Here is a 57,545-nt window from a genome sequence, read left to right as displayed (position 1 = left end):
GGCCATCCGCGACGTCGGCAACCGCCCCCACAAACTGTTCCTGCACTTCTTCGAGTCGCCCAGCGAGGTCCTCGGGGAGGACGGCAAGGTCGTCGGACTACGCACCGAACGCACCGAACTCGACGGCACCGGCAACGTCCGCGGCACCGGCACATACAACGACTGGGACGTCCAAGCCGTCTACCGCGCCGTCGGCTACCTCAGCCAGAACATCAGCGCCCTCCCCTTCGACGAACAAGCCGGCACCATCCCCAACGAAGCCGGACGCGTCGTCGAGTCCCCGCACTCCACCACTCCCGTCCCCGCCACCTACGTCACCGGCTGGATCAAACGCGGACCCGTCGGCCTCATCGGCCACACCAAGGGCGACGCCAACGAAACCGTCGCGAACCTGCTCGAGGACGCACCGAACTTCACCGGTGCCACCGAGCCCGACCTCGACGCCGTCACCTCGTTCCTCGAAACCAAGCAGGTTCCCTTCACCACCTGGGACGGCTGGTACCGCCTCGACGCACACGAACGCTCACTCGGCGAAGAAGAAGGCCGCGAACGCGTCAAAGTCGTCGAACGCGAAGACATGCTGAAGGCATCCGAGCCCAACAAGGCTTCCGAACCCGTGCGCGTCCCATGACCCGACGAGGCCGCGGAGGCGAGGCTTCCGCGAATCATTCACAGCGTCGGGAGATTTCAAGCCTGTGGACGGCAACAGCCGACTCCGATCCGGCTCGGCCGGCTTCTCCCACTTGCCGAAACGACCACCGAGCTGTCACCGAAGAGGTCAATGATGCGTGAAGTTTCAGTTTCACAAACGTTCACCATTCCCGACGATGTATCTCTGGCCGACACCGTCTTCCGTTACGAGAAGGAATCGCCGAACCTCGTACCGTTCCAGCGCCTCGTGAACGGGACCTGGACCGACGTCACCGCGGGCCAGTTCGCCGAAGAGGTCACCGCAGTGGCCAAGGGCCTGATCGCATCGGGCATCGAACTGGGCGACCGTGTCGCCATTCTCAGCGCGACGCGCTACGAATGGGTCGTTCTCGACTACGCCATCTGGACTGCGGGCGGATGCACCGTCGCGATCTACGAGACCTCCTCGGCCGACCAGGCCCAGTGGATTCTCGAGGACTCGGCGACGAAGTTGCTCGTCGTCGAAACCGCGAAGCATGCGTCGGCCCTCAAGGAGGTCACCGAAGGTGCCCAGGATCTGCGCGAGGTTCTCCAGATCGACGCCGGTGCCATCGACGAGCTGACCACCCGCGGTGCCGGAGTGAGCGACGAGGACGTGCACACCCGTCGCCACCAGGTCACCGCTGCTTCCCCGGCCACCTTGATCTACACCTCGGGCACCACGGGCCGCCCCAAAGGTGTGCAGCTCACGCATGCGAACTTCTACGCCGAGGTCCAGGCCACCCAGATCGCGTTGCACGACTCCATGCGCGAGGGCAACCGCACGTTGATGTTCCTCCCGATGGCGCATGCGTTCGCCCGCGCGGTGTCGTTCGGCTCGTTCGAGTCGAAGGTGACCGTGGGCCACACCTCGGACGTATCGACCCTGGTGGATCAGTTCGCCGTCTTCAAGCCGAACTTCATTCTCTCGGTGCCACGCGTGTTCGAGAAGGTCTACAACTCGGCCAAGCAGAAGGCACACGACGGCGGCAAGGGCAGCATCTTCGACAAGGCCGCCGCGACGGCCATCGAGTGGAGCGAGGCCCAGGAGAAGGGCGGCGCAGGCCTGGTCCTCAATCTCAAGCACACGGTCTTCGACAAGCTCGTCTACTCCAAGCTGCGGGCTGCCCTCGGCGGCAACTGCGACCGCGCGGTCTCGGGCGGCGGCCCCCTCGGCGCGCGCCTCGGGCACTTCTTCCGCGGGGCAGGCGTCCCTGTCTACGAGGGCTACGGACTGACCGAAACCAGCGCGGCCGTCACCGTCAACACCACCAAGGAACAGCGCGTCGGCACCGTGGGCAAGCCCATCGACGGCCACGCGGTGAAGGTTGCCGAGGACGGCGAACTGCTGCTCAAGGGCCCGGTGGTGTTCAGCGGCTACTGGCACAACGAGAAGGCCACCGCCGAAGCGATCGTCGACGGCTGGTTCCACACCGGTGACCTCGGCGCGATCGACCAGGAGGGCTTCGTCTCGATCACCGGCCGCAAGAAGGAGATCATCGTCACCGCAGGCGGCAAGAACGTCGCGCCCGCAGTACTCGAGGACGCCCTGCGCGCCAACGCGATCATCAGTCAATGCCTCGTCGTCGGCGACGCCAAGCCATTCATCGGTGCCCTGATCACCCTCGACCCCGAGGCGATGCCGGGTTGGCTCGAACGCCACAACCTCTCCGCCGACATCCCGTTCTCGGAACTGTCCAAGAACGCCGACCTCGTCGCCGAGATCGACAAGGCCGTGGCCGAGGCCAACAAGAAGGTCTCGAACCCGGAGCAGATCAAGAAGTACACGATCCTCGAGAACGACTTCACCGTCGAAACCGGAGAGCTCACCCCGACGATGAAGCTCAAGCGCAACATCATCCACTCCGAGCGTGGCAGCGACATCGAGGCCATCTACTCGTAGATCGAGCGCATAACAGACAACACCCATCACACAGAACGATGTGATGCGATCCGCTGGAGGACACAGACCATGACAGATCAGATAGATCGAGTGAACGAGCGAACCTTCGAAAGTCTGGATCCCAGAACGGGTCTCGCACTCGCGACATATCCGATCGCAGATACGGCCGACGTCGAGTTCGCGGTGGCCCGCGCGCGCTCTGCCGCTACGTGGTGGGACGCACTCGGCTTCGCAGGCCGCAGAACATGGTTGCTGAAATACAAATCCGCCATTGCCCGCGACGCAGCGAGCCTCGCCGCCGTCATCACCGCCGAAACCGGCAAGCCCGACGACGACGCGATCCTGGAGATCCAGCTGGGCGTCGAACACATCGATTGGGCGGCACGCAACGCCGAGAAGACCCTCAAACAGCGCAAGGTCGGATCGGGTCTGCTGGCCGTCAATCAGAAGGCGTATGTGGGATACCGCCCGTTCGGTGTCGTCGGCGTCATCGGTCCTTGGAACTACCCTGTCTTTACGCCGATGGGTTCGATCGCTTACGCACTGGCCGCAGGCAACACCGTCGTGTTCAAGCCGAGCGAACTCACGCCGGGCGTCGGAGTGTGGCTGGCCGAGAAGTGGGCGTCGCTGGCCGCCCCGCATCCGGTCTTCCAGACCGTGACCGGCGACGGGTCCACCGGTACAGCCCTGGTCGAATCCGGCGTCGACAAGATTGCCTTCACCGGGTCCACCGCTACGGCCAAGAAGGTGATGGCCACGTGCGCGAAATCGTTGACCCCTCTGGTCGCCGAATGCGGCGGCAAAGACGCCATGCTGGTCGACTCCGACGCGAACATCGCTGCAGCAGTCGAGTTCGCGACGTTCGGCGCGATGGGCAATGCCGGCCAGACCTGCGCGGGCGTCGAACGCATCTATGTCGCTGCTCCGGTGTACGACCGATTCGTTGCCGAATTCGCCTCCGCTGTCAGGGCTTTGAAGCCCGGCGGAACAAAGACCTCGTCCTACGGCCCGATGACGCTGGGCAAGCAGAGCGACATCGTCCGCGGCCAGATCGAGGACGCCCTGGCCAAAGGCGGCAAAGTCGTTGTCGGCGGTCTCGATTCATTGCACGGGCCGTACGTCGACCCGGTTGTTCTCACCGACGTGCCCGAGGATTCCACTGCGATCACCGAAGAGACGTTCGGCCCCACGGTCGTCGTCAACAAGGTCCGCAATCTGGAGGAAGCCATCGCCCGCGCCAACGCATCCAAGTACGGACTCGGCGCATCGGTGTTCACCAAGGATGCTGCTGTCGGTCGACGCGCTGCCGAGAAGCTCGATTGCGGTGTAGTGACGGTCAATTCGGTGCTCGGCTTCGCGGCAGTCCCGGCATTACCGTTCGGCGGAACGGGTGACTCGGGATTCGGCCGCATTCACGGAGCTGATGGCCTTCGCGAGTTCAGCACAGTGAAATCACTGACTGTGCAGGGCTTCGCAGCACCAGTCGATCTGCTGACCATGAACCGCAAAGCACGGAACGTGAAGATCTCGGTGCTGGCACTGAAGCTTCGGCACGGACGAGGTTGAGCAATCACTCTCGATGGAATCACGCGACTATCAGGCAGCAAAGATAGTGTGCGCGATCGTCGTCGACGCCGGCCCTTCCGAATCTGATCACCAGACCATCCGACCACATATACGCCGAGGAGAATCATGATGCGCACTTTGTTCGAACCCGAGCACGACCTGTTCCGCAGCTCTTACCGAAAGTTTCTCGAACAGCACGTAGCCCCCAACCATGCGAAGTGGGAAGAGCAGAACATCGTCGACCGAGGCGTCTGGGTCGAGGCCGGGAAGCAGGGCTTCCTGGGTATGGACGTACCGGAGCAGTACGGCGGTGGAGGCGTCGCGGACTACCGTTACAGTGTCATCATCACCGAGGAAAATACGGCGGGCGGTTACAGCGGTATCGGGTTCTCGCTTCACAACGACGTCGTAGCACCGTATTTGATCGCCTCGGCCAACGACGAGCAGAAGCAGCGTTGGCTGCCCGGGTTCTGTTCGGGCGAGTTGATCACCGCAATAGCCATGACCGAGCCGGGTACCGGGAGCGACTTGCAAGGCATCAAGACCAAAGCCGTGCGCGACGGCGACGACTGGATATTGAACGGGTCGAAGACGTTCATCACCAACGGAATCAACGCCGATCTGATTATCGTCGTGGCGGTTACCGATCCGGAGAAGGGTGCCCAGGGTTTCTCGCTGTTCGCTGTCGAACGAGACATGCCTGGGTTCGAGCGCGGTCGCAACCTGGACAAGATCGGTATGAAGGCCCAGGACACCGCGGAACTCAGCTTCACCGACGTGCGCGTTCCTGCGGCCAACCTGCTTGGTGAAGAGGGCATGGGTTTCATCTACCTGATGCAGAACCTGCCTCAGGAACGGCTCTCGATCGCCGTCGTCGCCGCGGCCTCCATGGAATCCACGCTCGAGGCGACGATCCAGTACTGCCGCGACCGCAAGGCATTCGGAAGATCGATCGGCAAGTTCCAGAACACCCGATTCGTGTTGGCAGAGTTGGCCACCGAAACCACCGCCACCCGAATCATGGTGGACAAGTTCATCGAACTGCTCAACGAAGGCAAGTTGACAGTCCAGGAAGCCGCGATGGCGAAGTGGTGGACCACCGAGAATCAGGTCAAGCTGATCGACCGGTGCCTGCAATTGCACGGCGGCTACGGCTACATGAAGGAATACCCGATCGCCAAGGCTTACATGGACTCTCGCGTCCAGACGATCTACGGCGGCACCACCGAGATCATGAAGGAGATCATCGGCCGCGGGTTGAACCTCTGACGACACCTGCGAAGACTCCGAACACGACGACGGCGGCCGCTGGTAACTGCAGCGTCGCCCTTCGTGTGCCCGGGCTCGGATTTCACGCCGAGGTCTACCCCGCAACCACGCGTCCGATCTATTGCATCGACGTGGGCGGGACGAAAGTGGCTCCCGTATCCGTTGGGATCCGGTCTTTCCAGGCTACCTACTGAACGGAAACGGTATTGAACGACCGACCCTCGCAACACGTTCCTGTGGACACGGCAGCGCGACCGGATCCGCGGCGGTGCGTCTTCGCGGCATATCCGGTGGTCAGTTCCATCTCTGCGCGCTATGCAGACATGGACGCGAACGCCCACGTGAACAACATCGCTCTCGAGTCGATGCACGAGAATGCGCGCGCCGAACTCGTAGCGCGGGTGTTCCCCGGCGCATACGACCCGGCGCAACCGATCCGCCTGGTCGCATCGCAGAACGTCGTCCATTTCCTGGCCGAGGCGCGCTGGCCCACAGTGCTCCGAACAGGCGTTGGTGTCGCACGTATCGGCCGGACATCCTTCGTCGCATCGTCTGCCTTGTTCGACGATGCGAACTGCGTGAGTGTGTGCAACACGGTGCTCGTTCAGGTCGACGAGACGGGTCCGGTGCCGCTCCGCGGAAACTCCCTGGAGACCCTTCGAAGCGTCCTCGTCGGCTGGGGATCGGTATGACGCAGGCCATCGGGCCAGCCTGGTCGGGATTCGAGCCAGTTCGCGCCGAATTCCCGGGACTGAAGGCCGTCGCCTGATCCTCGCCGCCGGTATGTATTCCCGTTCGAGGATGGCGTAGGCGATAAACCTCACCCTTGTGCCACGATCTCCGTGCCCATCCGGCTCGATCCCGGGGTCTGTCCCGTCCACAGATGGAAGGCGCGGTGGAACGACGACGGCTCGTCGAAGCCGAGGAGTAGCGCGATCTCTGTGTTGGTCAGCGACGTGTGTTGCAGGTAGTGCAGAGCCAAACGCTCGCGGGTCGTGGCAAGGATCTGCGCGAAGGTGGTGGCTTCACTTGCCAGTTGGCGTTGCAGCGTCCGCGGACTCACTGCCAGTTCTTTCGCGACGTGTGCAATGGTGTCGGCACCGGCTGCCAAGGACTCGATCAGAGCAAAGGAGACTCGTGCCGAGGTTGTCTCCCGAGCGGTGAGAGCGTCGAGTGAACGACGGAGTTCGGGCTCGAGAATCGACCACATCTCACTGTTGCGGGTGACGAACGGTCTTGTCGCGTCTGTCGGCGAGAAGTCGATGGCTATCGATTTCGACCGGACCATGGGTGCGCCGTCGACGAACGCGGCGAGCCGTGCCGAGTCTGTTCGTGGAGCGGGCAGGTGCAGCGACTGAGGGCGTACGCGCGTCCGCGTCCCGATCCGCACGAATGCCAGCCAGAAGAGCACCTCGGCCTCCACGACCACCGCCGGTGGCGGAGGTCCGGCGTAGTGCATGCTCAAGCGCAGGCGGCCGGAAGTTTCGGCCACGTCGAGTTCCATCGGTCCGATCAGTCGCTTGTGCACCGCGATCCGTGCGGCAGCGGACCTCAGATCGTCGCAACACAAACCGGCGAACAACACCGGATCGAACGCCTCCACGGTGAGTGCTTGCACCACGTGGACAGCAAGATCATCTCCAGGGAACTCCTGGTTCACGACGGTCCACAAACTGTAGTACTGCTCCGGCGTCAGCCACGTCTCCTGCTCGAACACCGAAGCCGGTAGCCGAACGTGTTGCAGGACAAGAGCGGGATCCATCCCGAGGTCTATGATCATGACCGCGTGTCCGGGACCGACCCGGTATCCACGGGTCACGAGATGACCATAGGTATCCCGGTCTCGCGTTCGGACACGGACCACAGGACGGCGATGGCGTCGTCGGCACCGGGACGGAAGAGTGGACGACGCACGGCGGGGCCGTTGTTGACGAACAGTGGACCGTACAACTGGCCTCCCAGTGCTTTTGGGTCGGTAGCTGCTCGTAGCTGTGGGCGTGCACCCACCGGGGCCTTCATGCCGGTGAACCTCGCGACCTTCTCGAAGAACGGTCCCGAACCGCCCGCTCCACCGAGCGCGGTGGTTGTCGATTGCAAGTTCGTGTTCGAAAGACCTGGGTGCGCCATGAGGCTCTTGGCGCGAACGTTCGCGGCCCTGAACTTTCGTTCGAGGCCGAGCGCGAAGTGGTAGTTCGCCAACTTCGACTGTCCATAGGCACCCCACGGCGTGTACACGCCCTCGAGGTGCGGGTTCTCAGGGTTGATCGGCTTGCCGATGTGGTGGGCGGTGCTGGTAACGCTCACGACACGAGCGCCTCTCGCAGCCACCAGTGCGGGCATGAGGTGGGCGGTCAAAGCCCAATGACCGAGATGATTGGTCCCTAACTGTGTCTCGAACCCGTCAGCTGTTCGACCCTCCGGTGTGGCCATGACACCGGCGTTGTTGATCAGTAGGTCGACCACAGGAGTCGCGGCGCGGATGGACTCGGCAGCTGCGGCGATCGACTCAAGCGACCCCAGGTCGAGATCGATCAATGTTAGTTCCGCAGTGGGATTCTCCGCGCGGATCGCAGCCTCAGCCGCTTCGGCCTTGCCCCGGTTGCGCACCGCCATGAACACGTGCGCGTTCCTAGCTGCCAATGCTTTTGCCGTCTCGAGCCCGAGACCGCCGTTCGCGCCGGTCACGACGGCATGAATTCCGGTGAGATCAGGTATCGAGGATGCGGTGAAGACCATGATGCAACCGTAGAAGGCAAAAGGGTCGAACGCAGTGTCCGATCGCGCCAAGCTTGTGTCCGATCGCGCCGACCTCGCAGGCCTCGCCGCGGACTGGAAACCGTCCGCGACGACTGATGGCTCAGACCACTCGGCCAGAACCAACAGGAATTCCTCGGACGATTGCAATCGATCGATTGGCTGTGTACTTTCGCATTCACGGCTACGAGCACCTGAAATATAGTTTGACCAATCGATCGGTAGGTTCATGAGCATTCTGACGGCCCGTGTCAGCTCCACTCCAGCAAACGGGCATTTGCCGCCTGAATTCGAGTTCAGCGGAACTCGGGAACGCATAGTTCTCGCGGCCCTGGACCGTTTCGCCGAGGTCGGATACGGGGCGACGTCCATCCGGGATATCGCTTCTGCTGTCAAGCTGAACTCGGCGACCCTGTACTCCCACTTCGAGAGCAAGGAAGCGATCCTGGTCGAATTGGTGACGATTGGACATCGCGCGCATCACGCCCGCCTCCTGAAGGCCGTTCTAAGCAGCGCCGGCCACCCACGTGCGCAACTCGAAGCCCTCGCCAGGGCACACGTCCATTTCCATTGTGAGTACGCTCGCCTCGCCGTCGTAGCGAATGCCGAGATGCATGCGCTGCCCGAGACCGTCGCGGCACCCGCCCTCGCGCTGCGGAGTCAGGCTGTGGCGATGTTGATCGACATCCTCGAGCGTGGTCAGGCCTCGGGCGAGTTTCAGCTCCTACGTGTGGACGTGACTGCTGCGGCGGTGGCAGCCCTCGGGCGGCAGGCCGCTCACTGGTTCCCGAGCGATTCAGTTCCGGTGAACGCAGACGCGCTTGCAGACCACTATTCAGCTCTGGTTATGAGGATGGTGGCACCGTGGCCAGCTTCGTAGATACCACCGGCACGCGGATAGCTTGGGACCAAACCGGGGACGGACCGGACCTACTGCTGGTCATGGGGCACCGGTGGTCCCGCCGAATGTGGCATCCCGTAATCGAGCGACTACGGCAAGAGTTTCGCGTCATCGCTCTGGACAATCGAGGTGCAGGGGAAAGTGCGACGCCATCTCAGCCGTATACGTTGTCGGCGATGAGCGCAGATGCTCTCGCTGTCCTCGATGCTGCCGGTGTGCGGCGTGCCCACGTTTTCGGTGTTTCCATGGGTGGGGCCATCGCCCAAGACCTCGCCGTATCTCACCCCGAGCGCGTCGACCGTCTCGTGCTGGGCTGCACGGGGCTCTTCACCGCCGAACGAACCAGGGTCACACCACTTCGACGTCTCGGCTACCGCATCCCGGACAGGCTGACGAACTTTGCCGGGCGCAAATTGCTGTACGGACAAATCCGCGCTACCCCTGACATTCGACGCGACCTGACTGTGCTGGCGGGAGAGCGAACCAGCTACCAGGGGCTGATCGGACAAGCCCACGCGATGTCGACGAACACTGTGCGTCCCGACGACCTGAGGGCGCTGCGACACACAACTCTCGTACTCCATGGTGCGCTCGACCAGGTGATCCCGCTGGCTTGGGGCACTGAGCTAGCAGACCTCATCCCGAATTCGTCGAGTGTCGTGTTCCCGCGCGCCGGCCACAACTTCATGGCCACTGACTCTGAGGCGACCTGCGACGCCGTCATCGATTTCCTCCACAAGTCCGCGCAAACGAAGGCATAGTGAACATGAACACGATCGAAACGCCTCTTTTCGAGCGTGTCCGGGGCCTTGCCGAAGCATTCCCTGACAAGCCCGCGGCCACTTGTTCGAGTGCGTCGATCACGCGCAGCGAACTTGTGACCCAGGCAGAATATCTTGCACGCAACTTGAAATCGCGTGGAGTCATTCGAGGCGACTTGGTCGCCATCGTGCTCCCGAACGACCTGAACCACATTGTCGCGACGTGCGCGATCTGGGCTCTCGGTGCCGTTCCTCAACCGCTGAGTCCGAAGCTGCCCGAACGTGAGTTGACCGAAATCCTTCGCCTCTCCCGTCCTCGAGTCGTCATCGGGCTCGATCCTGCGCTGTTCCCGACGGGAATCGAGATCGTTTCCATCGACGTCGATTCGGTGCCTTCCACGTCGGCGGACCCGCTCCCCCCTCAGGTCCCACCGGCGTGGAAAGCACCGACATCGGGCGGCAGCACCGGTCGCCCGAAGATCATACTGGCTGGAACGCCCGGAGTGTGGGAGTCCATCGAGGCGTTCGCGGACATCCTCAACCTTCCCGGCGAAGACGGTACGTCCCTGATCACGGCACCGATGTCGCACAATGCACCGTTCATGGCGGCCACACTGTCGCTCCTGCGGGGTGCTCACGTCGTGGTCATGCCCCGCTTCGACGCGGAAGAACTACTCGCACAGGTCGAGCGCCATCACGTTACGTGGATCTACGCCGTTCCGACGATGATGGGGCGAGTTCGGCACCTTCCCAGCAACGTAAGGGAACGGTTCGACGTGTCGAGCATCCAGGTCCTGATGCACATGGCTGCACCGTGCCCCCGGGAGCTCAAGCACTGGTTCATCACTTGGCTCGGGGCAAAGAAAGTCTGGGAGTTGTACGCCGGCACGGAAGCTCAGGCCCTCACCACCATCCGCGGTGACTCCTGGCTGACGCACCCCGGTTCTGTCGGCACCGCCGTCGCGGGCCAGATCCAGGTCAGGGACGATTCTGGATCGGTCGTCGAGAGCGGTCAGGTCGGACGCATCTGGATGCGTCGTACCCCTGGCACCCCGCCGACGTACGAATACATCGGCGCATCAGCAACTGTCGACGAACAGGGCTGGGAAACCCTCGGCGACGTCGGCTGGACCGACGTGGACGGTTACCTGTACCTGGGCGACCGCGAAACCGACATGATACTGGTCGGCGGAGCGAACGTGTACCCGGCCGAAATAGAGAGCGCCCTCATGGAACACCCCGCGATCCTCGACGCGTGCGTCGTAGGCCGTCCCCACGACGAGATGGGGGAGGTCCCGCACGCGTTCGTGCAGCTTCGCAGCTACGTCGAGCCTGTCGAGCTTCGTTCCCATATGCAGCGAATTCTGGCCTCGTACAAGGTGCCGCGCTCGTTCACCATCTCCGAGCATCCGTTCCGAGACGACGCCGGCAAGGTCCGCCGCAGCGTCCTGAAAGCACAGCTCGTCGCGAATTTGAACGAAGAATCACATGTTTGATTCAGAGTTCGATCTGTTCACCGTCCCCGTCGCAGGTGGTGACCTGACAGTCGGACGCTGGGGAACCGGGCCGCGCACTATTCTGGCGCTTCATGGCGTCACGGCCAATCATGCCTGCTTTCACGCGTTGGCCGACGAACTCGGTGACGACTTCACCCTGTTGGCACCAGATCTGCGCGGTCGAGGCGGCAGCCGCGACGTCGAAGGACCGTACGGGATGACATCCCACGCGGACGATGTGGCAACCGTCATCGACATGCACGCGCAGGGCCCGGTCACCGTAGTGGGGCATTCCATGGGCGGGTTCGTCGCAGCAGTCCTCTCCGCTCGCTACCCCGAGTTGGTTGCCGAGGTGGTCCTGGTGGACGGTGGCTTACCGCTCGATCTGGGCCCCCTCGCAGCACTTCCTATTGAAGATCTCATCTCCGCGGTGATCGGCCCGGCAATGGACCGACTCTCCACCACTTACCTATCCCGAGACGACTACATCGACTTCTGGCGTGCACACCCCGCCATGGCTGACGACTGGTCGCCTTACTTCGAGCGCTATTTCGACACAGACCTGATTGCCGATGTCGGTGGATTTCGGTCGAGTTGCAAGATCGACGCCGTGGTCGCCGACACCGAAAGCGACATGCGCGGAGAGACAGTGCCCGGTGCCTTGCGTACTATCACGCAACCGGTGTTGTTCCTGAGGGCTCCTCGCGGGCTCCAGAACGACCAATCACTTTACGCCGAAGACGTGCTCGACACGCACCGCGATCTGATTCCACACATGCAGTTCGCTGACATCGATGACGTCAACCACTACTCGATCGTTCTCGGCAAGGGCGCTGGGTCGGTCGCTTCCGCGGTTCGACGGTTCGTGGCTGCCGATGTGTGGTCGAGGACCGCCACGAGGTCGTCGTGAATGGGCGGTGCTGCTCTGCAGTCACTGCGACGGCGATGATGTCCCGCGAAACTCGTTGGGGAAGGCCTTTGGCATAGCAACATCCTTCCTACGTGAGGAGCGATCCTCCTAGCTCAGGTCTCGACCACAGTTGGGGCAGTCCCTCTATCCGGTCCTCTAGCCTGGGCGGTGCCGAAGACCCTCATGACCAGAACCTCCGTTTCGGCTACGTACTCCACGTAGACCGTCGGTCGGGTGAGCGTTGCGCACCTCGGCAAATTCGGCGACACGAGTCAGACAAAATTTTGACGGAAAATTCACCGCTCAAATGCAGTAGAAGCCTGAACCGACCGTTTAGATCGTCACGAAATACCCTTGTAGCAAAGCCTTCGATGATCGAACAAGTCACCGGGACCGAGGTGGAATCCGCGTTGACGGCGAGCCGGAGCTCATGGGATGTCGAGGGTAAGTACGGTCGGACCATCAGATTTCGCGACACGCGAGACGCACGAGCACATTTTGCGGCAGGCATCCTTCTGAAGTTCGCTGAAGAAAACATCGCGATGGTCGACACTGCCTCGAACGTCGAGTATGTCGACCTGACACAGCCCGCACTCGCCTTTTCTGCAGTCGAACATCATGTCGACTCCTGCACGTTCGAGTGCATCGAGCAATGAATCACCCTCGGCGACAGTAGTTTCGATGCCCAAGCGCGGGATGTTCACGATGAACTCCTGTGCCTCGAACCACCCGCTGTTGCCGAATGTTTCGTACCGTAGGTTCGGTAACGGCAGGTCCCGATCGATCCATGCTCGCCGGACCGCATCCATCAGCCGGATCGGCCCGCACATGTACAACTCGGCCGATTGGTCGACGTCTGCAACGACAGCGGAGACGTCCAGTCCTGTTCCCTCGTCGTCGACATGGAGAGAGAGTCTGTTTCCATGCGTTGCAACGAGGTCTGGGAGAAATGCCATACCTTTGCGGCTGCGACCGACGTAGTGTAACCGGTAATCCGCGCCGATACGGCGAAGGGCGGCCGCCATCGCCGCTATCGCGGTGATCCCGATTCCTCCTGCGAGTAGGACGTACCGGGGGGCACCGATACGAAGCGGAAAATTCTGCAGCGGCGCGGTCACTGCCAGGTCGTCGCCGGGTACGAGGGTGTGCATGAAATGCGAACCCCCACGTGACGTCGGGGAGAGGTGCACGCCCAACGTGATGCTTCGACCGTCGCTGGCTCCTGAGACGACCGAGTAGGAACGGACGCTACCTGTGTCGATCCGGATGTCTACGTGTGATCCGGGCACGACGCGGTGAGGCTCTTCGGTCCCGATGACGATTTTCGCGATGTGCTCAGCAGCGGGCTCGACGGCCAGGATCGTGCCGCGTTGCCAGTTGATTTTGTTGTCGGTCATGTCACTTCACCGTTGCCGCGGCGAATGCGTCCAGGTTGCCGGTGTGTGCACGTTCGGCTTCGATCATCCGTTGAATGATGCGGCGAACCCACATTCCGCCGGCGTCGATGTTCAGGTTGTAGAACTCGTGGCTTGGGTTGGCATCGATGGCGGTCTGCTGCACAGTGAGCATTGCCTCGTCTTCGCCGAAGACTCCGTGCACACCGTCTCGAAGCTGCGTTGTGATGGTCTGGCTCTGGAGCCGGTAGTTGCGCATGAACGCCCAGAAGTACAGCGCTGTTTTCTCGTCGACGGGCGAAATCGTGTTCATGACGAAACCATTCACGCCTTGGCTCCGGTCACCATCCGGTGCCCCGGTACCGGCTTTGGCGACACCGACATCGATACGGATAGTCCCCGGTGCTTGAAATTCGATGATCTGCCAGCGATCAACCTTCCCGCCGAAGTCGGGAAATTTGTCCCGCATGTTTTTGAGCCAGAACGGTGGAGGATCGATACCCCGCATCCATCGCGTCACAGTAACCGTGCGTTCGTCGTGGGTGACCTCGAAGTCGGATTCGCTCAGTTCGTCCTGGCCGATCGTGGATGAATGGACGAACTCTTCGTGGGTGAGGTCCATGAGATTGTCCAGGACCAACTGCCAGTTGGCGTTCACTTCGATGGTGCGGCCATCGCCCGCCCATTCGACCGAGTCCATCTGGAACATGTCGGGGATCATTGCCGGGTCGGCCAGTGTGGGATCGCCCGGCCAGACCCAAACGTATCGGTAGCGCTCTTGCACCGGGAACGATGTGACCATCGCTGAGGGATTGATCGTGTCCTGCGCTGGCATGCTCGTGCAGCGCCCGGCCGAGTTGTATCGAAGTCCGTGATACGGGCACTGGACTTCGTCGGTGCCGACCCGGGTTCCCTTCGAGAGCGGGGCCAGCCGATGCCAGCAAGCGTCGGCCAATGCCACGGGGCGCCCCCCCGCCGTGCGGTAGAGCGCCATCGGCGTTCCTGCGATGGTGCGTGAGATCAGCCCCGCAGAGGTCAGTTCGTAGTCCCAGGCGGCGACGTACCACGCATTCGAGGGATAGGCCATGTTCTTGGCGGTTGCTCCGCCCGGGCCGAGATCGGTCATGTCATGTCCTTGCAGGGTCAGTGTTCCCAATAACTACTGTCATAGTTAGTGAGTGATGTGACGCACACAGTAACTATGTATGTAGTGTTTGGCAATGCATCGCCGAACCTCTGAGGGGATATGAGTCTCCGATACGCGCTGTTGGCACTGCTTACGGCCGGTCCCGTGACCGGATACGACGCGGCGAAGAGATTTCGTGGTTCAGTCGGCCATGTCTGGCATGCGCCGGACTCGCAGATTTACCCCGAACTGCGCCGGATGCAGGCCGATGGGCTGATCGAGGGAGTGCAGATCCGCTGGGGACCGCGTAGCACCAAGACTCAATATCGCATCACCGCCGCCGGCGTCCAAGACTTTCGGCGCTGGATGTCCACGCCGTTGGAACATACTCCTGAGCGCGATGCGCACCATATGCAAGCCGCATACCTGGAATGGACGGACCCCGACGAGGGGCGATTTATTCTTCGCACGCATATCGCCTACTACACAGAGCAGGTTGCTCTGCTTACCTCGGTGCGAGCGGGCATCGTGGACCGGACCGATCCTGCGATCTTGCGGCGACTCCAGGCTCGCCCCGAATCGGAGCACGAGAAGATCATCGCCTACAAGGCCTTCAGCTATTCGGGAATGATTGCTCGTGGTGTATCTGAGATTGATTGGGCCACCGCCGGAATCGATCTGATCGATCGGCTTCAATCCTCGACGAACCGTGACGATGGTGTCTGCGATCGAACACCGGAATGATCATCACGATCAGGGCTCTAGTGGCAAGTGGTTCGCAGCGTTCGCCCGTGCGGTGATTGCAGGCTCTGCTCAGTCGACGATCATGCGCAGCGCCTGGCGTAGTTCGCGTACACCCTGGTCGCCAAGGGTGGACAAGATGTTTGTCTGCGTCGATGCCAGCGCGCGTTGCGCGTCGACGCACAGCTCGCGACCGGCGTCGGTGGCGTCGATTCGCTTGTTTCGTCGATCGGTGGGGTCGACCCGTCGGGTGATCAGTTCGCGGACCTCCAGATCGTCGACCAACGCCACGATCTGACTGGGGTCGAGGCCGAGTTCCTCGGCGAGCTGTCGCTGCCCGAGTCCGCCCGAATGCTCGCAGGCCAGGGCCAGTGCGGAATACGAACGTACGCGCAGATCGAGGGGTGCCAATGCCGTTTTGGCGGCGGCCGTCAGTGACGTTCCGGCTCGGGTCAGCAGAAATCCGATGTCGTCGGACAGGGGGGCGATGTCGGTCATGAGGCTCCTCGCTTCGGCAATAATTCTAGCAAACGTAAATCATTGACTTTTTCAATTATTGATGGTTCTCTCAGTCGGAAACCACGAATAGGAGAGAGCTATGAATCTCGACAACAAGGTCGCCGTCGTCACCGGTAGCGGGCAGGGCCTCGGTCTGGCGTATGCCCAGGACCTCGCGCGCAACGGTGCAGCAGTCGTGATCAACGATGTGGACCAGGCGATAGCAGACGCGGCTGTCTCCTCGATCGTCGACGCGGGTGGACGGGCAGTGGCGGTCGTGGCGCCGGTCGGCAGCACCGAGACCGCACAGACGTTGGTTGCCGGGGCGGTCGAGGCGTTCGGTCGCCTCGACATCATGGTCACCAACGCCGGAATCCTGCGCGACAAGGTGTTGTGGAAGATGACCGACGACGACTTCGACGCCGTGGTCAACGTTCACCTTCGCGGCACGTTCACCTGTGCACGTGAAGCAGCGGTGCACTTCCGCGCTCAGGGGGAGGGTGGCCGGATCGTGTGCATCGGCTCTCCGGCCGGCCAGCGTGGAAACTTCGGCCAGACCAACTACTCCGGTTCCAAGGCTGGGATCGTCGGCATGGTGCGTACCTGGGCGATGGAGCTCCAGCGTGCAGGTGTCACCGTGAACGCGGTGTGCCCGGTGGCGGCCACGGCGATGACCGAGAGCGTGCCGTTCCTGCAGCCGTACATCGAGGCCATGCGTAACGGAGATGCGTTGCCGCCGTTCGCCCGTCGTGAACTCGGCTTCGGCACCCCTGCGGACGCGGCAGGGATCGTCTCGTTCCTGGCGGGCGATGCGAGTGCAGATGTGACCGGTCAGGCATTCGCGATCGGCGGCGATCGTCTGGCGCTGTGGACGCATCCGGACATGATCGCCACGAGCTACCACGACGGTGGCTGGTCGGCCGAGGACATCGCCGCTGCGTGGCCGTCGACGTTCGCGAACAGCCTCGAGTCGGTCGGCGAGAATCTCCCCGTCGAGCCGGCGCGATGAGCTCGAAATATCAGTGCGCCATCGACTTCGACGCGATCGTCGCACTCGATGTGCACACCCATGTGGAGATCGACGGTTGCGGGCACCGTTCGCTCGACGACGAGTTGATGGCGGCGTCGGAGAAATACTTCAAGTCGGGTGAAGAGCGCACCCCCGGCATCGACGCGATCGCCGAGTATTACCGCGCCCGCAGCATGGCTGCGGTGGTGTTCACCGTCGATGCCGGTGCAGCGTCCGGGCATTCGCCGAACTCGGTGGAAGAAATTGCAGAGGGGGCGGCCCGCCACAACGACGTGCTGATTCCCTTCGGCTCGGTCGATCCATGGCAGGGCAAAGCAGCGGTGCGGCGGGTGCATCGCCTCGTCGAGGAGTTCGGTGTTCGCGGCTTCAAATTCCACCCCAGCATGCAAGGCTTCGAGCCGAACGATCGGCGTTTCTATCCGCTGTACGAGGCCATCACCGAGGCCGGTGTGCCCGCGCTGTTCCACACCGGCCAGACCGGTATCGGCGCGGGACTTCCCGGTGGGCACGGCATCAAGTTGCGCTACTCGGATCCGATGTTGCTCGACGATGTCGCTGCGGATTTCCCGAATCTGACGGTGATCATGGCGCACCCTGCGGTGCCCTGGGCGGATGCGCAGATCTCGATCGCCACGCACAAATCGAACGTGTACATCGACCTGTCGGGCTGGTCACCGAAGTACTTCCCGCCCCAGTTGGTGCGGGCGGCAAATTCCATGCTGAAGCGAAAGGTGTTGTTCGGTTCCGATTTTCCGGTGCTGACACCGGATCGTTGGATGAAGGACTTCGCCGAGCTCGACATCAAGGACGAGATCCGTTCACTCGTGTTCAAGACCAATGCACTGGCCGCACTCGGCCTGTCCGCCAAGGAGACACCATGACCACGCGCGTCGCCACTCTCGCCGAGTTGAAGAACCTCGAAGGCACCGAATTGGGAACCAGCTCGTGGATCGAGGTTGCGCAGCCGCGAATCGATACCTTCGCCGACGCCACCGACGACCATCAGTGGATTCACGTCGATCCCGAGCGTGCCAAGGCCGAGAGCCCCTTCGGTGGCCCGATCGCCCACGGCTATCTGACCCTGTCGCTGATCATTCCGATGTGGGAAGAAGTGCTCGTCGTCGACAGCGTGACCACGAAGATCAACTACGGCCTGAACAAGGTCCGGTTCACCAACCCGGTCCCCGCCGGTGGCCGAGTGCGTCTGGCCGCGACTCTGAAGGGCTACGAGGAGCTCCCCAAGGGCGGGGCTCAGTTGACCGTCGCCGGGACGATCGAGCTTGAAGGCAGCGAGCGACCCGCGGTCGTCGTCGAGGCCGTCTACCGCATGTTCGACTGAGATCACGGACCCGAGAGGAACAGATCGAGATGCGTAATCAAGGTGTCGGGTCGTGGATCCGTCGACGCACCAGGCAGTGCCCACGAGCCACCGCGATCGAGTTCCGCGGGCAGAGTTCGACGTACGAACAACTCGACGAGCGCACCACCCGGCTCGCGCACGGTCTGCGGGAGCTGGGGGTGAGCCCCGGAGACAGAGTCGGGCTGTTGTCCACGAATCATCCGGCCTATCTCGAAGTGCTGTTCGCCTGCGGCGTGCTCGGAGCGATCTTCGTACCCCTCAATGCCCGGTTGACAGCACCGGAAGTCGGCTTCGCAGTGGCGGACTCGGGCCTGTCGGTATTGGTGCACTCCGAGGCATTGGAGGATGTCGCGACGTCGTCGGCAGGTGACGGCCCCACGCGTCGACTCACGCTGGGCGAGGAGTACGAGTCGCTGATTTCGGCTGCCCCGTCGACCCGCATCGACGAGGCTGTGGAGGGTGCGGATCTATGCTTCGTCATGTACACCTCCGGTACTACCGGTAAACCCAAGGGTGTCGTGATGACGCACGACAACGTGTTGTTCGCCGTCCTCAACGCGGTCCTCGATCTTGACCTGTGCAGCGACGAGGTGGCACTGGTCTGCGCTCCGCTGTTCCACACCGCCGCGCTCGATATGGTTGCACTACCCGTCCTGTTCAAGGGTGGCTCGGTTGTCATCGAGGAGGGATTCGACGCCGGACGTGTGCTAGAGCTCGTCGAAACACGTTCGGTCACGTACACGTTCGGAGTACCGACGATCTTGGACTCGCTCGTGTCGCATCCTGCGTGGGACGACACGGATCTGACCTCGCTGCGCCGGGTGGTTGTCGCCGCCGCACCGGTGCCGCCGCGCACACTCCGTACGTATTCCGAACGAGGCATCAAGATGTGTCAAGGATACGGTTTGACGGAAAGTGGCCCTGGCGCAACGATGCTCGCTGCCGTCGATGCCGAACGCAAAATGGGTACAGCGGGTGTGCCCCACACGTTCTCCGACGTCAGGATCGTCGACGCGATGTCGCAACCGGTCGGGCCGGGGGAGCGGGGTGAAATCCAGATCCAGGGTCCCAACGTGATGAAGGAATACTGGGGCCGTCCCGATGCGACTGCCGACGTGTTCGACGACGGTTGGCTACGTACCGGCGACATCGGAATTGCCGACGCGGAAGGATTCGTCACGATCGTCGATCGGCTCAAGGACATGATCATCTCGGGCGGGGAGAACATCTATCCCGCCGAGGTCGAAGCGGCACTTCTCGAACTGCCCGGGATCGACAGTTGCGCGGTGTTCGGTGTACCCGACGACAAATGGGGCGAATCTGCTGTTGCCGCAATCACTGTGGTCGAGGGAGCAGGCGTCGACATCGATTCCATCGCGAAGGGTCTCGGCGGCCGGCTCGCGCGGTACAAGATCCCCAAGCGTTACATCCTCGTCGACGAGATCCCGCGCAACCCGACGGGCAAGATCCGCAAGAACGAGTTGCGGGAACAGTATTCGACACTCCCGCAAACGTCGTCTCGGCCTGTCTGACTTGACGACGCAAGCCGGACCCTCCGAGTCTGCTCACAAAGTTCCCGCGTCCTCGCGGATCGTTGTGAGTATGTGCGGTGGATTCAATCTCCAAGATGCAAAGTCCCCTGGTATCCGGTGCGGTCCACGGTGTCGAGAGTGTAATCCAAGGTGAAGTGGTCGAGGTTGGACGATTAACAAACGCTTTTCGGCCCGACCGAACACAGCGCAAGTTAGCGGTAGTCGCAGTACCGGTCCGTGCGCGTGCGTGGGTAAAGTCGAACGGCCGGGTTGCTTTCGACTTAGATAAATTCGGGCCGTTGTATTGAGCTATGGGACTGCCCCCACTTCGGTTGACTCGTGGGGTTGAGTGATTCAGGCCGCGTGTCCGGTCCGGTTGCTTGTCTTAAATTCGATGGGAGTGCGCTTGCCGAGGGGTCGTTGACGGCGTTTGCGGTGGTAGGTCTTCTCGATCCATGTCACGATCGTCAGCCGTGGTTGCTCGCGGATCGACCACCGCTGGCGGTCGAGGACGTTCTTCTGCACGAGCGCGAAGAACGACTCCATCGCGGCGTTGTCACCGCACGCCCCGACCCGCCCCATGGAACCTCGCAATCCATTGCGCGACAGAGCATGTACGAACTTCCTGGATCGGCCCCTGCGCATCGGTGGCTAGGGCTGCAACACTCTACTGCTGATCATGCGTACTAGACTGGCCGTACAGATCTGCGGACACGGCTATGCAGTCCGCGATTTGGCGGTGACTTATGCGTGCAGATTGTGTCTGTATTCACATGATCATAGTTGCCGGATACCTGACCGTAGACCCGACCGACCGACAGCACTACCTCGACGACTGCGCCGAGGTGGTCCGGCTGGCTCGCACTGCCCCCGGGTGCATCGACTTCGCACTCGGGGCGGACCTTGTCGAACCTGCTCGAATCAACGTATACGAACGCTGGGCGACCGAACAACAATTGCATGAATTTCGTGGATCCGGTCCGGACTCCGAGCAGACCGCCGCGATCATCGACGCCGACGTTCGCGAGTTCACGGTGCCGAACGCATAGCTCGGCCCCAGCCGGGTTCGAGTCACCCAGCTACTGGGTGACCGGGATCGCGTCGGGTGAGAAGGCCGAGTGGTAGCCACCCTCGTACACCGACCTCGATTCACCCGACTCGAGGTCGGGGACGTCTATGAACCGGCCTCGGGCGTACGCGGACGCTCGCCATCGGTCGGGACTACCCACTTCAGTTGACTCGTGGGGTTGAGTGATTCAGGCCGCCGCGTGCACGACTGTCTTTACGGGCGTGGCTCGGAGGGTTCGAATCCTTGAGTACGCGAGAGGTCCCAGAGGTAACGGTTGTAAGTGCGTTCGGCGTCGTAGTAAAGCGTGACGCAAAGTTGTACCGGCTCCATGTCGAACTGCCAGAGCTCGCGAACCTTGGCGATGGACATCAACCCGCACATCGAAGCGAACAGTCCGTGCCTCCAGGATTCGGTGACTTTCGAGTATGAGTCAAGCTGCGCAGACAGGGTGGTGATCGAGATGGCGACAGCGTTTGCATGCACCAACCTGTGCAGTAGTGGAAACTCGCGTGGGGCCAGGCTCGGTGCAAGCTTCTCAACGAATGCTTGATAGGACTGCGGTATTTTGATCTTCGGCAACGATGGGGTTCGCCGCTCTCCAGTCGCCTATTCCCTTCGCTAGAGCAACCTCGGCAGGTGCCGCTGACGGGCCGTGGATGTCGTAGCTCTTGAAGCCGTCAGCGAACAAAGCAGCCATCTTCGACATGCGCACCAACGGAGTTTCAGATGCTTCTGCGAGATAGGCAGCTCGACTGGAATACTCCGCGGTTGCGCGTGCCAGTACAGCTGGTGACACCAGCATCGGCGAGGGCAGGTCCAATAGTTTGCCGATTGCGTAGAGATTGTCCCCCGCGCCCAAAAGGAAGAATCGAATCAGTTTGTGCGCGTTGGTCAGCGGATCAGGTACTGCTGCTGTGCCGTACTCGTCATCGACCTCGTCCAGGCTGAACCCAGGCTCGCAGTATGGCGAGTAAGCCAACTCGTTGATCGTTAGTGACACGGTGTTGCAGAGAGATGCGATCGAGGAAAGAGCGGGCGGGGTTGGATGTCGAGACACGGTGCCAGTATGTACCAGGCTGCAGATCAGCGTGCCAGGGTGGCGCACGCAAACCGCCTTGCCGCAATTCTGAAGAGCAGCGAATCCGGACGGTGAGAGGAGGTTCAAGAATGCTGCTGTCTCAGAGCCGACCGTTGGCTGCCCGCCGTAGGTGACCGCGACCGTAAAGGCTCAACTCGTTGACACAATCTAGCTCACAACAGATATTCGGGCATAAGGCAAGGCTGTCTGATTGGGCCCGCTGTTCCATCACGGTCCGGCAAGGATCAAGTGGGTCCAAAGGGGTCCGAGGTGTGGTCGGCGATGACACGAGAGTGACACAAGTCGGTACATACCAGGATGAACGGGCACGGACTGGAATGTACGAAACTTGTTGTTGTGCAGAGAAATATGGATTCACGGGAATCCATCAGAATCTATCCTTCCGGACTTAATATCTGCTGCTTGACGAGTCAGACGCCCTCCGCCAGCTTCATTTTGGACCGGGCTCGATGCCGGTTGCCTCCTCAGACCGGTACGGTTTGGCACATTGATCAACCAGTTCACGCGGGCTTCGATGTAGGGGCAGTCACTATGCACACGGTCGAGCACGCAAAGTCTTGTCGTGTCTCCTCAGCCTGAGCCGCACCGCTCGGGAGTCGAATGTCGTACTTCACCCAGTAAGACGAGTTTTCCTATGTCCTCAACACGTACGGAATCGCCGGCTGAGCTCGCGGGGGCGCCCCCGCCGCCTGGGTAATAGACCATCGTGGGTCGGTGGTTCAGTGAGTTTTCGTAGCGGTGGGCCCCGAGTGTTGTGTGGGGACTTCGGTGGATCCGCATGGAGCAATCGGTGTTCGAGCGTGCCGCGACCGTGTCACTACTCGATTCAACCGGGGGTGGATCGACGTGAACCGGTTCGGACAAAAACGCCTGGTCAAGGTCTGTGCGGTGCGTCCGGGTGGGACCATCGAAATATGGCCAATCTAGCTGGGGGTCAAGGGGTCGCAGGTTCAATTCCTGTCAGCCCGACACATAGATGCAGGTCAAAGGCGGTTTCGGAGAGATCCGGAGCCGCCTTTTTGTGTGCGTGCCGCGGGAGTGTCACTACTCGGTAGTTACAGGGTCGAACTCCACGCCGAGGGCGTGTCCAGACGAGTCCACTGGTGTCCGGAAATCTGCGTTAGCCGAGTGAGTGGACCTGAGCGGACGGAGCCACTTGATTCGGCTGGTTCGCTGTCAAGTAGCTACGGAGTCCGGCGAGGTCCGTATCGAGTTGCGTACTGGGACTAAATGGTTGGCAGCGGTTTTTCTTCCGGCCACATCCGATAGCAGCGCAGTGTCTTTGCGGTGTGCGCTAGCACTCGGCGTTCGGGTTCAGCACGGGATGATGTAGCTCGGGTCCGTGGTGGTGTCGAGCCACTTTCCGTACGAGTCGCCGCCGGATGCTTTCACCGCGGCGCACACCTCGGGTTCGGTAGTGCCGGCGACGCGGTAGACGGCATAGATAGGATTCCCGTCGGTTGTGGCTTGTCGAAGCGACGCGCAGGAATTGTCGGTGCGCAGGTACTGCGAGCCTGGGTTGGCGAGGAGTTGCGCGGCAACCTCTTCCGCGTAGCTGTTGGGGTTGGTGGCTGAATACAGCACGACGATTCCTGTGCCGTCACACGACGGGACTGAGATGGTGGAGTCAAGGCCGAGGTCGCCTCTCGCCGATTCGGTCGATGGCGTAGGTGCGGTGGCTGACGAGGGGGCTGCCGATGGCGCGGATGCTGTTGATTGTCCGACCCACTTCGCCAACTCGTCTCCGAGGGCACCGTTGTAGCGAATGGATGCAATCGGGGGTCCGGTGACATCGAAGGCGACAACTCCTTTGAGGAGGTCGCCCGATGTGACGATTGCTGTCGATAGTTGCCCGTCGACGGTCCCGAGTGCTGCGTCGTAGGAGGTGCCGTCAGCCGCCCTGGCTGTGAAGTAGAGGGGATTGACGTCTGTGGTCCCTCGGATGCCTTCCAATGTGACTGTGATCTGCTGCAGTTCGCCGGCGGCGGGGAGGCCGTATTTCGATCCTATTGCAGGGGTGAGGGTTTGAACGGTGATGCGAGTCGTCACGTCGTCGTCGGTGACATCCTGTGCGGCTCCGATCGGAACCGCCGAATCGGTGGGTGGCGCGATAGGCACCTCGGTTATGGTGCTGCTTTCTGCTGTTGGGACGCCGTTGGTGCTACTGCAACCTGTCAGCACGAGCGCGGCGATGGCGGGGACAAGGAGCTGACGGCGCTCAGTGAAAGTGCCGTCAGAGCCACGATGCTCCGGTGTACTTGCGCGTCATTGAGGCGTCCCGTTTCTGTGTCGATGGATTGCCGATCACATATCTGCGTGCGATGTCGGACGTTACATCTGAGCACCGGACGGCGTGACGGGTCGGCGATCGAGTTCTCTGGCGTCGGACCGCTGTTGATAGGTGACGGAATCGAGTTTGCGCGCAGGTTCACCGTTTGCGGCCCGCTAACAGACCCGGGTCAACCTGGCTGCGGGCAAACTGAGACTAATTGTGCGGCTATCGGTCGGCTTTCGCATCTTTGCCGCGGGCCGGGGCGATCGTTACTCTCCGAAACGGTTGTCGCCACGCCCATTCGCCGTGTGTGAATCCCATGCATGGCCGGCGTTTTTCTTGCAAGTCCACAGCAGAGCCCAGGCAGTGCGGCAAGTCGGTGGCCGACGGCGGTCTACGTCGTTTCAGGCGAAACTGTACCCATCTAGGACCAGCCGGACTACTACTGCGCTGCCGGGAGCTCGAATGCGGCCGCGACGAGCTGCGGGCAGTGGGAGCGTCGGTGCATGCTCGGCCCTTTTCGCATGATGTTGAGTGCTGTGGTGGCGGCGGCGCGGGTTACGGCGACGTCGTCCAGCAGGCGGTGTAGCTGTGCGAGTGAGTGGGCGAAAATGGTGCTCTGGCCGGGGCCGGATTCTTCATAGTGCGCGGCATGCAGAGTGGCGTGGGGGTGGCGCCTGATGAATGCGAGTTCGCTCGGTGGGCCAACTGAGAAGAGCTCTGCGTCATTGACTTGAATGAATCCGCCGATGGTGCCGGATGCGTCCATGTTGACAACAAACGTTTCGGTCATCGCGATGCTGACGCATGACAGGCGACGCGGTATCGATCTTGTTGTCGGCAGACAGCTCACCGACCACGATTGGTACTCGGTCTGCAATGGGTAGGGGACGCATCGGGTCAGGTAGTGCCCGATCAGTTCGAGAACCTCTGCGGATTCAGGAAGCGATGTGAAGCGTCGGAAGTTGTCGGCGGCACCGAGAAACTGACTGTGGTCGATACGTTGTGTTGTCGAGTCTGCACGGTTGACTGTATCGGGGTCGTCGAGCCACAGGCGTTGCTGAGCTTCGGAGATGATGTCGTCGAGGTGTCTGCTGTCGCCGATCAAGGTTGCCATCTCGTTGACATTGCGCGCCAACAAGTTCGATCGTTGCGCGTGGTGGATCAGCTGTCGTTCGCGCAACCGCAGGAGGCGTTTGTGATCCAGTCTTGAGGTCTGGACTGCAGCGTCTATTTCTGGGCGCACGCGGATCGTGGTGATGTCGCGGAATCGGTTCCGGTGCTGGGCGAGACGGGACGCGATGTCGACTGACTCGCCGATGTAGCACTGTCCGTCTGCGAACTCGAGTACGTAGTAACCGGCGGTCCCGCTCGCACGGTCTGCCAGAAATGCTGCCACCGTCGTGGGTTGGGGAAGCAGAGGTTCGGAAAAACCGTGTTCGGTTGCCCACTGCGTGATGTCCTGCGCACGGTTCTGCAGTTCTGCCGCCGTGGGAGTGGGTTCGTGAGCGAATGGCCGGGAAGGTAGCACCGACGGGCCGCTCAGGGAGCCACTCGAGTGCCAGCGCCCGGTTATCGCCGCGGCAGCGTCGGGAGTGAGAGCGAAAGATGCGGGGAACAGCTCGATGTCATCGAGCGCACGGCGCAAGTTGGGCTGTTCCGTGGAGTGTGGTTCCACGGGTTCGCCGAGCGTCCACGCGTCGATCGTGCGGATCCACCTCAGCGCGTGCGGTGCGAGCTGGTGGCTTTCGGCCATTTCCCGCGTTGGCTTTGAATCGAAGTCAATTTTCTCGGGTGGTGTGGCGGTGAGGAGTATCGAGCGTTCACCGACAACGCTGAGGTTGTGGTCGAGCGCTGTTTGCCAGCCCGATCGCGCCGCCGACGATACTATGGACAGGATCTCCGCTAACGGATAAAGGACGTTGAGGTCAAATTGCTTCGAGTGCGCTTCGTCGTCGCTGTCCAAATATTCGCGAATGTCGATCGTTCGACGATGGCCGGTGTCCGGCCATCCGCTCGACATGTAGGAGGGCACGTGCGAGCACAGCGCGTCGAACATGGCGTTTTCGCGGTCGACGATTAGCGTGCCCGCTTCGACTATTCCGGTGGCGTCGTTATCGACGACCCAATTGCCTCCGTCGAGAACGAAGGTGGTGACCAACAAGTTTTCATTGTTGGCTGCAGTGTCAGAATAGGCAGTTATGGCCAGTGTCGATGGCGATGGTTCCACCGTGACTCGGCGGCCGGACACGACGTACATCAGCAAGCTTCCTTCGACGTCAACCCCGAATGGTCGCGTCCATCCCAAGAGTTCGTCGTCGAGATTGTCGACTGCGTAGGTTTCCGGTGTCTCAATGCTCATGTGAAGGGGCAGCTTTCGGTTCTAAGGAACGTAGGTTTGGTCGGCACCGTCGACCGAGCGGCAAGGGTTAGGGCGATGCGTTGCGGTGGAGCTTATCTATACTGACCGACAGGTTCGACGATGCGGCGCACGTGAAATTCGCCTGTGACAATGGTTCTTGGATGGCGTGTGGCCTGATGGTGCGGAGTGCTTCGTCCGCGTGAGTCCGTGACATCGGTGTTCTCGCGGAGGCCGTGGGGCTCGGCGATCTGGCTGAGGCCGGAGCGTCCGCGGAGTCTGGGTGCGAGAGCGTCGTGGGTAGATTTTCAGTCACTTTTCGCGGTGGTGGACTGCTGTGTTGAGAGAGGAACCCCGGTGGATCCGCACGGAGCAATCTGTATTCGTGGGTGCCGCGAGCGTGTCACTACCTGGTGCAATTGGGTGTGGATCCGCGTGAACCGGTATGGATGGCAAGGCCTGCTCAGAGGCTGTGCGTTGGGCACGGGTATCACCGTCGAAGTGTGGTCGATCTAGCTGAGGTCAAGTGGTCGCAGGTTCAAATCCTGTCAGCCCGACGGGTTGCAGTTCAGAGGCGGTTCCGGAGAAATCTGGAGCCGCCTTTCTGCTGGCCTGTCACGACTGTCATCGATTCCCAACTAGCAGTGACCGGGCAGGCGCAGGTTCGAGCGCAGTCGCCGGTGATTGTTCCTGACAACTCTGAATACACCCGCTCGGACGCAACTGGCTAAGTACTCGCAACCTGCGCTCACGGATGGACTAGTTAGACCCTTGCACCTGCTGAGCTAGCCCTTCGACCGTAGAAACCGATATTAGGTCAAACCGGCCAAGCTGCACGGGTGTCACCGCTCATCCGACACGTAGTGCCTGTTAAACCGCGATACGCGAAAGCTGGTGTTAGATTTCGGTATGGCACCTAATGGTGATTGGTCATGAATGAGGTAATCGGAGGGCGCTTTGCGCTCCTGCGTTCGGCCCCACGAGAGGGAGGCGGGGGCGAGATCATCCGGGCCGTGGATTTGGACGATGGAGGCGCGCAGGTTGCCGTGAAGTTCATCAAGGGCCACCGCGACGATCCCACAACCCGGATGTTCTTCGACCGCGAGGCGGAATCACTGTCTAGGCTGGACCACCCGAACATCGTTAGATTTATCGACGCGGGGTGGCACGAGCAGCGTGGCCAGTTTTTCATAGCGCTTGCGTGGGTTGAATCGGACCTCGAAGTGAAGATGGCCGACCCCGACTGGAAAAGTTGGGACGAATTTTCCGAAATATACGCGATTCCGCTACTCGAAGCACTTGCTCATGCGCACCTCAGGTCGGTGGTACATCGTGACATTAAGCCGCTGAATATACTGCTCGATGGGTCGAGGCCGCTGCTTGCAGATTTCGGAATTGCAAAGATACGCGATCAAGTTGAAACTCTAGGACAGACGGTTCTCGGGTGGCACACCCGTCCGTATTCGCCGCCGGACTCATGTATCGGATACGAATACACCCGAGACGTTTGGGCCATGGGCGTTGTGATAATCGAATGTATGTCTGATCGAAGAATAGGCGACTATCCGGAAATTGACCAGCGACTGTCAGAGATCGCTGTTCCGCCTGAGGTTCGTTCACTGCTAAGAGACTGCGTTGACCCTGATCCCGCTGTGCGTCCTACGAACGGGGATGTCTTCTTGGAGAGGCTGCAGGGCATACAGTTTGAGCGGCGGTCTAAGGCAGTCAGATCGCGAGCCGTTGTATGGCTTAATCTGACAGCAAAGGTTAGGTCCGATCTATCCGGTTCTGGAGATGTGAACGCGGAAGGTCTAGTGGCAAAGGATTTGGTTGATGGCTGCCGGGTAGAGTACCGGTACGACGCAGCAGGTGCCCGTCGAGATAAACAGACCGTTCTTTTGTACGGTAAACAACGAAGATACACTGCAAAGATAGACAACTCGAAACGCCACCTAGTCTTGATTGCGAGTCGAGACTTCGATCTTTACGATGGCAGACGTGAACGAATGTGTACGGTCGGACATCTAGTCACGTTCGCAATGTCGGACCCGGGCCGCACACTTGCCGACAATGGTATTAGTACTCTTCTTCAGGCACTAGACCAACACGACGAGTCGATCGTTTCTCCAATAGCAGTTGACGCTGGCGAAGCAGATGCTCACGCATTGCTTGATCGATATCTAAACACGCTGCATGCCCGCGAAGAATTAGAACGGGGCGATCGCAGACCGTTGGAATATAAGAACATACAGGTTAACGGACCAAATGTGACGTTCAGTCTCATAGACGTCTCTGATCTAGACTACACAGGTCAGGAATGGGATATCAAGGTAGGTCGGAGACGTACATTTGGTCGGGGTATCATTGTTGCTCACAATTCAAACTCCGTCACGATGCGGTTAGCTCGTATACCCAAAAATTTACCTACCAGCGGAGAGATAACGCCATATCTCGGACCCTCGCAGCGCGGGCACGACCGACAAGTCGATGCTATTTCGAGCATGAAAGATGGATCAATACCGAAGCCTGAGATGGCTCGATTGTTGGCGGATCCGTCGCTGGTCGAGGAACCGCAGGCTCGCGAAATTCATGACTGGTTCCGCGAAGATCTAGATGCGAGCAAACGTGGAGCTGTGTCGGCGGCTCTCGGATCTTCCGATTTGCTTGTAGTCGAGGGGCCTCCGGGCACGGGAAAGACTAGTTTTATTACCGAAGTAGTTGCTCAGACGTTGAAAATGCAACCAGAAGCAAAATACTAATTGTTAGTCAAACACACGTGGCGGTCGACAATGCACTAGAGAGACTGGTATCTGCTGGTATAGAGAATATTATTCGACTGAGCAAACCGGACGATCCGAAGGTTTCTGCGTCGGTGCAGCACCTTATCCTCGACAAAAAGATGGGTGAGTGGGCGAAAGAAGTTCAAAGTCGAGCCGAAACGCGCATTGCGAATTTAGCTTCGGAACAAGGAATGTCGCTTCGTCACTTAAAAGCAGCCCTCTGTTTGCAAAAGCTAGTTGTTGTTTTAGGTGATCTGGAATATCTCAATGAACGTGAAACCGTTCAAACTGATCCGGAGACGGTGAGGAGTGAGACGGTTCGTGGCGTGAGTCAATTGCGCGATAGGGAAGAGGTACAGCAGCGGCTGATTTCATTGCAAGAAGATGGGGAGGAGCTCAGGCAAGAGTCCATCCTCCTTCTTGAGGGTGACCTACCGATTGATTCTGCAATTGACCGACAATCTGCTAGTACCGCAGTAGAACTGCTCTTAGGGCAAGGCCAGTACTCTCGTCAATTGCTTGGTCTTGTCGCACTTCAAGGTGAATGGCTGCAGCGCGTCGCGACCGACAGGAATTTAGTTACTGCTTTCTTGGATACGGGCAGTGTCCTGGCAGGTACATGTATAGGCTTCTTAGGGCATCCCGCTCTGAGGGACTTGGAGTTTGACCTCTGCATCCTCGATGAGGCATCGAAAGCTACAGCAACTGAAGCACTGGTCCCACTTGCGAAGGCGAAGAAGTGGATACTGGTTGGCGACACAAGGCAACTGCCGCCGCTAGACGAGGAACTATTGTGGAATAAATCGATGTTGAGCAAATATTCTTTAGACACTGAATTTGTTAAAGAGACCCTGTTCGACCGCCTAGTGAAAAGTGTGACGCCAAAAGCTAAATATCTTCTTAGAGAGCAATACAGAATGGTGAGGCCGATCGGAGATCTAATTTCATCGACATTTTATAGCGGAGAACTTGCATCTCCCAATCTTGATACTATTCCCGGCCTCGATAAGATAGGGAAGCCGGTTCTTTGGATCAGCACGTCGAAATTGGGTAAGACGCGATTTGAAGAGAATTCGGTCCAGGGTACAACAAGTCACTCGAATAGGACTGAAGCGAAGCTTGCAATTGACCGATTGGTGACTCTAGACCGTGCAATTGAGAAGGGTCTAGTATGCCCGCCTGAGGGCCGCAAGTTGTCGGTTCTGCTTATCGCTCCCTATCGTCTTCAAATGGACGAGATCGAACGACGACTGTCATCCGTAGATCTGGGAAATCTTGAGATATCCGTACAAAGTGTTGACGCGGTGCAGGGGCGAGAGGCCGACATTACGGTGTTTACTATCACTCGATCGAATATTCGTGGTGATTTAGGTTTTCTACGTCAAGAGTACTGGCGTCGCATAAATGTAGCTCTGTCGAGAGCGAGGTTTAGTCTGACGCTAATTGGTGATATCGAGTTTTGCTTGGATCAGCCAAGCGGGCTAAGAGATGTTGCGCTCTACATTCGCAGGAACGAGTCAGACTGTGAGGTCCGAGATGCGTAGCCTAAACGATTCGCTAACGTTGTTGGCCGAACGGTACAGGTTCGAGCGCCCCGGGCTGATTCTGATCGGGGTTGAGGATGCCGCAATTCCGGTCACCTGGATTGCAGTGGACGTACTCGGACAGGAGCGTAAACGATTTGCGATTCTGGAAGAGTTTGTATTGCGTTCGATGAAGGAGGGTCTAGATTCTGAAACCGGGATTGCGCAAATTCTTGGGCTTAAGGATCCTTTGATACAGAGTACGGTTGCGGACCTGATGTCGAGGGGATTGGTACGCCGTCGAATGGATGTGCTGGGGAACTGGAAGATTTCCTTGACCCCCGAAGGATTTGGAGCCGCTTCCGATTTAGAGTCGGTTACCCCAAGGAAGCTGTCGCTGGGCTATGCCTTTGATCGTCTGGGTTGGTGTGCAACTGCTTTCCCGAGATCTGCTTTAATGAAAGGTGATGAAGTCAGAGCTCGCGGCATACGTAAACTACTCGGCCGTAAGGGTGAAATCTCAATAAGCGACGTACCTCCATCCATACTGAACGGACTAATCAATAATGAAGAGGGGCGAGACGCTCGAGTTGAGATATTGAGCGTAAAGCGTGTGTCAGTGAAATCGCGTCTGTACTTGCCAGCTGCGGTACTGTCGTACCTCGAAAGTTCTACAAACGAAATTCAAACAGCGATTTCGATTGACGGTGAATTCAGTCAGTACCATGAACTGGAGTTAAATAAACTAGGGGGTGCGGAGGCAATTGGAATATTGCCGGCTGACAACGCTGCCCGCCAGAATCTAATTCGGCCTCCGTCCGGTATGGAGTTCATGGAAAGCGAAGATGTTGAGCGCTGCCGCCTGGCAATCATGCGGGTTTATCTAGCGAAATCTGACGGAGCGGTGCTGGACCAGGTTTGGGAGCAAGAGGCGGAAGAGGCATACCGTCATCTTGAGTCTGCTGCGACTCGGTCGGTGTCGAGGTTTGAGTATCCTCAAATCCTAGAAAAGTTTCTAAAATATAGTCGAAGCGAGCTAGTAATAAAATCGCCAAAGGCTACGGATGCTATCGTGAGTGATGAATTCATCACGCACTTGCGCCATCTTTTGGCAAAAAAAGTGTCGATCAAAGTTGTTCTTGACGCATCCCAGAAATCGGACGTCGCAGCCCTGGCATCCCTCCGTCTTCTGGCCTCCGAGTCTAACTTTGACTTGCACATTCTGGAAGATAGTTCTGAGGGCGAAACAGTCTTGCTTTCTGACGGAAAAGTGGTCGTTAGCAATTTTAACTGGTTGTCGCATAGAGGTGATCACCAGCGGCTTTACTCGCTGGCTAGTGGCTTCATCAGTAGCGAAAGATCCATCGTCGACAGCTGTTCTGTCACAGCCTTGAGGTGATTGAAATGATGCATTGGCCTGGTGGTAAGACTGTGTCTGATCTCCTGGGTATCTGCGATGGTGCATCCGGCTTCGCAAGGGACTGCCCGGGCTTTGGTTGACATCTGATCTCTGAGGATCGATCCTCACGGTGGAAGGATGTTCCCCATCCCGAAAGCATTCCCCGAGGGGTTCCGCCGCGATGTCATCGCCGTCGTGCGCAAAGGCGAGGCTTCGATGCGCCAGATCGCGAAGGACTTCGGAATCTCCGAAGGGTGCCTACGTCGCTGGATGAAGATTGTGGATCGTGAAGACGGCGTTGTCGTGACGGCCGTCAGAACCCCGGTGACGATTCCGCTGAGCTGCGGGAGCTCAAAGAAGCGCAACCGCTTATTCGAGGCAGAAGACGATTTTCTGCGGCGAGCCGCCGCCTATCTAAGTCGAGACATCCTCCCAAAATGATCTTCCCCCGCAAGCGGGAGGTGCCCCCACCGCTGGTCCTCGACCTTGCTGCCGACTGAGTCCCCGTCACAGTGACCTGCCGAGTTCGCGGATTCTCCGCCTAAGCATTCTTTGAATGAATCAAAAAGCCGGTAACGCAAAGAGATTGGGATAATTTGCACCTAATCCATGCTGTCCGTTCCGCGGACGATCCAGCATTCAGCTACCGCTTCATCGCCGACGAGCTACCCGACCACGGCATCACCGCGAGCGAGAACCTCGTCACACGGTTGTGATCACAAAAACGCATCTGGTCCGTGTTCTCGAAGAAGCGCGGCCTGAACAGGAAAGCCGGCCCGCCGGTCCACGATGACCTCGTGAATCGGCAGTTCAGTGCACAGTCCGCCGATGAGCTGTGGCTGACGGACGTCACCGGACGCCGTACGGACGAAGGCAAGCTGTACCTGTGCGCGATCAAGGACGTGTGGTCCAACAGGATGGTCGGATACTCGATTGACTCTGGAATAAAGGTCTCGTTGGGGTGTTCTCGTCGGGTAATGCTGTGGCGCAAAAGACGCTCGGTGGGGACGACCGTTCACTCGGATCGCGGTAGCCAGCCCGGTGTCGCAACGACCGATTGAACGTGCCCAACTGCGATCCGGGAAGTTCGTGCATGCCGAGTCTCGCGATAGATTACGCGGATCGAGGGGCCGCGTCGGGGCATGCGGCGACAACGCGGCGATGGAGTCATTCTTTGCCCTTCTGCAGAACAATATTCTCGACCGTCAATGATGGTCGACCCGCGAGCAACTACGGCTGGCAATCGTGACCTCGATCGAACGGACCTATCACCGCGAGCGTCGTCAACGACGCCTCGGCAAACTCACCCCTATCGAGTTTGAGACAAGTAGGCCGTACACGCCGCCTGAACCACTCAACCCCGATAGTCAACTGAACTCGGGGCAGTCCCGGCGGACGCCTGTCGGTTGCCGCCTGGCAGGAACCAGTAGGTCACCCGACGCAGACCCTGTACATCTCGCAGCACTGACACCGTCCCGGGCAGGGACACCACGTCGACCCACGCGTCGGGTTCGATGAACGACGACGTCAGGCGAGTAGGTGGCCCATGAGTCCGCCTTTGTCGATCCACTGCAGTTCGACGTCGGTGTCCACACGCACGGTTGCCGGGAAGGTGTCCGCCGAGTCGGCGCGGCGAATCGTGACGTGGACCTGGGCGAGGGTGTCGGTGGTGTGTCCGAAACCGAGGACGTCGATTTCCTCGGTGCCGTCGAGCGCCAGGGGATCGAGTGAGGGGCATTCGATCGGGAGTACGCCCAGGGCCACGAGGTTCGTACGGTGGATGCGTTCGAAGCTGCGCGCGATCACAGCCTGGATGCCCAGTAGGCGAGTCGCTTTCGCGGCCCAGTCGCGGGCGGAGCCCGCGCCGTAGGAATGACCGGCCACGACGACGACGGGTACTGCTCGTCGTGCGTATTCGGTAGCCGCATCGTAGACAGAGGATAGAGCCCGCTCGGGCATGATCGAGGTCCACGGCCCGGGGTGATCGGGCGCGAGAGTGTTCTCGAGTCGAGGGTTGGCGAAGCCTCCGCGCACCATCACGTCGTGATTGAGCCTTCTCGCACTGTACGACCCGAAATCGCGGGGTGAGACGCCGTGTGCGGCGAGCCACCGGCCCGACGGCGAATCGGTAGAGATACGAGAGACCGGAGAAATGTGATCGGTCGTGATTCCGTCACCGAGAACGAGAAGCGGGCGCGCCCCGCGGATGTCTCCGACTCGCAACGGCACTGTGAGCTCCGGGTTCGCGAAGGGTGGCCGGCGGATCATGCCGTTCTCGCCGTCCCAGTCGTAGTCCTCTCCTTCCGGGCACGGCAGCGAATCCCATTCGGGCGTGGACAACACGGTGTCGTTATCGCGCAATGGTTGTCGGTGTTCTGCATCGACAAGCGCATCGATCTCGCTGTTCGAAGGCCACAGTTCGTGCAGGAAGACCGGTACTCCATGGCGATCGTGGGCGATGGGATCCTCGGTCACCTCGAAGTGCGAACGGCCGGAGATGGCCATAGCGACGACCATCGGGGGAGAGGCCAGGTAGGACGAGGTCACGTCCGGGTGGATGCGTCCGGGAAAGTTACGGTTGCCGGATAGAACCGCGGCGACCGACAGTGAGCGTTGCCGGATCTGATCGGCAATCGGTTCGTCCAGGGGTCCGGAATTTCCCATACATGTGCCGCAGCCGAATCCGGCGATCTCGAAGCCGAGCTGGTCCAGATAGGGCTGCAGGCCGGATCGTTGCAGCAGCGTCGCCGTGCGGCGCGAGCCCGGCGTCAGTGATGTCTTGGTCCATGCGGCTCGGGTCAGTCCGCGCTGGACTGCATTTCGCGCGAGCAGACCCGCGGCCACCATCGCCTTGGGATTGGAGGTGTTGGTGCAGCTGGTGATCGCCGCGATGACGATGTCGCCGTCCTGCAGCTCTGTGCGTGGTGCATTCGGGGTAACAGGACGAGGCTTGCTGTCCGGCAACGACTGTGGCGCGAAGGTCTGATGTGGTCGCGACGGCCCCGAGATGGTCTGTGCGACCGCCGAGAGGTCCAACGTCAGGTTCTCGTCGTAGATCGGATCCGGCTCGGTGCCGGTGTAGAGCATGTTCTGCGCGCGCAGGTAGGTGCGGGCACGTTCGACGACGTGCGCCGGGCGGCCTGTGCTCGTCAGGTAGGACAAGGTGCGGTCGTCGGCGGGGAAGTACGCCATCGTCGCCCCGTATTCGGGTGCCATGTTCGCGATCGTGGCCCGGTCCGGGACCGACAGTGTCCGAAGTCCGGGACCGTAGAACTCGACGATGCGCTCGACGACGCCGTGCTCTCGTAGGAGCGCGGCCAGTGTCAGAGCGACATCGAACGCCATGACACCCGGTTGCAGTGCGCCCGTCAATGCGATGCCGACGACCTCGGGAACAGGTATCAGGATCGGCTGACCGAGCGCTGCAGCAGTTGCTTCGATCCCGCCGACACCCCAGCCGGTCACGGACAAGGCGTTGATCATCGTGGTGTGGCTGTCGGTTCCGACGACGGAGTCGAACCGGGCCAGCTCTCGTCCGTCGACGGTAGCGACGGCGACGACGTCGGCGAAGACCTCGAGGTTGAGTTGGTGGCAGATTCCTATACCGGGTGGAACGACCCGCAGGGTGGGAAAGCGGGTCTGTGCCCACCTCAGGAAACGATAGCGCCCGCCGTGGCGCTGGTATTCGAGGCGGAGGTTGGTCGACTCGGCATCGGGTGTGCCGGCGACATCGAGTTCGAGGGCGTGATCGACGACGAGATCCATCCTCTTCGACGGTGTCACGCGCGAGATGTCGAGACCGGACTCGAGTGCACGCTGTCGCAGCGTGATCATGTCGGCCAGGACGGGGATCCCCGAGGCATCCTGAAGAAGGACGCGTTCGGGAGCGAACGGAATGGATGCTGCATGCTGCCGATCGGCGAGGGCCCGGACATGGCCGGATGTGACCGATGAACCGTTCTCGTTCCTGAGGACGTTCTCGATCAGGACGCGGCTCGAGTAGGGAAGTGAATGCAGTTCTCCGGCACCGTGTTTCTCGGCGGCGGTCAGGTCGAAGAAGTGCGTGTCCGTGGTGCCGGGTAGTGGCCGGAGGGAGTCGAACGAATCCGGCATCACGCTTCGCCCGCGGGGACGGTGTTCGCGACGTCTCGGTGTGCGGTGCCGGTGTACGTCGGAAGTAGTGGAGGCGGAATCGGGCCTTTGATCCGTCGGCCCTGTTCGATCTCTTCCCACGAGTGGGCAAGTATGCCAACCGATCTCGACAGTATGAACAATCCTCTCCCGAGTTCGGCAGCGAAGCCGAGTTCTGCGTAGATGACCGCGGTTGCACCATCGACGTTCATCGGGACCGGTGCGGACCGACCGATCGAGATCTGGCGTTCGATCTCTTCGGCGATCTCGAGGTATGCACCCTCGACGGTGCCGGCCTCCACCTGGGCGCGGACGGCTCCGAGCAGTGGGTCGCGGCGTGGATCGTGCGCGTGGAACCGGTGGCCGAAGCCGGGAATGTACGCCCGCCGGGAGCGATGGTCCGCGACGACCTCGGCAACGACATCGATGACAGGCGTGTCCGACGAGCGTGACCGGATGTGTTCGAGCAGTGCCATGCATTGTTGGCCGGCACCGCCGTGCACGTCACCGAGCAGCCCAACCCCGGTGGACATGGCACCGTGCAGGCCGACGCCGCAAGTCGACGCCATTCGTGCAGCGGCGATCGACGGTGCTTGCGGTCCGTGATCGACCGCGGCGACGAGCGCGTTCTCCAGCAGCGAGGCGTGCGCGGGGGAGGGCAACTCGCCGCGAAGCATGAGCCAGATCATCTGCGGGAAGGACACGGTGCCGATCAACTGCTCGATCGCGAAGCCGCGGAATCGAATCGAGCCGGGCTCTATGTCTGAGATGGCGGTGGACCACCAGTCGGTGACGTCACGGATCGACGTTCGGTCGAGGGCGTCTTGGCGTGCGTTGCTCACAGTGCGTTCTCTCGGTGGAGGCGGGCGATATCGTCGGGTCCGTAGCCCAGTTCGGTGAGGATTTCGGCGTTGTGTTGGCCGAGGGCAGGGGGAGGCGTCTCGGGGGACACCGGCGCACCGTCCACGTGGGTGGGCGATCCCAGCACCCGCACCGAACCGCCGGCGGACGCAGGCGACGGCACCGCGGCGACGAGTCCCCTGTGTGTGATCTGTTCGGATTCGAGAGCTACGGGCACCGATACGACGGGAGCGGCCGGCACGCCGGAGTCGAGCAGGATCTCGTCCCACTCGGCTGCGCTCTTTGCTTTGAGGGAGATCTCGAGTTCGTCGCGGAGTAGTTCGCGGTTGCGCTTGCGGTCCTCTCGGGTGACGAACCGGGGGTCGTCGATCAAGTCATTCCGGTCGAGCACGCGGCACAGTTCCTCGTACTGTTCTTGTTTGTTCGCTGCGATGTTCAGCGCACCGTCGCCTGTGCGGAAGGTGCCCGAGGGTGCGGAGGTGACGTTCTCGTTGCCCATCGGGGCCGGTATCCGGCCGGTGACGAGGTGGTCGGCCACTGCCCATCCCATCGATGTCATGGCGGCGTCGAGCATGGATGTGTCCAGGAATGCCCCTTCACCGGTCTTGTGCTGGCGGAGCAGTGCCGAGGCGATCGCGAATGCGGCCGCGTAGCCACCGAAGCTGTCGCATACCGGATATCCCACTCGCAGGGGAGCTGTCGTGGGTGTGCCGGTGATACTCATGATCCCCGACAGTCCTTGAATCACTTGGTCGTACGCGGGCCTACGGTGCATCGGGCCGGTCGATCCGAAGCCCGAGACCGCGCAGTAGACGAGGCGTGGGTTGATAGCTTTGAGGTTCTCCCAGGAAAAGCCCAGTCGATCGAGTACACCGGGTCGGAAGTTCTCGACCAGAACGTCGGCGCTCTCGACGAGTTTGGTGAAGACTTCTTTGCCACCGTCGGACTTGAGGTTGACTGTGATGGAACGTTTTTGGGAATTCTGAGCGAGAAACGACACTCCGAAGTTCTCGGCGCTCAGATCGGGGCTGGCACCGAGCTGGCGTGCGAGGTCGCCCGTGTGTGGGGTCTCGATCTTGATCACGTCGGCGCCCATCAGTGCCAACTGATAGCCCGCGAACGGCCCCGCCAGAACATTGGTGAGGTCGAGCACACGAACGCCTTGGAGCAGGTCGGCAGTCACAGGAACGCCTCCACACTGCCGAGACCGACGCGGGTGATCTCTGCGGCGGCCGAGGTGACTGCATCGACGTAGCGGCCCACGCGGTCGGCTGTGAAGCGTGAGGTGGGCCCGCTCGCGGACAGTGCGGCGACCACTCGTCCCTCGGTGGAAAAGATCGGGGCGGCCACGGCGGATGCACCGAACTCGCGTTCTCCGTGCGTGATCGAATAACCGGCCTCCCCGATGTCGGAGAGCTCGCTGCGGAGCAGGTCGCGGTCGGTGTCCGTCATGTTCTCCGTCAGTCGTGCGATGACGTGGTCCGGGGCTCCGGTGAGCAGGATCTTCGCGGCGGCACCGGTGGCAAGCGCGTAGGGGACGCCGACTTCGACGACGCTGCGCACGGTGGTCGTTCCTTCGACCTGCGCGATGGAGATGCGGTTCATGTCCTGGCGGACATAGACATTGACGGTCTCGCCGCATGTCTCGACCAGTCGGGACATCACCGATCGTGCGTCGTCGCCGACCTCCCACAGGGATTCGGCGAGGGTGACCCATCGGAGGAACCCGGCACCGAGGGCGAACGTGGAGTCCGAGCGCTCGACGATCAGACCGAGTGAGGCCAGGGTGGCGAGCTGGCGTACCACGGTCGTCTTCGGTAGTCCGGTCGATTCCACCACTTCGCGGAGGGTGCGCAGCGGATGGTCGACGTCGAAGAGTTCGAGCACTTCGACGGCGCGGGCGATGCTCCGCACGCCACCGTCCGCGCGGTTCGACGCAGTCTCTGTGTTAGCCATGCCACTCACCGTAAACCATTGTGCGGTTTGTGTAAACCGTAGGACGGTTGACTCTGCGTGAGGATCGTGTTCTGATTTCGGTGACACGGAACACAGAGCTGATCGCAGGTCCATCGAGACCGCACGGCAGTCGAAATCGCAGAAAGAAGGACCCTCGTGAGTGAGGAAAAGCTGGACCTCGTCGTCGTCGGCTGCGGTGCAGGCGGACTGGCCACCGCCCTGCAGTTCCTGCAGTCCGCGCCCGGTGGCCGCGTCGTCGTGCTCGAACGCACGACGAAAGCCAAACGAGGCGGAAACACAGTGTGGACCGGATCGTTCTTCCGTCTCGACGAGGACGGGAACCCCGCGCCGGACTTCACCGACCGCATGACCGAGCTGAGCAAGGGCAAGACCGACACATCCATCATCGAACGACTCGCCCAGCTCGCGCGCCCGACCATCGAATGGCTCGGCCACAACGGTGTGGCAACCAAGTCCGACATCACCTACTTCCTGACTTCGAAGGGCCCCCGACTCATGCCCGCCGGCGGCGGTGCCGCGATCGTCGAAACGCTGTCGGCGCGGATCGAAGAGCTCGGCGGAGTCATCGAATACGGGGTGACCGCGCAGGATCTGATCCAGGATTCCGAGGGCACCGTCATCGGAATCGAAACCAGTGACGACCAGGGGCGTTCACGAAAGATATTCGCGCGCACCGTCGTTCTGGCGTCGGGTGGTTTCGAGGGGAGCGCCGATCTACTCGATCGCCACCTCGGCGATCGAGGACACGAGCTCTCACCCATCGCCCCAGGCGGACGGTCCAACCAGGGTGAAGGTATCGAGATGGGTGTGCGAGCCGGTGCCGACGTGGACGGTCAGTTCGACCGCTTCCACGGTGAACCGGTCGATGCCAGGACACGCGCGGCCGAAGCACTGGTGATGGTCTACCCCTACGGAATCCTGGTCGATCACCACGCGAAACGATTCGTCGACGAAGGCTCCGATACCCCCGACAACACCTTCGAGGCGGTGGCCTACAAGATCTGGCGAGACGCCGACCAGTTCGCCTACGTCATTGCCGACCAGAAACTGATGCGCCACAGCATCGCTCGGGCAGTGCTCACCGACCGGGAACCGGAAACCGCACCCACACTCGATGCCCTGGCACGTCGACTCGACATCGATCCCGAGCAGCTGGCAGCGACGGTCGATGCCTACAACGCGGCGTCAACTCCCGGCCCGCTCGACGTCACCGTCCTCGACGGGATCGCCACCGAGGGCCTCGAACCGCCCAAGTCGAACTGGGCTCGCCCGCTCGACGAACCGCCGTTCGTCGCATGGCCGGTCACCTGCGCGATCACTTTCACATTCGGCGGTCTCAAAACCAACGCCAAGGCCCAAGTTCTGCGAGCAGACGGTCAGCCCATAGACGGACTGTATGCAGTCGGCGAAGTGGCGGGCATCTACCACCACAAATACCCGGGAGCGACCTCAGTGCTGCGCGCACTCGCCTTCGGTCGCGAAGCGGGACGCTTCGCCGCACAGCGCCTGTCGAACCCCATCACGTCTGCATCCGCGCACTAGCGCGCCCAACCTTTCAAGAGGAATCATGGTCAACAACTCACCGGCACGCCCGGGCGCGAAGAACACCCCGCGTAGGGCGGCAATCGCCAGCCTGGTCGGTACCACCATCGAGTGGTACGAGTTCTTCATCTACGGCCTCGCAGCCGCACTGGTATTCGGGGATCTGTTCTTCCCCGGCGTCGACGAACACACAGGACGGCTGGCGTCGTTCGCGACGCTCGGTGTCGCGTTCGTCGCCCGCCCCCTGGGCGCAGCGATCTTCGGACACTTCGGAGACCGGCTGGGCCGCAAGACAACTCTGATCGCCACGCTCGGCATCATGGGCACGGCAACCGGCCTGATCGGAGCGCTACCGACCTACGATTCGATCGGAATCTGGGCTCCCATCCTGCTCATCGTTCTTCGGATGTTCCAAGGGCTGGCGGTGGGAGGCGAATGGGGCGGCGCAGTTCTGATGTCCGTCGAGCACGCGCCGCCGGCCAAGGTACGGCTCTACGGCTGCGCCCCGCAGATGGGCAGCCCACTCGGGCTGATCCTCGCCACCGCCGTCATGTCTGCCGTGGCAACCCTTCCCGACGACCAAATGCTCAGCTGGGGTTGGCGCATCCCGTTCCTCGCCGGCTTCGTTCTGGTGATCGTCGGGCTCGTCATCCGCCTGGGCGTCGCCGAATCCTCACAGTTTCAAGAGCTCAAGACCGCGGGCGAAACAGCTCGCCTCCCGATCCGCGACGTTTTTGCCCGCGCGAAGAAGAGCCTGTTCATCGGTATCGGACTGCAGGCGTCGGTCAACGTCGTCTTCTACATGATCTCCGTCTACTTCCTCAGCTACGCCACGTCGTCGCTCGGACTGCAGCGCAGCACCGCACTTCTGATCATCATGATCGCCGCCGCCGTGGACCTGGCCGCTCTACCGTTCATGGCAGCGTTGAGCGACAAGATCGGTGCGCACAAGGTGTTCCTGGCCGGGGCACTGTTCACGATCGCAGCAGCGTTCCCCTTCTTCTGGTTGCTTCGCGGAGACCACCTCGTGCTGACCTGCATCGTCGTAGTGATCATGATGATCGGCGCGCATGCCACCACCTACTCCGTGGTCTCGAGTCTGATCGCCGACCAGTTCGACACCAAGGTGCGTTACAGCGGCACCGCACTGAGCAATGCACTAGGCGGGCTCGCCTTCAGCGCGCCCACTCCGTTCATCGCCGAAGCAATCGTCGGCGGGGGCGGCGGCCAGTGGTGGCCACTGTCGCTGATGATCATCGTCGCCGCGCTCATCTCGGTCGTCGCAATTCGGGTGATACCGAGGACAACCGGGCGCGGGCTCACTTCGGACGGCGGCAATACCGACCATGAGCGGCTCTCCTCCACCCCAGCCTGAACCGCACACCGCGCAAGAACATCGATACGGAAGGACCGAAGAAATGACCACCACCGAGCCGAACGCCACACCGGAGGCACGAGGCAACGTCGAGCAATACCGCATGCTGATCGACGGCGTGTGGCGCGATTCCTCAGACAAGGCCACCTTCGAGTCGATCAACCCTTTCGACTCGCGACCCTGGGCCAGCGTTCCGGCAGCCGCTACATCGGACGTCGACGATGCTGTGTCTGCAGCCCGGCGCGCCTTCGACAACGGGTGGTCACAGTCGAGCCCGATGTCGCGAGCAGCTCTGCTGCGAAAATTCGGCGACCTCATCCGCGAGAATGCCGACGAACTGGCCCGTATCCAGGTACTCGAGAACGGCAAGCTCATCCGCGAGGTGGCCGGGCAGACGTTGGCTCTGGCCAACCACTGCTACTTCTTCGCCGGCGTCGCCGAAAGCCCGACCGGGGAGACATTGGCGAGCAGCGTGCCCAACATGCAGATCTACACCGTCCGCGAACCCATCGGTGTCGTCGCAGCGATCACACCATGGAACAGCCCACTGGCGTTGCTGCTGTGGAAACTCTGCCCCGCCTTGGCAGCAGGCAACACCATCGTGATCAAACCGTCCGAAATCACCCCGGTCTCCACGCTCGCCCTCGCTAAAATTGCGCAGCAGGCCGGCTTCCCGGACGGCGTCATCAACGTCGTCACCGGTGCCGGGGCAGTAGGCGCGGCGCTCACCGCCAACCCCGACGTCGACAAGATCGCGTTCACCGGTTCCACCGCCGTCGGCAAGAAGATTGCCATCGGCGCAGCCGAGCGCCTGGCGCGCGTCTCACTCGAACTTGGTGGTAAGTCTCCCAACATCATCTTCCCTGATGCAGATTTGCCCAATGCCGTCAACGGTGTGATCGCCGGTGTCTTCGCTGCAACCGGACAGACATGCATGGCAGGTTCGCGGGTCCTGGTCCACGAGGACATCTACGACACGTTCACCGAGGCACTGGTGGAGAGAACCGAACGAATCAAGCTCGGAAACCCCCTCGACGCAGACACCGAGATGGGCACAGTCGCCTGCCGTGCCCAGTACGACAAGGTGTTGCACTACATCGATGTCGCACACCAGGACGGAGCCCACCTCGCAGCCGGCGGATCACGACCGTCCGATCCCGCGCTGAGCGACGGTCTCTTCGTGCGGCCGACGATCTTCACACACGTCACCAACGACATGCGCATCGCACAAGAGGAAGTCTTCGGCCCCCTCGCAGTGGTCATCAAGTTCACCGACGAGGACGACGCAGTTCGTATCGCCAACGACACGACCTTCGGTCTCGCAGCAGGGGTGTGGACCAGCGATGTCGGACGCGCCCACCGAATGGTGCGAAGGTTGAGAGCCGGCACAGTATGGGTCAACAACTACCGCAAAACCAACTACGTCGCGCCGTTCGGGGGGTTCAAAGAAAGCGGTATCGGACGCGAGAACGGAGCCCACGCCATCGACGAGTACAGCGAAATCAAGACCGTCTGGATCGACACCGGAAACACCATCACCGATCCCTTCAACCCGCGTGCCTGACCACCTGATTCCGTAGGTTCGACAGACGAACGACCTCATTCGATTCCGACACAGACTTCGAGAGCATTATCGAGTTAGGCAGCTCGGTAGTGCTCTCGAAGCCGTTTGACGCCGTGGTCCCCGAACCCGAGGGCGATGCAGTACGTCACGACGAAGTCCTCGTCCAGGCCCGCCGACTTCAGCGTTCGGAGGCTGCGCTGCGGGATATGTCGATCGCGTCCGTTCACGGCTCCACCGTAGAGCTCACGGGTGTGACGAAGTAGGAGCTCGAACTCGTCATGGAGGTCGTGATCAAGTGGCGCGACGGTCGTCTCCGTCCGCGCGTCGAAGGCTTGCACGGCAGTCGCCCACCCTTCGTTCGAGTTGCTTCCCCAGTCGTACACGATCAGGACCTGGTGGGTCGGCACAATCTGAACTGCGCGCTCGAGCTGCGTTACCCCGGGCCATGCGGCCAGGACGGGACCTCGTGCGCCGCCACGGTAGGAGCGGTGAGAAAACACCTTGCCGTTAGCAGTGAAAGCCTCCAGAAACGGAGTCCGGTCACGTGGAGTGTCAGCTGCCGGCATCAATGTCACGCGTTGAGGAAGGTCCTCGCAGTGAGCGGAGACCCATGCACCCATGGATCGTTCCGCCGCACGGCTGAGATCTCGCGGACCATCGACCCACGGCATCCAAGCTCCTCGATGGCTGACGTCGGTGATCATCCACCGACCGTAGTCGGTTGCACCGACACGTTCTCCGCCAACTGGACTCCCTCACGATGCGCGAAGGCCAGACACACCCAGACAGCTGCAAGCAATTCGTCCGAGCGGGTGCGATTGAAATGCGTTGTCCACCAGAAGTTCAAGCCGATACGAATAACCCTGCATATCAAGACTGGTCGTATTGCTCGCCCCTTCGCCGAGTGGATGCAGCAGACCCGGAGCCGCCCGTAGCCCGGCGCGCCAGGGCCGCGCCGGGTGATCACTGCCGCGCAGAGCACGACCTCGATTTCGAGACCGTTTACCGCGGCGCGGGCCGGTCGTTGCCCGCCGTGGGCGTCGATCGTCGCGGTCACCAGGTGGAGGATGACGCTGGCATTGCAGTCCACCTCGCGCATCATCATCGCAGCGTGGCCGAGGCCGTCATAGGTCCGAGAAGTCGCGGTCACTCGGTGTCGGGTGAGCTTAGATTCTCGTGCTGTGAGGCATCATCGTTTGCAGCATCCGCGTCTGACGATTCTTCGATGTCTTGAGCGAGAGCCCAGAGTTCACGGTCCTGGGCTTCGTATCCGGGTCGACCGACGTTCTCAAAAGGGTTTGCCGGCAGGACAAATGCGTAGCTGGAGTTGCGCAGGTCGTCTCCTCTCGCGCCCACAGTCATTGATTCAACGACCTGCTCGACAACGCCAGGATCGACGTGCTGCGTAAGTCGTCGTGTCTCGTCTTCGGAGGCGGGAGGTACGTCCTCTTGCTGGTCGCGCTGGCGCTTGCCCTCGATATGTTCGCCGAGACGTAGCTGCCAGCCAATCTGATGCACATGGCCCACAACGGCCCGGACCGCCCCGGCATCGGCAGCTTCCTGCGGCGAGATCGGATCACCAGACGGTGAGACGTCTACGTAGAACCCACGTTGCTTGAGTTGGTTCTGGTTGCGCTTCCAGTCCTCGATGGTGCCCAGGACCTCGGCGTTCCTCTCCGGGTCCGATGGCTCGGCTCCGAACCAATAGTCTTCGCGCACCAGGAAGTCGTGCACTAGTTCGAGCTTGAGCTTGTGTAACCCCCACAGATCCCGCAGTCGTTGATCCACGAAAGGTTCGCCTTCGGCGGAGTGGACGATCTGCACACGTCTTTCGTGGAGGGCAATTGCCTTGCCCGACTCCTCCACGCCGAGGATCGCGAGAGACCGAGCAAGTGACACGTCGCCACGATCCAGTATTGCAATAGCTGCTTGCAGTAGCCGATCCGCATTCGCGAGCAGCGCATCTTGCAACGCCACGACCTGGTTGGACGTGAGGTTCGCAGGGAGGTGTTGTTTGCCGGCCATTCCCCGAGTCTCCCCGGTACTGGGATGTGCGGAGGTCGTCGGGCTCTGTCGACGTGTCCCCGGACATGATCGAGCTGACCATTCAGACTCTGTGTCAGACCGCGTTCAGTCAAGACTTCGACTCGTTCAGCAGCGCCGAGCAGCACCCGTTCACACCCGCGGTGGTCGAGGTGGCTACTGCGACGTTGGCTGCGCTGCCAACTCGGCGTGGCGGTCGGAGACGGAGCAGCTGTAGCCGAGCATTTGCGCCGAAGTCGGAGGTGGAACCTGCGCGACGAGGGTCCGTAGCGATGTTGTGCGTGCACCGAGCAGGTTGTTTCCGAGGAACCGGATGCGGTCCACCATCGTGTTGGGGTGCTGGGTACAGCCAGCCGCGGTGTCGGTGCCGGTGAGTTGCACTGAGCGTGAGGCGATGTGGCGTACGGAATGGGGTCGTGCGCGACTCGGGGACATCGGTGTCCTCGCGGAGGCCGTCGTAAACCGTGATTCGGCTGTGGGTAGAGGGGCCTCGGTGCTAGGGGTGAGATCGTCGTGGGTCGATGTTTCAGTCACTTTTCGCGGCGTTGGACCCTTCTGGTGTTCGGAGCACTTTAGTGGATCCACCTGGAGCAATCGGTATTCGAGCGTGCCGCGAGCGTGTCACAACTCGGTGCAACTGGGGGTGGATCCGCGTGAACCGGCATGGATGAAAAGGCCTGCTCAGAGGCTATGCGGTGGGTCCAGGTGGGACCATCGAAGCATGCCCGATCTAGCTGGGGGTCAAGGGGTCGCAGGTTCAATTCCTGTCAGCCCGACAGACTGCAGTTCAGAGGCGGTTCCGGAGAAATCCGGGGCCGCCTCTTTTGTCTGCGTGACGCGGCACTGACACCGGTCGGTCTGGATGATTTGTCTGCAACTCGATGGTGTGAGCTCGCCGAGACGTCGAGAATTTCGAGCGCGAGAATCCTTTGCTGTCGGTGCCCTGTGCGACTCTGCACGGCATGGCGATCTGCATGGCGTGCGATCTGGAAATGCTCGATTCGGTGGGTTGCACTTGGCGACCCAGTCGAATACCGATCGGAAGAAGAAAGTGTCACGACTGTGGCACCCCGCCGGGAGCGCTTCACCACCCTGGGTGTGACGGCGAGCGGTGCCGATGTGGGCAGATGCTCTCCTGCGGCAGCGGATGCGCAGTGGATGAGTGCGAACGTGAAGACGGCCACGACTACGTTAACGCGAGCTGCAGGTGGTGCAACGAACCGTTCGGACAGCTCCGCTTGGTGGACGGCCGATGACCCTGCGGCCGGCTGATTGTGGTGCCGGTGGTTCGTCTCCGTCCCGGAGGTGGTGAGAAGACCCAGGTCGGTTGCAGCAAAACTGTTGCTGCACAGCGGAACGATGGCAATACCTCGTGACGGTATCTGGCTGATGTCATCGGTCGATAGCCGAGCGCTGACCGGACGCCTCCGGCGACACTGCGACTGAAAGCCACGAGCCGTAGCGAATGCCACCACTCCGGCGACAGCAAGACGCACATCGCATTGCATATATGGGCTTTCGCGATCGAATGTGCTATTCGCGGGTGTAGAACTGAAGCATGACCGAGCAGTGATGTTTTGCTGCGAGGGTTGTCATGCGGACCGTCCGCTACGCGTCGACCATGCCCCGAGGTCGTGCGCGGAAACGACACCTGCGACCGAAGGAACACGATGTCCGAACTGGCTCAAACCCGCCCAGGAATCGACGTACCCGCTCCGCCGGTTTTCGAGTCGGTGGACGACGAACGGCAGCACCGAAAGCAACGACTTGCGGCCGCTTTCCGGCTCTTCAGTCAGTGCGGCTTCGACGAAGGGGTGGCGGGGCATATCACCGCTCGTGACCCAGAGAAGACCGACCACTTCTGGGTCAACCCCTTCGGTATGCATTTCAGCATGATCAAATCGAGCGATCTGATCCTGGTCGATCACGAGGGTCAGATCGTCGAGGGCAATCGTCCGGTCAATCGCGCTGCTTTCGTCATCCACTCCCAGGTGCACGCGGCGCGGCCGGACGTGGTTGCGGCCGCACACGCACATTCTCTGTACGGCAAGGCGCTCTCGAGCCTGCGGATGGGGCTGGCACCTCTGACTCAGGACGCTTGCGCGTTCTACGACGACCACGCCGTGTTCGACGACTACACGGGTGTCGTTGCCGAGTTGGAAGAGGGTAGAAAAATTGGTGAAGCACTCGGTCAGCGCAAGGCGATTGTGCTGTCGAACCACGGTCTGCTCACGGTCGGCCGGACCGTGGACTCCGCGGCGTGGTGGTTCATCACAATGGAGCGATCCAGTCAGGCGCAGCTCATCGCCATGGCAGCAGGTAAACCGAAACCGTTGGATGACGTGACGGCGAAGCTGACGTACAACCAGGTGGGTCTCGAGTACGCGGGGTGGTTCCAGTTTCAGCCGATGTACGACCGAATCGTCGCGCAGCACCCAGAGTTGATGGACTGAACTACATCGGCCACTTTGTCTCTCTTTGAGCCGCCGAAACTCCGCACAGGGGAGCGGCTTCTTGACGAGACTTGCCGACGACTGCAGCTCGACGTCCTTCGATCAGCGGCTTTCAAGGCGACACTGTGCCTTCGGGTGCCGAAGACACCGCCGAACATCGCCTGTCGGGTCGCAACGCGAGTTCGGTTCGCAGTGAGGCGATTTGGAAGGTCAGTTCGGCCACCTGCTGTTGAGTCGCAGCGTGGTTCGCGTCGTCCTGTTCGGCTACCTTCTGGACGAGCCACGACGCCAAGGTTGCCGTGACGACTCCGAGCAGCGCGATGCCTGCGACATCAGCCCGACGGCGATGAATCGGCCCGTCGCTGTGGATGGTGAGAAGTCGCCGTAGCCGACCGTCGTGATAGTCGTAGTTGCCCACCACAGGGCATCGGGGAAGGTCTTGATACTGCCGGCCGGTGCGGTGCGTTCGGCGTCGAACATCGCAAGTGACGCGACAAAAACCAGCATCAAGGTTCCGGCGACGGCATAGGTGACTACCCGACCACGGAGAGCGCCACCGATCGAGCGTTGCAGCAAACTCACCAGTGTGAGAAGGCGGAGCAGTCTCAGCGGACGCAGTACCGGCAACGCGACGATTGCAAGTTCGTGCAGGTGCAGAAAAAACCAGCGCATGCGTTGCTCCGCAAGGGCAAGTCGCACGAGGTAGTCGATCCCGAACAATGCCCAGATCCCGAGGATCGCGTACTCGGCGATGTGTGCCCCTGTGCCTGTCGGCTGGCTCAGCACAGTCCATGTGTAGATCGCAAGGAACGTCAGAGCTGATCCGGCAAGCGGCCATTCGGTTGCTCGCTCCCACTGCTGATAGTTCATGAGCGGGGACTGTACTGCGTGTCGATCAGATCGTCCGCGGACAAAAGTCGAGATCGCTCGAGTCCGGGCCTCACATACTGAATGCCCCGCTGAAGTCGAGAGGTGAGGCTTCGAGGTGGCGGCCGCGCGGAGTGGCGTCGACGAGGTCCCCGTCGTGGACAACGACCACACCTCCGACGAGGACCGTGACAGGCTTTCCTCGAAGCTGGTGTCCCTCGTACGGGGTGTAGTCGGTGGCCATGTGCAGAGTCTCGGTGGTCACCGTCCAGTCCAGTTCGGGATCCCAGATCGCGATGTCGGCGTCGGATCCCGGCATCAGCGATCCCTTCCGTGGATACAGGCCGTTGGTGCGGGCGGGGTTCGACGAGGTCAATTCGACGAATCTGCTTGCAGTGAGCCCCAATCCATCGACGTAGTGTGAGTAGATCACCGGAAGGCGCGTCTCGACCCCGGGTAGACCGTTGGGCATGTGCCGCACGTCGTGGCTGTGCACCTGCTTCTGTGCAGTGTCGTAGCAGCAATGGTCGGAACCGATGGTGGTGATGTGCCCGGTGAACAGGTGCCGCCCGAGTTCCTCGACCACCTCGGCCGACCGCAGCGGTGGGCAGCAGACGAATCGTTCCGGTTGCTCACCCTCGTAGGCCGAGTCGTCGAGGATCAGGTGGTGAGCAACCGATTCGGTGAAGGCAATGAGCCCTCGCTTGCGCGCGTCCGCGACCAATTCGACTGCGGCCGGAGTCGACTGGTGCACAAAATAGACCGGTGCGCCCTGTGACTCGGCAATCGCGAGAATGGCAGCGACCGAGGCGGTTTCGGCAAGCTCGGGCCGGGTCTGCGACATGTGTGCTGCATCGACTCCGTCCGCTGCGGCTGCGAGGTTCTGCGCGTCGGTGACGATTGCGTCGGACTCGCAGTGAATGATGACCATTCCGCCGAGATCGCGAGTGGCCTGCATCGTGTTGAGGATGGTGTGTTCGTTCGCCATCGTCTCGCCCGCATAGGTGGTGAACATCTTGACCGTCCGAATGCCGGCGTCCGCCAGCGTCTTCAGTTGGTCTGCGGTGGTGTCGGTCCACTCGACTACGCAGGCGTGCAGAGCCGAATCACACAGTCCGCTCGACGCTTTCGCTCGTTGCAGCTCGGCGGCGTCCAGCGGCTGTTGACCGGGACGGGGGATGGCGAAGTCGATGATCGTGGTGGTGCCGCCGAACACGGCCGCCGTCGTGCACTCGAGATACGAATCGAGGGACGTGAATTCACCGGAGGTGAACCCGACGTGGCAGTGTGGGTCGACTCCACCCGGCATGACCAGTTTCCCGGTTGCATCGATGACCTCCGCCGCCGCATCGACGTCACTCCCGGGCGCAAGAACGGCGATGACTCGGCCGTTGTCGATGAGTAGGTCTGCCGGAGCGGCCCAGTGGGATTCGACGACGGTTCCGCCGCGAACGACCTTCATCGGGTGCTCTCGAGGTAGGTCAGCCATCCGCCGCGGTCACTGATGTCGGTGACGTCCACGGCTGTCAAGTAGCTCTCGCGCATTCGCATCGACAGGGAACCCGAGCCATCCGCCAACTCGATGACGCCGAGTTCGAGTTCCTTCGGTTCTCTGGGTAGGAGATCTTCGCGCAATACGTCGTACTCGACCTCGTACAGTTCACCCGGGACGACAAATCCGCCGGCTGTCACCGGGTGCAGACCGGGAAATTCGTCCCGCACCGAGAAGAACCGATATTTCGGCGCGGTGTCGACCTTTCCGACGAATCGCGCCTTGTGCAGTGCGTCGTTCAGGGTGCCGCCGGACATTGCCTGCCCGTTGACGAACATCGTGACCAGAGCCATGCGAAGCCTGCTTTCAGTGGGTAGTGAGGTGGACGAGGCGGTCGGGGGAGAACGCCGAGATGTCGAGTTCTGGTTTTCCACCGCGCACCAGCTCGGTGAGGATGTGTCCCCACAACGGTGCGAAGGTGAACGAGTACGTGCCGCCGGCCACGAAGAGGCCTGCAGCTCCGTCGATTTCGCCGGTGACCGGCATTTCGTCGGGCGTCGTGACCACTGGGCCGGTCCAGGTATCCAGCAATCGTTTCTGGCCGAGCGTAGGAAGGATCCGACGTACCTGCGCCAAGTTGCCGTCAGTGCTGTCGAGTCGCGTCAGGGCAGCGTCGGTGTCGTGGAACTCGCCTGCGGGCCAACCGCCGCCCAGGACGAGTCGTCCCGCACGGTCCTGCTTGATCGACATTCCCTCTCCGACGTGCTGTACGAGCACTTCGAGAGTCCGTGGCTCGGCACTGAGAGAATGCATCTGCAACGACGTCGGGACGAGATCGAGTGATATCCCCGCCATCGCGGCGATCGGTGCCATCCACGGACCGGCGACGTCGATCACGGCGGGGGCGAACCAGCTTTCGTCACCGGCCAGCACGTTCCACACGTCATCCTTGCGGGTCAGTCCGGTCACCGGCGTCGACGGATGGACTGTGGCACCCTCGGCGACGGCCTGCCGCAGCATCGCGGGCCCCGCCAGATCGGGTTCGGCGAATCCGTCCCAGGGACACCAGGTTGCGGCCTGAATGCTCGGGCCGAGCAGCGGTAGCGCCTGCCGCGCCTCGTCGCCGCTCAGTACCTCCGTCGGAATCCCCGCAGCGCGTTCCCATCGGTGCTTCGTGATGAGGGCGTGGACCTGCTCTTCGGTTTCGGCCACCATGAAGCCGCCGCACCGGTTGAGACCGAGACCAGGCACGGTCTCGTTCAGCGTGTTCCACAAAGTGCTCGTCGACTTCTGCAACGGAAGCAGCTGTTCGACGTCCACGGCTGTGCCCTGCCCAGGCCTGCGAGTGTGAATCGTCTGGATGTGCAGGTTGCCCGCAGTCGTTCCCGAGCCGGCGGTGTTGGGCCGGGTGCGGTCGAGCACAGCAACGCGGGAGCCTGCTCGGGTCAGAGCGAGAGCCGTTGCAGCACCGACGATTCCGGCTCCGATGACAACGACGTCGACCTCAGTTCGCATGCACAGCTCCGGCGGTCGTGTAGGCATCGTCGATTCCCGATTCGACGATGACGGAGTGCAGTGCGGCAAGCGTGTCGGTGTCGGTGACCGGTAGTAGTGGCTCGCGCACAGTGCCTCCCGGTTGGCCGAGAAGGTTCATCACGGCCTTCAACTGGGGAATGGGGGAGGCGTACACGCCGCTGTAGTCCGAGGCGATGAGACGGCCCGAGAACGCGCGATAGCGATCGACCCAGATGCGCGCGGTGTCGGCGTCACGTGCAGCGACGGCCTCGTAGAACGGCACCGCGAAGGGCGCCCCCACTCCGCCGCCGTCGATGTTGCCGTCTCCGCCCAGCCCGAGGAGCGTGGCAAGGCCCCGCCGATGCAGGAAGCTGCCGAATACGCGGACGCGGTTGGACACGGCCTCGACTGTGTCGAGCATGGCGAGCCAATCGCCGGTGCTGTCCTTGATCGCGACGACGTTCTCCAGGTCGGCCAGTCGCGCGAACAGGCCGGGGGACGTACCCATGTCCACGGCAACGCCACGTGGCCAGTTGTAGACCATGAACGGCAACGACGTTGCGGTGCTGACACTTCGGTAGTACTGAAGTGTCTCGTCCGCCGAGGTGTGCACGTACGGCGGAGGTGTTGCCAGTACACCATCCGCGCCTACGGAAGCAGCGTGCTTCGCCAGCGCCGAGGACTGCGCAGCCGTGTATGCGCTGACACCGATCACGACAGGGAAGCGGCCTGCAACTGCATCGATCGAGGCTTCTGCGACGGTCTTTCGCTCGTTGTCGCTCTGGCTGAACCATTCGCCTGTGCTGCCGTTGACGAGCACGCCGTGGACGCCGGACCGGGCGTAGAGATCCATCAGGTCGAAGATCGCTTCGGTGTCGACTTCACCCGACTGTGTGAAGGGTGTGGGAGCAGCGGGCCAGTAACCGGACCACGCGACATCATCGCGATTCATGGGATTGCCTTTCGGGCCTGGGTCGAGCGACGCCGCGTCGTACCCGCATTTGTGGGATCGATTGCATAGACTGCCTTCGAGGTGGTCTAGCCGTCAAGCCGGAAACGTACTTGTAACGCGACCACGGTCGAATATGTCTGTCCGAGGTGTGTATCGAGAGAACGGAGAACCGATGGCGGTCACCTTGATCGACGTTGCGAGCGCTGCAGGGGTTTCGCGCAGCACGGCATCACGCGCATTGAGTGGATCGTCGTTGATCTCACCGGAGACGCGGGCGGCGGTCGAAGACGCGGCCCGCGTTCTCGGGTATCGGCCGAACAGGGCTGCGAGCGCACTGCGTTCCAACAGATCGCACTTGGTCGGTCTGGTCATGAACAACCTGCTCAATGCGACCTTTCATACGGTCGCGGAGGTCGTACAGAAGCGAGCGGCAGCCAGTGGATTCCAGGTTCTCCTCTGCATCACCGATGCCGATCCGGCGCGTGAGGACGACGTGTTGGCAATGCTCGGCGAACACGGTGTGGACGGAACCATCGTGATCGGCAGCGGGCGAAGTGCGTCTGCCTCGAACGCGCTACTGGCGCAGGGGCGTGCCGTGGTCAATCTGATCCGCTCCGTGAAGGGGAGCTCGGCATCGACGGTGCTGGCAGACGACGTCACGGGTGCTCGAGACGCGACAGCGCATCTGATCGAGCTCGGGCACCGTCGTATCGGTTATATCGGTGGAAACGAGGATGCGACGTCGGGGCGCGAGCGCTACGAGGGCTATCGACTGGCACTGGTGGATGCCGGCATACCCGTCGACGAGACGATCGTCCGGAAAGGCCCGTTCACCACCGAATTCGGTGCCGATGCAATCAACTCGCTTCTCGACGCACCCGAGGACATGACCGCGCTGTACGCGGCGAACCACGAGGCGGTCTTCGGTATCCTCCCCACACTCGTCGGCAGGGGCGTGTCGGTACCGGACGAGCTGTCGTTGATCTGTCACGAGGACATGCCGTGGCTCGCGATGTGGCAGCCCGCGATCACAGTCGTCGACAACGGCGCTGCTCAATTGGCCAATGTGGCAATGGACCTGCTGTTCCAGCAGATCAAGGACTCGGTCGAACCCGACGGGCGCACGTATCGAATCGGTGCTCGTCTGGTGGAGCGGGCGTCGTGTGCCGCACTGTGATCGGAGTCGTTCTGTGCGGGCGGCAGGAGCGCGATCACGCACGAACGGTTAACAGTTGATGTACCGCGTGTCGGCAATGTTAACCGCGTTGACGCGTCCGAATTCGTCTGCGACGCTTGATGCAATCGATCCCAAAGGGTCGACACTTCTCGAATCAATCCGTCACAATCGCTGCCGCCCCGTCTTCGAACGCGATGCGCTGCAGTCGATATCGAAAGGCTCGCTCAATGCGCAAGTTAATGGGAATCGCTGCCGTCGCCGTCGTGGCGGCCGGCCTCACCGCCTGTAGTTCCTCGCCCGAGTCGGCTGCCGCGCCGACGGACTGCACACCCACTCTCGGAGCTTCGGACCTTGCCGAAGAAGGCGTGCTGACGATGGCCACCAATGCAACGCTTCCGCCCATGCAGTACGTCGATCCGAACGGCGACGTGATCGGCATGCGCGTCGACCTCGGCAAGGAGATTGCCAAGCGCCTGTGTCTGACGCCGAAGTTCGTCAACATCGAGTTCGAGGCACAGATTCCCGGTGTGCAGGCCGGTCGATGGGACATGATCGACACCGGAATGTTCTACACGCCTGCACGTGCCGAGACGATCGATCTCGTTCCGTACGAGGTGCAGGCAGTATCGATCTCGGTGCCGTCGGGCAATCCCGAATCGATCTCCAGCGTGGACGATCTGGCGGGCAAGACCATCGGGGTCGAAGCGCCAGGATACGAATTCGACACGTTGACCGCTATGGCCGAGCAATTCGCGACAGAGGGTAAGCCCGCGTTGACGGTGCAGACGTTCAAGACCAATGCCGATGCCTATCAGGCGCTTTCGGCGGGACAGCTCGACGGCACCTCCATCGTCGAGTCGGTCACGTCGTTCTACAAGGAAGACGGACGCTTCGAGACGGCAGTCGGTGGAATCAACGAGGCCCCTCTTGCAATGGGATTCGCCAAGGGCAGCAAATCCTCCGCAGAGGTGGCGCGCGTGCTGTCGGAGATGAGGAGCGACGGTTACCTTCCCGACCTGTTCGAGCAGTACGACGTCACCGGATACGACGGCGATATCGCCGTCAGCACCGGCCCTCTCGACAGCTGATCCGACCAACGCAAGTCGAAAGGCACCCACATGTGGTCCTGGGACGCATTTTTCTCCATCCTGACGAGCACCCAGTTGCTCGAAGGCGCGTGGGTAACCATCTGGCTCACGGTGGTCAGCATGATTCTCGGACTCGCTCTGGCCGTGGTGGTCGCTGCAGCCCGATCCTCGAAGTTCGTGCCGCTGCGAGCGATCTCCGGGTTCTACGTATGGCTGATGCGCGGCACTCCTCTCCTGGTGCAGCTGGTGATCATCTACACGGGACTTCCTCAGGTCGGAATCAAACTCGGTGTGATCGAGGCGGCGCTTGTCGGTTTGGTTCTCAACGAGGCTGCCTATTTGTCGGAAATAGTCCGCTCAGGACTGCTGTCGGTTCCCACCGGACAAACCGAAGCAGCACGGGCCCTTGGTATGTCACCCACGAAGGTCTTTCGGGTCGTGGTCCTTCCCCAAGCTCTACGGGTAATGATTCCCCCACTGGGGAACAGCTTCAACGGTCTGCTCAAGACGACGACACTCGTGTCTGTCATCTCGGTGCAGGAGTTGCTGCGTCGGACGCAGTTCTTGGTGCAGGTGAACTTTCGCGTACTCGAAGGACTGTGCGCGGCTGCGCTGTACTTCCTGTTGCTGACCACCCTGTGGGGATTGATCCACAAGATGATCGAAGTACGCGTCGGACGCGGATACGACAGGAACTACCGCCGCAAGGGCGGACCGTCGACCCGAAAGCTCGACGACAGTGCAATGGAAGCCGAGGCTGTGAACCGATGACGAGTGCAACGACTCCGACGACGAAGGCCACGACGATGGTCGAGGTCAGGAACATGACCAAGGCGTACAACGATCTCGTCGTGCTCGACGACATCGACTTCACGGTGGACAAAGGCGAGGTGGTGCTTCTCCTCGGGCCATCGGGAAGTGGAAAGAGCACCTTGCTGCGCACGCTCAACTGTCTCGAGACGATCGAAGCCGGGACCGTTCGAGTATGTGGCGAGATGATGGGCTTCTCGGAGGGGTACAAGCGAACGCCCCTGTCGGAGGCGCAGATCGCGAAGCAGCGGCATCACACCGGCATGGTGTTTCAGAGCTTCAATCTGTTCCCCATGATGACCGCGCTCGACAACGTTGCGTCGGGTCCGCGCCACGTGCTCGGTACTCAGAAGGACAAGGCTCGCAGGCAAGCTCAGGAATTGCTGGATCTCGTCGGTCTGGCGGACAAAGGGGACAACTATCCGTCGCAACTGTCCGGTGGCCAACAGCAGCGCGTTGCGATCGCCCGTGCGCTGGCGATGAAGCCCGAAGTGATGCTGTTCGACGAGCCCACGTCTGCCCTCGATCCCGAGATGGTCAACGAGGTTCTCGACGTCATGCTTCGACTGCGCGACGAGGGCATGACGATGGTGGTGGTCAGCCACGAGATGGGCTTCGCGAAAGCGGCGGCAGACAGGGTCGTCTTCATGAGCGATGGAAAGATCGTGGAAGAGGCACCGCCCGGCGAGTTCTTCGACAATCCCAAAAGCGCTCGTACACAACAATTCCTGAGTCGAATCCTCTGACAGCCGTAAGCGGGGCGAACATTTGCGCGCGCATAGGTCGATTGAATGAATGTCGAGCGAGGACGACTCCCACTGTCACGCGGTGCATAGGGTGAGCAGTCGGAGTCCGTTTTGTCCGACAGGAGCGTGTGAGCGTGAGTTCACCCATTCTCGTCAAGGGCCAGAACATTTCTCTACCGGCCGACGTGACCGAGTTGGATGTCATCGTGTCCTGGGTCGACCCGGAACGAGATCTGGATGCGTCTGCGCTGTTGGTGACGTCGAGCGGGCACGTTAGGTCGGATGCAGACTTCGTCTTCTACAACCAGCCGGAGTCTGCGGACACGACCGTGCGCTACCGCGGGAGCAGTAGCACCGACGAAGGAAAACAAGAACGGGTATCGATCCATCTCGATTCTTTCGCAGCCGAAGTCGACAAGGTGGTCATCGCGGGCAGCTCCGACGATGTTCCGTTGGGTGACTTCGGGAAACTGTCGATGCAGGTGCGGGATCAGACCGGTTCGGTACTGGGGGAGTTCCTGACCGCCGATGCGTCGTCGGA

General features: G+C 61.2%; 45 protein-coding genes and 4 pseudogenes (1 of these 49 only partly in view). 28 read left to right on the top strand and 21 right to left on the bottom strand.

The window, feature by feature from the left end; translation table 11 throughout:
* The 5 genes and pseudogenes from ACQR3T_RS08450 to ACQR3T_RS08430 form a co-directional block, all read left to right on the top strand.
* Positions 1-631 (top strand): annotated as a pseudogene (locus tag ACQR3T_RS08450) (pyridine nucleotide-disulfide oxidoreductase); the annotation flags it as partial.
* A gap of 153 nt (positions 632-784) precedes the next feature.
* Positions 785-2,572, top strand: a complete 1,788-nt coding sequence (locus ACQR3T_RS08445; RefSeq protein WP_428693019.1) for an AMP-dependent synthetase/ligase — start codon at positions 785-787, stop codon at positions 2,570-2,572.
* Between the two features lie 69 nt (positions 2,573-2,641).
* Entirely contained in the window at positions 2,642-4,138 is a 1,497-nt protein-coding gene (locus ACQR3T_RS08440) for an aldehyde dehydrogenase family protein (RefSeq protein WP_428693018.1), read from the top strand.
* Positions 4,139-4,264: 126 nt separating this feature from the next.
* Positions 4,265-5,407: an acyl-CoA dehydrogenase family protein gene (locus ACQR3T_RS08435; RefSeq protein WP_428693017.1), complete on the top strand. Its 1,143-nt coding sequence runs from the start codon at positions 4,265-4,267 to the stop codon at positions 5,405-5,407.
* A gap of 206 nt (positions 5,408-5,613) precedes the next feature.
* A complete protein-coding gene (locus ACQR3T_RS08430) occupies positions 5,614-6,099 on the top strand; it encodes an acyl-CoA thioesterase (RefSeq protein WP_428693016.1) in 486 nt (161 codons plus the stop codon).
* A gap of 128 nt (positions 6,100-6,227) precedes the next feature.
* Here the strand turns inward: ACQR3T_RS08430 and ACQR3T_RS08425 are convergent, their stop codons facing one another.
* Together ACQR3T_RS08425 and ACQR3T_RS08420 are read right to left on the bottom strand one after the other, a co-directional pair.
* Entirely contained in the window at positions 6,228-7,226 is a 999-nt protein-coding gene (locus ACQR3T_RS08425; protein WP_428693015.1) for an AraC family transcriptional regulator ligand-binding domain-containing protein, read from the bottom strand.
* On the bottom strand, positions 7,223-8,143 hold the full coding sequence (locus ACQR3T_RS08420; protein ID WP_428693014.1) for an oxidoreductase: 921 nt from the start codon (positions 8,141-8,143) through the stop codon (positions 7,223-7,225). Before ACQR3T_RS08420 ends, ACQR3T_RS08425 begins: the two co-directional genes overlap by 4 nt.
* 247 nt (positions 8,144-8,390) lie before the next feature.
* Between ACQR3T_RS08420 and ACQR3T_RS08415 the strand changes: the two genes are divergently transcribed.
* From ACQR3T_RS08415 to ACQR3T_RS08400, 4 genes are all read left to right on the top strand, one after another.
* Positions 8,391-9,041, top strand: a complete 651-nt coding sequence (locus ACQR3T_RS08415) for a TetR/AcrR family transcriptional regulator (RefSeq protein WP_428693013.1) — start codon at positions 8,391-8,393, stop codon at positions 9,039-9,041.
* Positions 9,042-9,103: 62 nt separating this feature from the next.
* Entirely contained in the window at positions 9,104-9,823 is a 720-nt protein-coding gene (locus tag ACQR3T_RS08410) for an alpha/beta fold hydrolase (protein WP_428693094.1), read from the top strand.
* 5 nt (positions 9,824-9,828) lie between these two features.
* Positions 9,829-11,319, top strand: coding sequence for an AMP-binding protein (locus ACQR3T_RS08405; RefSeq protein ID WP_428693012.1), 1,491 nt, complete (start codon positions 9,829-9,831; stop codon positions 11,317-11,319).
* On the top strand, positions 11,312-12,229 hold the full coding sequence (locus tag ACQR3T_RS08400; RefSeq protein ID WP_428693011.1) for an alpha/beta fold hydrolase: 918 nt from the start codon (positions 11,312-11,314) through the stop codon (positions 12,227-12,229). Before ACQR3T_RS08405 ends, ACQR3T_RS08400 begins: the two co-directional genes overlap by 8 nt.
* A 428-nt stretch (positions 12,230-12,657) precedes the next feature.
* On the opposite strand, the gene ACQR3T_RS08395 is transcribed toward ACQR3T_RS08400, so the two are convergent.
* Positions 12,658-13,626, bottom strand: a complete 969-nt coding sequence (locus ACQR3T_RS08395) for a PDR/VanB family oxidoreductase (protein WP_428693010.1) — start codon at positions 13,624-13,626, stop codon at positions 12,658-12,660.
* A gap of 1 nt (position 13,627) precedes the next feature.
* On the bottom strand, positions 13,628-14,749 hold the full coding sequence (locus ACQR3T_RS08390) for a Rieske 2Fe-2S domain-containing protein (RefSeq protein ID WP_428693009.1): 1,122 nt from the start codon (positions 14,747-14,749) through the stop codon (positions 13,628-13,630).
* Positions 14,750-14,869: 120 nt separating this feature from the next.
* Between ACQR3T_RS08390 and ACQR3T_RS08385 the strand changes: the two genes are divergently transcribed.
* Positions 14,870-15,493: a PadR family transcriptional regulator gene (locus ACQR3T_RS08385; RefSeq protein ID WP_428693008.1), complete on the top strand. Its 624-nt coding sequence runs from the start codon at positions 14,870-14,872 to the stop codon at positions 15,491-15,493.
* Positions 15,494-15,562: 69 nt separating this feature from the next.
* Here ACQR3T_RS08385 and ACQR3T_RS08380 read toward each other — a convergent pair whose 3' ends face one another.
* Entirely contained in the window at positions 15,563-15,988 is a 426-nt protein-coding gene (locus tag ACQR3T_RS08380; RefSeq protein WP_428693007.1) for a MarR family winged helix-turn-helix transcriptional regulator, read from the bottom strand.
* Between the two features lie 100 nt (positions 15,989-16,088).
* Here ACQR3T_RS08380 and ACQR3T_RS08375 point away from each other — a divergent pair, with 100 nt between their 5' ends.
* The 4 genes from ACQR3T_RS08375 to ACQR3T_RS08360 are packed head-to-tail and all read left to right on the top strand — an operon-like array spanning position 16,089 to position 19,910.
* The gene (locus ACQR3T_RS08375; protein ID WP_428693006.1) at positions 16,089-16,997 is read left to right on the top strand and encodes an SDR family NAD(P)-dependent oxidoreductase; all 909 of its coding nucleotides are present in this window, start codon (positions 16,089-16,091) and stop codon (positions 16,995-16,997) included.
* Complete coding sequence (couO, locus tag ACQR3T_RS08370) at positions 16,994-17,899, top strand: 4-hydroxyphenyl-beta-ketoacyl-CoA hydrolase (protein ID WP_428693005.1); 906 nt, start codon at positions 16,994-16,996, stop codon at positions 17,897-17,899. The genes ACQR3T_RS08375 and couO overlap by 4 nt, the downstream gene beginning before the upstream one ends.
* On the top strand, positions 17,896-18,357 hold the full coding sequence (gene couM, locus ACQR3T_RS08365) for a p-hydroxycinnamoyl-CoA hydratase (protein WP_428693004.1): 462 nt from the start codon (positions 17,896-17,898) through the stop codon (positions 18,355-18,357). Before couO ends, couM begins: the two co-directional genes overlap by 4 nt.
* A 29-nt stretch (positions 18,358-18,386) precedes the next feature.
* Positions 18,387-19,910 (top strand): acyl-CoA synthetase, encoded by a 1,524-nt coding sequence (locus ACQR3T_RS08360; RefSeq protein WP_428693003.1) that lies wholly within the window; start codon positions 18,387-18,389, stop codon positions 19,908-19,910.
* Between the two features lie 354 nt (positions 19,911-20,264).
* On the opposite strand, the pseudogene ACQR3T_RS08355 reads toward ACQR3T_RS08360, so the two are convergent.
* Positions 20,265-20,543 (bottom strand): annotated as a pseudogene (locus ACQR3T_RS08355) (integrase core domain-containing protein); the annotation flags it as partial.
* A gap of 140 nt (positions 20,544-20,683) precedes the next feature.
* On the opposite strand from ACQR3T_RS08355, the gene ACQR3T_RS08350 reads away from it, so the two are divergent.
* On the top strand, positions 20,684-20,959 hold the full coding sequence (locus tag ACQR3T_RS08350) for a putative quinol monooxygenase (RefSeq protein ID WP_428693002.1): 276 nt from the start codon (positions 20,684-20,686) through the stop codon (positions 20,957-20,959).
* Positions 20,960-21,514: 555 nt separating this feature from the next.
* Here ACQR3T_RS08350 and ACQR3T_RS08345 read toward each other — a convergent pair.
* From ACQR3T_RS08345 to ACQR3T_RS08335, 3 genes are all read right to left on the bottom strand, one after another.
* A complete protein-coding gene (locus ACQR3T_RS08345) occupies positions 21,515-22,036 on the bottom strand; it encodes a hypothetical protein (protein WP_428693001.1) in 522 nt (173 codons plus the stop codon).
* 1,356 nt (positions 22,037-23,392) lie between these two features.
* A complete protein-coding gene (locus ACQR3T_RS08340; protein ID WP_428693000.1) occupies positions 23,393-24,196 on the bottom strand; it encodes a DUF1942 domain-containing protein in 804 nt (267 codons plus the stop codon).
* Positions 24,197-24,792: 596 nt separating this feature from the next.
* A complete protein-coding gene (locus ACQR3T_RS08335; protein WP_428692999.1) occupies positions 24,793-26,514 on the bottom strand; it encodes a GIY-YIG nuclease family protein in 1,722 nt (573 codons plus the stop codon).
* Positions 26,515-27,641: 1,127 nt separating this feature from the next.
* Between ACQR3T_RS08335 and ACQR3T_RS08330 the strand changes: the two are divergent.
* From ACQR3T_RS08330 to ACQR3T_RS08315, 4 genes and pseudogenes are all read left to right on the top strand, one after another.
* Positions 27,642-30,205, top strand: a pseudogene (locus tag ACQR3T_RS08330) (protein kinase domain-containing protein); the annotation flags it as partial.
* Positions 30,206-30,295: 90 nt separating this feature from the next.
* Positions 30,296-31,033: an ATP-binding protein gene (locus ACQR3T_RS08325; protein WP_428693093.1), complete on the top strand. Its 738-nt coding sequence runs from the start codon at positions 30,296-30,298 to the stop codon at positions 31,031-31,033.
* A 22-nt stretch (positions 31,034-31,055) separates the two neighbouring features.
* A complete protein-coding gene (locus tag ACQR3T_RS08320) occupies positions 31,056-32,411 on the top strand; it encodes a hypothetical protein (protein ID WP_428692998.1) in 1,356 nt (451 codons plus the stop codon).
* Between the two features lie 147 nt (positions 32,412-32,558).
* Positions 32,559-33,734 (top strand): annotated as a pseudogene (locus tag ACQR3T_RS08315) (IS3 family transposase); the annotation flags it as partial.
* 204 nt (positions 33,735-33,938) lie between these two features.
* Here the strand turns inward: ACQR3T_RS08315 and acnA are convergent.
* The 4 genes from acnA to ACQR3T_RS08295 are packed head-to-tail and all read right to left on the bottom strand — an operon-like array spanning position 33,939 to position 39,359.
* Positions 33,939-36,524, bottom strand: coding sequence for an aconitate hydratase AcnA (gene acnA, locus ACQR3T_RS08310; RefSeq protein ID WP_428692997.1), 2,586 nt, complete (start codon positions 36,522-36,524; stop codon positions 33,939-33,941).
* Complete coding sequence (locus ACQR3T_RS08305) at positions 36,524-37,384, bottom strand: citryl-CoA lyase (RefSeq protein WP_428692996.1); 861 nt, start codon at positions 37,382-37,384, stop codon at positions 36,524-36,526. Before ACQR3T_RS08305 ends, acnA begins: the two co-directional genes overlap by 1 nt.
* Positions 37,381-38,586, bottom strand: coding sequence for a CaiB/BaiF CoA transferase family protein (locus ACQR3T_RS08300; protein WP_428692995.1), 1,206 nt, complete (start codon positions 38,584-38,586; stop codon positions 37,381-37,383). The genes ACQR3T_RS08305 and ACQR3T_RS08300 overlap by 4 nt, the downstream gene beginning before the upstream one ends.
* Positions 38,583-39,359: an IclR family transcriptional regulator gene (locus ACQR3T_RS08295; protein WP_428692994.1), complete on the bottom strand. Its 777-nt coding sequence runs from the start codon at positions 39,357-39,359 to the stop codon at positions 38,583-38,585. Before ACQR3T_RS08295 ends, ACQR3T_RS08300 begins: the two co-directional genes overlap by 4 nt.
* A 156-nt stretch (positions 39,360-39,515) precedes the next feature.
* On the opposite strand from ACQR3T_RS08295, the gene ACQR3T_RS08290 reads away from it, so the two are divergent.
* From ACQR3T_RS08290 to ACQR3T_RS08280, 3 genes are read left to right on the top strand one after another with little or no spacing between them, the layout of a single operon-like run.
* Entirely contained in the window at positions 39,516-40,922 is a 1,407-nt protein-coding gene (locus tag ACQR3T_RS08290) for an FAD-binding protein (RefSeq protein WP_428692993.1), read from the top strand.
* Between the two features lie 25 nt (positions 40,923-40,947).
* Positions 40,948-42,297: an MFS transporter gene (locus tag ACQR3T_RS08285; RefSeq protein WP_428692992.1), complete on the top strand. Its 1,350-nt coding sequence runs from the start codon at positions 40,948-40,950 to the stop codon at positions 42,295-42,297.
* Between the two features lie 43 nt (positions 42,298-42,340).
* Positions 42,341-43,861 (top strand): aldehyde dehydrogenase, encoded by a 1,521-nt coding sequence (locus tag ACQR3T_RS08280; protein WP_428692991.1) that lies wholly within the window; start codon positions 42,341-42,343, stop codon positions 43,859-43,861.
* Positions 43,862-43,935: 74 nt separating this feature from the next.
* On the opposite strand, the gene ACQR3T_RS08275 is transcribed toward ACQR3T_RS08280, so the two are convergent.
* The 3 genes from ACQR3T_RS08275 to ACQR3T_RS08265 form a co-directional block, all read right to left on the bottom strand.
* Positions 43,936-44,268 carry a hypothetical protein gene (locus tag ACQR3T_RS08275; RefSeq protein WP_428692990.1) on the bottom strand — a complete coding sequence of 111 codons (333 nt, stop codon included), beginning with the start codon at positions 44,266-44,268 and terminating at the stop codon, positions 43,936-43,938.
* Between the two features lie 293 nt (positions 44,269-44,561).
* Complete coding sequence (locus ACQR3T_RS08270; protein WP_428692989.1) at positions 44,562-45,011, bottom strand: hypothetical protein; 450 nt, start codon at positions 45,009-45,011, stop codon at positions 44,562-44,564.
* Positions 45,008-45,886, bottom strand: coding sequence for an AbiV family abortive infection protein (locus ACQR3T_RS08265; protein WP_428692988.1), 879 nt, complete (start codon positions 45,884-45,886; stop codon positions 45,008-45,010). Before ACQR3T_RS08265 ends, ACQR3T_RS08270 begins: the two co-directional genes overlap by 4 nt.
* Positions 45,887-47,574: 1,688 nt before the next feature.
* Between ACQR3T_RS08265 and ACQR3T_RS08260 the strand changes: the two genes are divergently transcribed.
* Entirely contained in the window at positions 47,575-48,357 is a 783-nt protein-coding gene (locus tag ACQR3T_RS08260; RefSeq protein ID WP_428692987.1) for a class II aldolase/adducin family protein, read from the top strand.
* 264 nt (positions 48,358-48,621) lie between these two features.
* Here the strand turns inward: ACQR3T_RS08260 and ACQR3T_RS08255 are convergent, their stop codons facing one another.
* The 5 genes from ACQR3T_RS08255 to ACQR3T_RS08235 form a co-directional block, all read right to left on the bottom strand.
* Positions 48,622-49,227 (bottom strand): potassium channel family protein, encoded by a 606-nt coding sequence (locus ACQR3T_RS08255; RefSeq protein ID WP_428692986.1) that lies wholly within the window; start codon positions 49,225-49,227, stop codon positions 48,622-48,624.
* Positions 49,228-49,297: 70 nt separating this feature from the next.
* On the bottom strand, positions 49,298-50,686 hold the full coding sequence (hydA, locus tag ACQR3T_RS08250; protein WP_428692985.1) for a dihydropyrimidinase: 1,389 nt from the start codon (positions 50,684-50,686) through the stop codon (positions 49,298-49,300).
* Positions 50,683-51,069 (bottom strand): allophanate hydrolase-related protein, encoded by a 387-nt coding sequence (locus tag ACQR3T_RS08245; protein WP_428692984.1) that lies wholly within the window; start codon positions 51,067-51,069, stop codon positions 50,683-50,685. Before ACQR3T_RS08245 ends, hydA begins: the two co-directional genes overlap by 4 nt.
* 13 nt (positions 51,070-51,082) lie before the next feature.
* The gene (locus ACQR3T_RS08240; protein WP_428692983.1) at positions 51,083-52,231 is read right to left on the bottom strand and encodes an NAD(P)/FAD-dependent oxidoreductase; all 1,149 of its coding nucleotides are present in this window, start codon (positions 52,229-52,231) and stop codon (positions 51,083-51,085) included.
* Complete coding sequence (locus ACQR3T_RS08235; RefSeq protein ID WP_428692982.1) at positions 52,221-53,183, bottom strand: dihydrodipicolinate synthase family protein; 963 nt, start codon at positions 53,181-53,183, stop codon at positions 52,221-52,223. The genes ACQR3T_RS08240 and ACQR3T_RS08235 overlap by 11 nt, the downstream gene beginning before the upstream one ends.
* A 172-nt stretch (positions 53,184-53,355) precedes the next feature.
* Between ACQR3T_RS08235 and ACQR3T_RS08230 the strand changes: the two genes are divergently transcribed.
* The 5 genes from ACQR3T_RS08230 to ACQR3T_RS08210 form a co-directional block, all read left to right on the top strand.
* Entirely contained in the window at positions 53,356-54,360 is a 1,005-nt protein-coding gene (locus ACQR3T_RS08230; RefSeq protein WP_428692981.1) for a LacI family DNA-binding transcriptional regulator, read from the top strand.
* A gap of 227 nt (positions 54,361-54,587) precedes the next feature.
* The gene (locus tag ACQR3T_RS08225) at positions 54,588-55,448 is read left to right on the top strand and encodes an ABC transporter substrate-binding protein (RefSeq protein ID WP_428692980.1); all 861 of its coding nucleotides are present in this window, start codon (positions 54,588-54,590) and stop codon (positions 55,446-55,448) included.
* 30 nt (positions 55,449-55,478) lie between these two features.
* A complete protein-coding gene (locus tag ACQR3T_RS08220; protein ID WP_428692979.1) occupies positions 55,479-56,219 on the top strand; it encodes an amino acid ABC transporter permease in 741 nt (246 codons plus the stop codon).
* A complete protein-coding gene (locus tag ACQR3T_RS08215) occupies positions 56,216-57,004 on the top strand; it encodes an amino acid ABC transporter ATP-binding protein (RefSeq protein ID WP_428692978.1) in 789 nt (262 codons plus the stop codon). Before ACQR3T_RS08220 ends, ACQR3T_RS08215 begins: the two co-directional genes overlap by 4 nt.
* 134 nt (positions 57,005-57,138) lie before the next feature.
* A protein-coding gene (locus ACQR3T_RS08210; RefSeq protein ID WP_428692977.1) for a TerD family protein crosses the window boundary here: on the top strand, positions 57,139-57,545 show its 5' portion. Its footprint extends 1,585 nt past the window's final position; only the first 407 of its 1,992 coding nucleotides appear in the window; the start codon lies at positions 57,139-57,141; its stop codon lies beyond the right edge, outside the window.

Source organism: Rhodococcus sp. IEGM1428 (assembly GCF_050321865.1).
Classification (GTDB): Bacteria; Actinomycetota; Actinomycetes; order Mycobacteriales; family Mycobacteriaceae; genus Rhodococcoides.
The sequence above is the reverse complement of the archived record's forward strand: the minus strand, read 5'-3'. Positions and strand labels throughout refer to the sequence as shown.

Excerpts from the sequence above, each read along its gene's own strand:
- ACQR3T_RS08280 (WP_428692991.1), top strand. The coding sequence starts at position 42,341 with ATGACCACCACCGAGCCGAACGCCACACCGGAGGCACGAGGCAACGTC.
- ACQR3T_RS08325 (WP_428693093.1), top strand. The coding sequence starts at position 30,296 with ATGTTGAGCAAATATTCTTTAGACACTGAATTTGTTAAAGAGACCCTG.
- ACQR3T_RS08215 (WP_428692978.1), top strand. The coding sequence starts at position 56,216 with ATGACGAGTGCAACGACTCCGACGACGAAGGCCACGACGATGGTCGAG.
- ACQR3T_RS08260 (WP_428692987.1), top strand. The coding sequence starts at position 47,575 with ATGTCCGAACTGGCTCAAACCCGCCCAGGAATCGACGTACCCGCTCCG.
- ACQR3T_RS08225 (WP_428692980.1), top strand. The coding sequence starts at position 54,588 with ATGCGCAAGTTAATGGGAATCGCTGCCGTCGCCGTCGTGGCGGCCGGC.
- ACQR3T_RS08385 (WP_428693008.1), top strand. The coding sequence starts at position 14,870 with ATGAGTCTCCGATACGCGCTGTTGGCACTGCTTACGGCCGGTCCCGTG.
- ACQR3T_RS08220 (WP_428692979.1), top strand. The coding sequence starts at position 55,479 with ATGTGGTCCTGGGACGCATTTTTCTCCATCCTGACGAGCACCCAGTTG.
- ACQR3T_RS08435 (WP_428693017.1), top strand. The coding sequence starts at position 4,265 with ATGATGCGCACTTTGTTCGAACCCGAGCACGACCTGTTCCGCAGCTCT.
- ACQR3T_RS08350 (WP_428693002.1), top strand. The coding sequence starts at position 20,684 with ATGATCATAGTTGCCGGATACCTGACCGTAGACCCGACCGACCGACAG.
- ACQR3T_RS08415 (WP_428693013.1), top strand. The coding sequence starts at position 8,391 with ATGAGCATTCTGACGGCCCGTGTCAGCTCCACTCCAGCAAACGGGCAT.
- ACQR3T_RS08445 (WP_428693019.1), top strand. The coding sequence starts at position 785 with ATGCGTGAAGTTTCAGTTTCACAAACGTTCACCATTCCCGACGATGTA.
- ACQR3T_RS08265 (WP_428692988.1), bottom strand. The coding sequence starts at position 45,886 with ATGGCCGGCAAACAACACCTCCCTGCGAACCTCACGTCCAACCAGGTC.
- ACQR3T_RS08410 (WP_428693094.1), top strand. The coding sequence starts at position 9,104 with ATGGGGCACCGGTGGTCCCGCCGAATGTGGCATCCCGTAATCGAGCGA.
- hydA (WP_428692985.1), bottom strand. The coding sequence starts at position 50,686 with ATGAAGGTCGTTCGCGGCGGAACCGTCGTCGAATCCCACTGGGCCGCT.
- ACQR3T_RS08360 (WP_428693003.1), top strand. The coding sequence starts at position 18,387 with ATGCGTAATCAAGGTGTCGGGTCGTGGATCCGTCGACGCACCAGGCAG.
- ACQR3T_RS08255 (WP_428692986.1), bottom strand. The coding sequence starts at position 49,227 with ATGAACTATCAGCAGTGGGAGCGAGCAACCGAATGGCCGCTTGCCGGA.
- ACQR3T_RS08285 (WP_428692992.1), top strand. The coding sequence starts at position 40,948 with ATGGTCAACAACTCACCGGCACGCCCGGGCGCGAAGAACACCCCGCGT.
- acnA (WP_428692997.1), bottom strand. The coding sequence starts at position 36,524 with ATGCCGGATTCGTTCGACTCCCTCCGGCCACTACCCGGCACCACGGAC.
- ACQR3T_RS08405 (WP_428693012.1), top strand. The coding sequence starts at position 9,829 with ATGAACACGATCGAAACGCCTCTTTTCGAGCGTGTCCGGGGCCTTGCC.
- ACQR3T_RS08440 (WP_428693018.1), top strand. The coding sequence starts at position 2,642 with ATGACAGATCAGATAGATCGAGTGAACGAGCGAACCTTCGAAAGTCTG.
- couM (WP_428693004.1), top strand. The coding sequence starts at position 17,896 with ATGACCACGCGCGTCGCCACTCTCGCCGAGTTGAAGAACCTCGAAGGC.
- ACQR3T_RS08235 (WP_428692982.1), bottom strand. The coding sequence starts at position 53,183 with ATGAATCGCGATGATGTCGCGTGGTCCGGTTACTGGCCCGCTGCTCCC.
- ACQR3T_RS08380 (WP_428693007.1), bottom strand. The coding sequence starts at position 15,988 with ATGACCGACATCGCCCCCCTGTCCGACGACATCGGATTTCTGCTGACC.
- ACQR3T_RS08240 (WP_428692983.1), bottom strand. The coding sequence starts at position 52,231 with ATGCGAACTGAGGTCGACGTCGTTGTCATCGGAGCCGGAATCGTCGGT.
- ACQR3T_RS08295 (WP_428692994.1), bottom strand. The coding sequence starts at position 39,359 with ATGGCTAACACAGAGACTGCGTCGAACCGCGCGGACGGTGGCGTGCGG.
- ACQR3T_RS08400 (WP_428693011.1), top strand. The coding sequence starts at position 11,312 with ATGTTTGATTCAGAGTTCGATCTGTTCACCGTCCCCGTCGCAGGTGGT.
- ACQR3T_RS08245 (WP_428692984.1), bottom strand. The coding sequence starts at position 51,069 with ATGGCTCTGGTCACGATGTTCGTCAACGGGCAGGCAATGTCCGGCGGC.
- ACQR3T_RS08390 (WP_428693009.1), bottom strand. The coding sequence starts at position 14,749 with ATGACCGATCTCGGCCCGGGCGGAGCAACCGCCAAGAACATGGCCTAT.
- couO (WP_428693005.1), top strand. The coding sequence starts at position 16,994 with ATGAGCTCGAAATATCAGTGCGCCATCGACTTCGACGCGATCGTCGCA.
- ACQR3T_RS08375 (WP_428693006.1), top strand. The coding sequence starts at position 16,089 with ATGAATCTCGACAACAAGGTCGCCGTCGTCACCGGTAGCGGGCAGGGC.
- ACQR3T_RS08395 (WP_428693010.1), bottom strand. The coding sequence starts at position 13,626 with ATGACCGACAACAAAATCAACTGGCAACGCGGCACGATCCTGGCCGTC.
- ACQR3T_RS08420 (WP_428693014.1), bottom strand. The coding sequence starts at position 8,143 with ATGGTCTTCACCGCATCCTCGATACCTGATCTCACCGGAATTCATGCC.
- ACQR3T_RS08230 (WP_428692981.1), top strand. The coding sequence starts at position 53,356 with ATGGCGGTCACCTTGATCGACGTTGCGAGCGCTGCAGGGGTTTCGCGC.